At 39.5% G+C, this 49,969-nt stretch carries 46 protein-coding genes; 30 read left to right on the top strand and 16 right to left on the bottom strand.

The genetic code is table 11. The features are described 5' to 3' along the window. Nucleotides 1–178: 178 nt before the first annotated feature. Nucleotides 179–622 (bottom strand): cysteine desulfurase sulfur acceptor subunit CsdE, encoded by a 444-nt coding sequence (gene csdE / locus GWI58_RS02220; protein WP_004245500.1) that lies wholly within the window; start codon nucleotides 620–622, stop codon nucleotides 179–181. A 2-nt stretch (nucleotides 623–624) separates the two neighbouring features. Continuing rightward, complete coding sequence (csdA, locus tag GWI58_RS02215; RefSeq protein WP_049208525.1) at nucleotides 625–1,839, bottom strand: cysteine desulfurase CsdA; 1,215 nt, start codon at nucleotides 1,837–1,839, stop codon at nucleotides 625–627. Between the two features lie 651 nt (nucleotides 1,840–2,490). Between csdA and GWI58_RS02210 the strand changes: the two genes are divergently transcribed. Genes GWI58_RS02210 through rlmM form a run of 3 tightly spaced genes read left to right on the top strand, consistent with a single transcriptional unit; the run spans nucleotide 2,491 to nucleotide 4,940 of the window. Then, on the top strand, nucleotides 2,491–3,411 hold the full coding sequence (locus tag GWI58_RS02210) for a transcriptional regulator GcvA (RefSeq protein ID WP_004245498.1): 921 nt from the start codon (nucleotides 2,491–2,493) through the stop codon (nucleotides 3,409–3,411). Nucleotides 3,412–3,454: 43 nt separating this feature from the next. Further along, nucleotides 3,455–3,850, top strand: a complete 396-nt coding sequence (locus GWI58_RS02205; protein ID WP_060557672.1) for a DUF423 domain-containing protein — start codon at nucleotides 3,455–3,457, stop codon at nucleotides 3,848–3,850. Beyond that, on the top strand, nucleotides 3,843–4,940 hold the full coding sequence (rlmM, locus tag GWI58_RS02200) for a 23S rRNA (cytidine(2498)-2'-O)-methyltransferase RlmM (protein ID WP_004245495.1): 1,098 nt from the start codon (nucleotides 3,843–3,845) through the stop codon (nucleotides 4,938–4,940). Before GWI58_RS02205 ends, rlmM begins: the two co-directional genes overlap by 8 nt. 88 nt (nucleotides 4,941–5,028) lie before the next feature. On the opposite strand, the gene xni is transcribed toward rlmM, so the two are convergent. From xni to queF, 3 genes are all read right to left on the bottom strand, one after another. Further along, nucleotides 5,029–5,778 carry a flap endonuclease Xni gene (gene xni / locus GWI58_RS02195; protein ID WP_004245494.1) on the bottom strand — a complete coding sequence of 250 codons (750 nt, stop codon included), beginning with the start codon at nucleotides 5,776–5,778 and terminating at the stop codon, nucleotides 5,029–5,031. A 6-nt stretch (nucleotides 5,779–5,784) separates the two neighbouring features. Continuing rightward, entirely contained in the window at nucleotides 5,785–7,152 is a 1,368-nt protein-coding gene (gene ppnN, locus GWI58_RS02190) for a nucleotide 5'-monophosphate nucleosidase PpnN (RefSeq protein ID WP_004249505.1), read from the bottom strand. Nucleotides 7,153–7,243: 91 nt separating this feature from the next. Then, nucleotides 7,244–8,089, bottom strand: a complete 846-nt coding sequence (gene queF, locus GWI58_RS02185) for an NADPH-dependent 7-cyano-7-deazaguanine reductase QueF (protein ID WP_049208523.1) — start codon at nucleotides 8,087–8,089, stop codon at nucleotides 7,244–7,246. A gap of 163 nt (nucleotides 8,090–8,252) precedes the next feature. Here queF and syd point away from each other — a divergent pair, with 163 nt between their 5' ends. From syd to GWI58_RS02155, 6 genes are all read left to right on the top strand, one after another. Beyond that, the gene (gene syd, locus GWI58_RS02180) at nucleotides 8,253–8,801 is read left to right on the top strand and encodes a SecY-interacting protein (RefSeq protein ID WP_161768868.1); all 549 of its coding nucleotides are present in this window, start codon (nucleotides 8,253–8,255) and stop codon (nucleotides 8,799–8,801) included. Between the two features lie 473 nt (nucleotides 8,802–9,274). Next, nucleotides 9,275–9,598 (top strand): YqcC family protein, encoded by a 324-nt coding sequence (locus tag GWI58_RS02175; protein ID WP_004245488.1) that lies wholly within the window; start codon nucleotides 9,275–9,277, stop codon nucleotides 9,596–9,598. Between the two features lie 8 nt (nucleotides 9,599–9,606). Further along, nucleotides 9,607–10,386 carry a tRNA pseudouridine(65) synthase TruC gene (gene truC / locus GWI58_RS02170; protein WP_161768867.1) on the top strand — a complete coding sequence of 260 codons (780 nt, stop codon included), beginning with the start codon at nucleotides 9,607–9,609 and terminating at the stop codon, nucleotides 10,384–10,386. A 282-nt stretch (nucleotides 10,387–10,668) separates the two neighbouring features. After that, entirely contained in the window at nucleotides 10,669–12,117 is a 1,449-nt protein-coding gene (gene ptsG / locus GWI58_RS02165) for a PTS glucose transporter subunit IIBC (RefSeq protein WP_004249509.1), read from the top strand. A 121-nt stretch (nucleotides 12,118–12,238) separates the two neighbouring features. Further along, complete coding sequence (locus GWI58_RS02160; protein ID WP_161768866.1) at nucleotides 12,239–13,729, top strand: hypothetical protein; 1,491 nt, start codon at nucleotides 12,239–12,241, stop codon at nucleotides 13,727–13,729. A gap of 64 nt (nucleotides 13,730–13,793) precedes the next feature. Continuing rightward, nucleotides 13,794–14,237, top strand: coding sequence for a flavodoxin (locus GWI58_RS02155; protein ID WP_161768865.1), 444 nt, complete (start codon nucleotides 13,794–13,796; stop codon nucleotides 14,235–14,237). A 119-nt stretch (nucleotides 14,238–14,356) separates the two neighbouring features. Here the strand turns inward: GWI58_RS02155 and GWI58_RS02150 are convergent, their stop codons facing one another. The 4 genes from GWI58_RS02150 to map form a co-directional block, all read right to left on the bottom strand. Further along, the gene (locus GWI58_RS02150; RefSeq protein ID WP_004245482.1) at nucleotides 14,357–14,743 is read right to left on the bottom strand and encodes a DUF3461 family protein; all 387 of its coding nucleotides are present in this window, start codon (nucleotides 14,741–14,743) and stop codon (nucleotides 14,357–14,359) included. Between the two features lie 69 nt (nucleotides 14,744–14,812). Continuing rightward, a complete protein-coding gene (gene dapD, locus GWI58_RS02145) occupies nucleotides 14,813–15,637 on the bottom strand; it encodes a 2,3,4,5-tetrahydropyridine-2,6-dicarboxylate N-succinyltransferase (protein ID WP_004245480.1) in 825 nt (274 codons plus the stop codon). A gap of 34 nt (nucleotides 15,638–15,671) precedes the next feature. Next, a complete protein-coding gene (gene glnD, locus GWI58_RS02140) occupies nucleotides 15,672–18,317 on the bottom strand; it encodes a bifunctional uridylyltransferase/uridylyl-removing protein GlnD (RefSeq protein ID WP_004245479.1) in 2,646 nt (881 codons plus the stop codon). Nucleotides 18,318–18,471: 154 nt separating this feature from the next. Then, nucleotides 18,472–19,269 carry a type I methionyl aminopeptidase gene (map, locus tag GWI58_RS02135; RefSeq protein WP_161768864.1) on the bottom strand — a complete coding sequence of 266 codons (798 nt, stop codon included), beginning with the start codon at nucleotides 19,267–19,269 and terminating at the stop codon, nucleotides 18,472–18,474. Nucleotides 19,270–19,787: 518 nt separating this feature from the next. Here map and rpsB point away from each other — a divergent pair. The 19 genes from rpsB (at nucleotide 19,788) to tilS (ending at nucleotide 41,872) form a co-directional block, all read left to right on the top strand. Then, nucleotides 19,788–20,513 (top strand): 30S ribosomal protein S2, encoded by a 726-nt coding sequence (rpsB, locus tag GWI58_RS02130; protein ID WP_004245475.1) that lies wholly within the window; start codon nucleotides 19,788–19,790, stop codon nucleotides 20,511–20,513. Nucleotides 20,514–20,648: 135 nt separating this feature from the next. Continuing rightward, nucleotides 20,649–21,500 (top strand): translation elongation factor Ts, encoded by an 852-nt coding sequence (gene tsf, locus GWI58_RS02125; RefSeq protein WP_004248719.1) that lies wholly within the window; start codon nucleotides 20,649–20,651, stop codon nucleotides 21,498–21,500. Nucleotides 21,501–21,635: 135 nt separating this feature from the next. Then, entirely contained in the window at nucleotides 21,636–22,364 is a 729-nt protein-coding gene (gene pyrH / locus GWI58_RS02120) for a UMP kinase (RefSeq protein WP_004245471.1), read from the top strand. 116 nt (nucleotides 22,365–22,480) lie between these two features. Further along, a complete protein-coding gene (gene frr / locus GWI58_RS02115) occupies nucleotides 22,481–23,038 on the top strand; it encodes a ribosome recycling factor (protein WP_004245470.1) in 558 nt (185 codons plus the stop codon). A 190-nt stretch (nucleotides 23,039–23,228) separates the two neighbouring features. Then, the gene (gene ispC / locus GWI58_RS02110) at nucleotides 23,229–24,422 is read left to right on the top strand and encodes a 1-deoxy-D-xylulose-5-phosphate reductoisomerase (protein WP_036918958.1); all 1,194 of its coding nucleotides are present in this window, start codon (nucleotides 23,229–23,231) and stop codon (nucleotides 24,420–24,422) included. Between the two features lie 282 nt (nucleotides 24,423–24,704). Then, nucleotides 24,705–25,406, top strand: coding sequence for a (2E,6E)-farnesyl-diphosphate-specific ditrans,polycis-undecaprenyl-diphosphate synthase (ispU, locus tag GWI58_RS02105; RefSeq protein ID WP_155195897.1), 702 nt, complete (start codon nucleotides 24,705–24,707; stop codon nucleotides 25,404–25,406). A gap of 1 nt (nucleotide 25,407) precedes the next feature. After that, nucleotides 25,408–26,271, top strand: a complete 864-nt coding sequence (gene cdsA, locus GWI58_RS02100; RefSeq protein ID WP_004245467.1) for a phosphatidate cytidylyltransferase — start codon at nucleotides 25,408–25,410, stop codon at nucleotides 26,269–26,271. Nucleotides 26,272–26,280: 9 nt separating this feature from the next. Continuing rightward, nucleotides 26,281–27,633 carry a sigma E protease regulator RseP gene (rseP, locus tag GWI58_RS02095; RefSeq protein WP_004248715.1) on the top strand — a complete coding sequence of 451 codons (1,353 nt, stop codon included), beginning with the start codon at nucleotides 26,281–26,283 and terminating at the stop codon, nucleotides 27,631–27,633. A gap of 40 nt (nucleotides 27,634–27,673) precedes the next feature. Beyond that, complete coding sequence (gene bamA / locus GWI58_RS02090; RefSeq protein ID WP_062814534.1) at nucleotides 27,674–30,079, top strand: outer membrane protein assembly factor BamA; 2,406 nt, start codon at nucleotides 27,674–27,676, stop codon at nucleotides 30,077–30,079. Nucleotides 30,080–30,171: 92 nt separating this feature from the next. Beyond that, nucleotides 30,172–30,669: an OmpH family outer membrane protein gene (locus GWI58_RS02085; protein WP_161768863.1), complete on the top strand. Its 498-nt coding sequence runs from the start codon at nucleotides 30,172–30,174 to the stop codon at nucleotides 30,667–30,669. A 3-nt stretch (nucleotides 30,670–30,672) separates the two neighbouring features. Next, on the top strand, nucleotides 30,673–31,701 hold the full coding sequence (gene lpxD, locus GWI58_RS02080; RefSeq protein ID WP_004245463.1) for a UDP-3-O-(3-hydroxymyristoyl)glucosamine N-acyltransferase: 1,029 nt from the start codon (nucleotides 30,673–30,675) through the stop codon (nucleotides 31,699–31,701). Between the two features lie 126 nt (nucleotides 31,702–31,827). Beyond that, nucleotides 31,828–32,280, top strand: a complete 453-nt coding sequence (gene fabZ / locus GWI58_RS02075; RefSeq protein WP_004245462.1) for a 3-hydroxyacyl-ACP dehydratase FabZ — start codon at nucleotides 31,828–31,830, stop codon at nucleotides 32,278–32,280. 3 nt (nucleotides 32,281–32,283) lie between these two features. Then, nucleotides 32,284–33,087: an acyl-ACP--UDP-N-acetylglucosamine O-acyltransferase gene (gene lpxA, locus GWI58_RS02070; RefSeq protein ID WP_004245460.1), complete on the top strand. Its 804-nt coding sequence runs from the start codon at nucleotides 32,284–32,286 to the stop codon at nucleotides 33,085–33,087. A gap of 7 nt (nucleotides 33,088–33,094) precedes the next feature. After that, entirely contained in the window at nucleotides 33,095–34,267 is a 1,173-nt protein-coding gene (gene lpxB, locus GWI58_RS02065; protein WP_017628592.1) for a lipid-A-disaccharide synthase, read from the top strand. Continuing rightward, nucleotides 34,267–34,857 carry a ribonuclease HII gene (gene rnhB, locus GWI58_RS02060; protein WP_004245458.1) on the top strand — a complete coding sequence of 197 codons (591 nt, stop codon included), beginning with the start codon at nucleotides 34,267–34,269 and terminating at the stop codon, nucleotides 34,855–34,857. Before lpxB ends, rnhB begins: the two co-directional genes overlap by 1 nt. Before the next feature lie 22 nt (nucleotides 34,858–34,879). Then, complete coding sequence (dnaE, locus tag GWI58_RS02055) at nucleotides 34,880–38,362, top strand: DNA polymerase III subunit alpha (protein ID WP_004248711.1); 3,483 nt, start codon at nucleotides 34,880–34,882, stop codon at nucleotides 38,360–38,362. A gap of 12 nt (nucleotides 38,363–38,374) precedes the next feature. After that, complete coding sequence (gene accA, locus GWI58_RS02050; RefSeq protein ID WP_004245456.1) at nucleotides 38,375–39,334, top strand: acetyl-CoA carboxylase carboxyl transferase subunit alpha; 960 nt, start codon at nucleotides 38,375–38,377, stop codon at nucleotides 39,332–39,334. A gap of 295 nt (nucleotides 39,335–39,629) precedes the next feature. After that, nucleotides 39,630–40,373, top strand: a complete 744-nt coding sequence (locus GWI58_RS02045; RefSeq protein ID WP_094959805.1) for an SDR family NAD(P)-dependent oxidoreductase — start codon at nucleotides 39,630–39,632, stop codon at nucleotides 40,371–40,373. A gap of 173 nt (nucleotides 40,374–40,546) precedes the next feature. Next, nucleotides 40,547–41,872 (top strand): tRNA lysidine(34) synthetase TilS, encoded by a 1,326-nt coding sequence (tilS, locus tag GWI58_RS02040; protein ID WP_094959804.1) that lies wholly within the window; start codon nucleotides 40,547–40,549, stop codon nucleotides 41,870–41,872. Between the two features lie 36 nt (nucleotides 41,873–41,908). On the opposite strand, the gene rof is transcribed toward tilS, so the two are convergent. Beyond that, on the bottom strand, nucleotides 41,909–42,169 hold the full coding sequence (gene rof, locus GWI58_RS02035; protein ID WP_004245453.1) for a Rho-binding antiterminator: 261 nt from the start codon (nucleotides 42,167–42,169) through the stop codon (nucleotides 41,909–41,911). 261 nt (nucleotides 42,170–42,430) lie between these two features. Here rof and nlpE point away from each other — a divergent pair, with 261 nt between their 5' ends. Continuing rightward, nucleotides 42,431–43,111 (top strand): envelope stress response activation lipoprotein NlpE, encoded by a 681-nt coding sequence (nlpE, locus tag GWI58_RS02030; protein WP_004245452.1) that lies wholly within the window; start codon nucleotides 42,431–42,433, stop codon nucleotides 43,109–43,111. Nucleotides 43,112–43,228: 117 nt separating this feature from the next. Here nlpE and proS read toward each other — a convergent pair whose 3' ends face one another. The 6 genes from proS to metN form a co-directional block, all read right to left on the bottom strand. Next, nucleotides 43,229–44,944 carry a proline--tRNA ligase gene (gene proS / locus GWI58_RS02025; RefSeq protein ID WP_161768862.1) on the bottom strand — a complete coding sequence of 572 codons (1,716 nt, stop codon included), beginning with the start codon at nucleotides 44,942–44,944 and terminating at the stop codon, nucleotides 43,229–43,231. A 174-nt stretch (nucleotides 44,945–45,118) separates the two neighbouring features. After that, entirely contained in the window at nucleotides 45,119–45,826 is a 708-nt protein-coding gene (gene tsaA / locus GWI58_RS02020; RefSeq protein ID WP_161768861.1) for a tRNA (N6-threonylcarbamoyladenosine(37)-N6)-methyltransferase TrmO, read from the bottom strand. Further along, nucleotides 45,823–46,233 carry an Rcs stress response system protein RcsF gene (gene rcsF / locus GWI58_RS02015; protein ID WP_004248708.1) on the bottom strand — a complete coding sequence of 137 codons (411 nt, stop codon included), beginning with the start codon at nucleotides 46,231–46,233 and terminating at the stop codon, nucleotides 45,823–45,825. Before rcsF ends, tsaA begins: the two co-directional genes overlap by 4 nt. Nucleotides 46,234–46,363: 130 nt before the next feature. Next, complete coding sequence (locus GWI58_RS02010) at nucleotides 46,364–47,179, bottom strand: MetQ/NlpA family lipoprotein (protein ID WP_004248707.1); 816 nt, start codon at nucleotides 47,177–47,179, stop codon at nucleotides 46,364–46,366. A gap of 94 nt (nucleotides 47,180–47,273) precedes the next feature. Then, the gene (locus GWI58_RS02005) at nucleotides 47,274–47,927 is read right to left on the bottom strand and encodes a methionine ABC transporter permease MetI (RefSeq protein WP_004245447.1); all 654 of its coding nucleotides are present in this window, start codon (nucleotides 47,925–47,927) and stop codon (nucleotides 47,274–47,276) included. Continuing rightward, nucleotides 47,920–48,951 (bottom strand): methionine ABC transporter ATP-binding protein MetN, encoded by a 1,032-nt coding sequence (gene metN / locus GWI58_RS02000; RefSeq protein WP_004245446.1) that lies wholly within the window; start codon nucleotides 48,949–48,951, stop codon nucleotides 47,920–47,922. The genes GWI58_RS02005 and metN overlap by 8 nt, the downstream gene beginning before the upstream one ends. A 210-nt stretch (nucleotides 48,952–49,161) precedes the next feature. Here metN and gmhB point away from each other — a divergent pair, with 210 nt between their 5' ends. Further along, the gene (gene gmhB / locus GWI58_RS01995; RefSeq protein WP_004245445.1) at nucleotides 49,162–49,728 is read left to right on the top strand and encodes a D-glycero-beta-D-manno-heptose 1,7-bisphosphate 7-phosphatase; all 567 of its coding nucleotides are present in this window, start codon (nucleotides 49,162–49,164) and stop codon (nucleotides 49,726–49,728) included. Nucleotides 49,729–49,969 lie beyond the last annotated feature (241 nt).

The raw sequence follows: 49,969 nt of genomic DNA, 5'->3' as shown, positions 1-49,969 counted from the left end.
GCTCCTAGCGACTCATTCACTTGTCGCCTAGCTACACCTTGAATTATTTAGAGTAGTACTCGTGATACTTCAAGTTGTAGCGATGTTGATGGTGCTCAATCGCACTAGTCACCTAGTTGCACTTTGGATCATTTAAGCGTATTGATCCACCATACAACAAGCTATACACATTGACTTGTTAGGGTTGAGATGTCTGTGTCAGCGACGTTAATCGCGCAATAATGGCATTGACACCATCAGTGCGTGATTGACTAATTTGATTAGCCAATCCTAATTGTTCAAAAATAGCTAATATATCGATATTGGCTATTTCTTGTGCTGTTTTATTCTCAACTGTTGTTAAAATAACCGCCAGTAAGCCTTTTACAATTCGCCCATCACTATCACCATAAATATGGTATTTGCCGTCATTGTTTAACTCAACACCTAGCCATACTCTATTTTCGCACCCTTTGATTTCATTTTCTGTTGTTTTTAATTCATCAGGTAATGCGGGTAATTTTCTTGAAAGTTGGATCAATTGACGATATTTATCTTCCCATGATTTTGATTTCTGGAAGTCTTGAAATAATCCATCTAAGGTAATGTCATGACCAAAAGGGTGTTGTGTATTATTACTCATATTTAATCTTCATCTTTTAATAAGGACAGTGCGAATTTAACCGCATCAACTAACCTATCAATATCAGAAAGTTGATTATATGGCATAAAAGAAGCGCGTAAACAGCCAGAAATGGTTAAAGCATCGATTAAAGGTTGTGCGCAGTGTTGCCCCGTGCGTAAAGCAATACCTTGTTCCGCGATTAATGCCGCTAAATCACTGTGATGAATACCCTCAAAATTAAAAGCGAGTACCGGTGAATGAGGCGCGCGATAACTGATAAAACCCTCTAATTGCTCAAGACGCGCCTGTGCTTTATCTGCCAGAGTTAAGGCGTATTGATTGGCTTGCGCCATATCTTGCGTTTGTAACCAATCTAATGTTGCTGAAAAAGCAATTACAGCAGCTATGTTAGGGGTGCCTGCTTCAAAGCGATGAGGAATAGCCGCGGGTACAAAACCGTTAAAGCTTGCCGTGGTTAACATTTTTCCGCCCCCTTGCCACGCAGACATCACTTCTAAAAGTTCGCGCTTTCCATAACATACGCCAAGGCCATTGGGGCCATATAATTTATGGGCAGAGAAAGCATAAAAATCGATATCAAGGGCGCTGATATCCGTTGCATGATGAGCTATGCCTTGTGCACCATCAACCACGAGTAAACAGTCATCATATTGATGTACACATTGAGAAACTTTATCTAAGGCGATTTGTGCACCGGTGATATTCGACATTTGGCTTATTGCCACTACTCTTGTCCTTGCCGTAAGTAATGTCGCCAGTGTGGCGATTGAAGGTAAAAAGTTATCTTCAATCGGCCAACGAATAATTTTTGCCCCAGTCTGCTCTGCTAACATTAACCAAGGAATAAGATTGGCGTGATGCTCTTGTTCACTAACGATAATTTCATCACCGGTTTGTAATCGTGGGCGGAAATAGCCTTGAGCAATAAGATTAAGTGAGCCTGTGGTGCCTTGCGTCCAAATAATAGTATCGCTATCTGCGACGTTAAGTAATTGAGCGACTTGCTGACGTGCTTGCTCAAAGTGTTGTGTCATCTTTTTAGCTTGTTGATATTGGCTACGGTGAACCGTTGCTAAGCTATGGCGATAAAATTCATCTGAAGCTTCAATCATAGCTACAGGTTTTAACGCGGTAGCCGCACTATCAAGATAAACAATATTTTCCTCAATAGCAGGAAATTGTTGGCGAAAAACAGTAGGGGAAAATGGTTTCATAATGAGCTTGTGTTAGTCAGTCTAGAAAACGCCGTTATAGTAAGTAAAAATCTAACCGCGAGATTATACGGTTAATAATATTTATTTATAATGAAATTGCTAATTTGTTTACTGTGAATTGCGATAGATTTTTATGGTAACACGATAAAGGTGAGCTTGTTTATAGCATCGAAAATGGAATAGATGTTTATCTACTCAGCGCTGTTATTGCCTATGGGGAAAAGATGTTACACTTTTTTAGCATAATAATAGCTAAGTAGGTGCGCATTTAGCATAAAAATAGGATGTGCAGTCCGTCAGCGTTACGAAGTTAGAGTAAAATTATATATAAAAAAAGCACCGCCTTGGCGGTGCATTATAAAATCACTATGGACAGACAGGGTAAATGTACAGGAAGTGAAAAAAAACAGTAGCATCAGCTACAAAGTCTGGAATTTCCAGACAACTTGCAAACACAACATCACAACCACAAAGCCAAAAGTTTTGCAGTATTGCTACTACACAACTTTTCGTTCCGGCTTAGGAAGTGCGAGTACTATAGGTATTTACTGGCTAATCATCAAGGGACAAATTATAATGCTTCGCATAAAAAAAACTAATAACTAACGTTAGGGTTTACCAACAGCCAAAATAGGGGTTTCACAACAGAATATGTCTAAACGTTTACCTCCACTAAATGCCCTTAGAGTTTTTGATTCGGCAGCACGTCATTTAAGTTTTACTAAAGCGGCTGAAGAATTATTCGTGACTCAAGCAGCGGTTAGCCATCAAATTAAAACATTAGAAGAATTTCTTGGACTAAAATTATTTAGAAGACGCAATCGTTCTTTGTTATTGACCGAAGAAGGTCAAAGTTATTATCTTGATATCAAAGAAATTTTCTCTTCAATTAATGAAGCGACAAGAAAATTACTTGCGCGAAGCGCAAAAGGGGCTTTAACAGTGAGCTTGTCGCCGAGTTTTGCTATTCAGTGGTTAGTACCGAGGTTATCAGGGTTTAATCAGGCTTATCCGGGGATTGATGTTCGTATTCAGGCGGTTGATCGCGAAGAAGATAAGCTTGCTGATGATGTGGATGTGGCTATTTTTTATGGCCGCGGGAACTGGACTGGATTGCGTACTGATCGTCTTTACGCTGAATATTTAATTCCGGTTTGTGCTCCTTCTTTGCTGACAGGTGAAAAACCACTAAAAACCCCGTCCGATCTGATTTATCATACACTGTTACATGATACATCGCGTCGTGATTGGCAAGCTTATGTTCGTCAATTGGAGATCCAAAACCAGATTAATGTGCAACAAGGGCCTATCTTTAGCCATAGCTCTATGGTGATACAGGCTGCAGTACACGGACAAGGTGTTGCATTAGTTAATAATGTTATGGCTCGTAGTGAAATTGAATCAGGTCGATTAGTTAGGCCTTTTCAAGATGTGCTTGTCAGTAAAAATGCCTTTTATTTAGTTTGCCAAGACAGTCAGGCTGAATTAGGAAAAATTGCTGCTTTCCGTCAATGGATTTTATCTCAAGCGGCAAATGAACAGGAAAAATTAGGATTACTGGCAACTTCTTAATATTTGTTTAGGTAAATTAGCTCCTAACAGGAAGGAATAAACAGTGAATAGTCGTACATTGCTTATGTTTTCCGCAATCAGTGGTTTTTTTTATGTGGCTTTTGGGGCATTCGCTACCCATAAATTAGCCCCTCATTTATCGCCACAGCATTGGGAATATATTCAGTTAGCTATGCGTTATCAAATCGTACATACTTTACTACTTGTAGGGTTAGCGGCGATATTAATGCGCAAAACTATTTTATGGTTTTATTGGGCAGGTATTTTCTTTGGTTTAGGAATTTTACTTTTCAGTGGTAGCCTTTATTGTATGGCGCTAACACAGGTTAGGTTATTATCTTATTTTACGCCAATTGGTGGATTTAGTTTTCTTATTGGTTGGATTTTAATTTTTATTGGCGCTTTGCGTCTAAGGACACCGGCATCTCGCCATGAATAAAGTAGCATTATATTGTCGCCCTGGTTTTGAAAAAGAGTGCGCGGCGGAGATAACGGATAAAGCAGGACAAATAGGTGTTTATGGCTTTTCTCGTGTGAAAGAGGGAAGTGGCTACGTCATTTTTGAATGCTATCAAGAAGGTGATGCAGATAAAATTGCTCGTGATGTGGATTTTAGAGGACTTATCTTTGCACGCCAATTATTTGTTTGTGGTGAATTATTAAAGAACTTACCACCAGAAGATCGTATTACTCCCATTATTGACCAGCTAAAAGGTAGTACAGAAAAAGCAGGTGAATTACGTGTTGAAGTCGCTGATACCAATGAAAGCAAAGAGTTATTAAAATTTTGCCGCAAATTCACTGTTCCTTTGCGTAATCAATTACGTAAAGAAAAGATCTTATTAAAAGTTGAAAATTATAGCCGTCCGGTGATCCATGTCTTTTTTATTGCTCCGGGATGTTGTTACGTGGGCTATTCCTATAGCTTTAATAACTCGCCATTCTATATGGGGATCCCCCGATTAAAATTCCCAGCCGATGCACCAAGTCGTTCAACTTTAAAACTTGAAGAAGCGTTCCATGTTTTTATTCCTTATGAAGAGTGGGAAGAGCGCTTAGCCAGTGGGATGAGTGCGGTTGATCTTGGGGCTTGTCCCGGAGGATGGACTTACCAATTAGTTAAACGTAGCATGATGGTGCATGCCGTTGATAATGGTCCTATGGCTCCTTCTTTAATGGAAACAGGACAAGTGCGCCACCATCAAGCTGATGGCTTTAAGTTTGAGCCGACATCAAAGAATATTACTTGGCTGGTGTGTGATATGGTTGAGAAGCCTGCAAAAGTGGCTGCATTAATGACAACATGGATAGTTAATGAATGGTGTCGTGAAGCAATCTTCAACTTAAAATTACCGATGAAAAAGCGTTATGAAGAAGTTGCGCATATCCTTGATAAAATTAGAGCTGAATTAGCTGAGAAAGGCATTAATGCTAAAATTCAGGCTAAGCATTTGTATCATGATAGAGAAGAGATCACGGTACATATCCAAAATATCTGGGCTGCTTATCGTCCTGATCGCGAGTTTTAACTTCATAGAGTTAAGTTCATCTTTTGATGAGTAAATCATCAACAGGCTAATTCTCTATTACAGAGCGTTAGCCTTTTTATTGATTAAACTATTTTAAACGTAACTGTTGTAAATTACCGTTTAGCTGAATATCAGTACGAAGTGTGGTGATTTGGCGGCTAATAAAAGCAACTTCTTTATTATCACTCAATTTGGTTTGCCATTTTTTGGGCACTTCATCAATGTGTTGATACAGTGACTCTAAATTAGGATAAAGTTGCAAAAGTTCTGTTGCACTTTTAGGGCCAATACCGGGGACACCAGAAACTTTACTGCTGCTAACGCCTGTTAATCCCCAATAATCAGTTAATTGTGTCGGTTTAACACCAAACTCTTGATTAATAAATTCAAGATCGAGCCAGCGTTTTTGAAAATAGTCACGAATACGTATGGCAGGAGAAAGTAATTGGCAATAACCTTTATCTGTTGAAATAATGGTCACATTATGTCCGGCTTGAGCGACTTTTGTTGCCAAAGTTGCGGCCACATCATCCGCTTCATCGCCTCCTGAATGCCAGCTTTTTATACCTAAGTTAAGTAGCATTGCTTTAATTTCTGGAAGCTGTTGGTGCAGATCAGCTGGCATCGGCGAGCGGCCTGCTTTATATTCCGGCAATAACTGATGGCGCCAGCTATTTTCCCTATCATCTTCATCAAAAACAGCAACCGCGTGAGTAGGACGTGTGTGATTAAGCAATTGATTCACGCTATGTTCACACACTGTCAGGCATGAAGAACCTGATGCCGCATGAATACGGCGGATCAGGTTTAATGCATCAATGATCAGCAAATGTACCATAATTAATTAGCTGATGATCTCGTAACAAGGTTGATAGGCACTACCACCAGGTAGCTTCATACGATGCTGTTCGACAAAACCCGCCAATAAAATATCCATACGGCGCATAATATCGCTTTCGCCGTGGATTTTATAAGGGCCATGAGCTTCTATCGCCTTCATTCCCACTTCTTTTACGTTACCTGCAACAATACCGGAAAATGCACGGCGTAAATCAGCCGCCAGCTTTTCAGGAGATTGGTGCGTGCTTAAATTAAGTGATGCCATATTTTCATGAGTTGGCTCGAAAGGATGTTGTAAGTCCGCATTAATTTTTATTGACCAATTAAAGCTGTAAGCATCCCCTGTGCTACGACGGTTATCTTTTACCAATGGCATGTATTTCTTCATAATACGAGCCACTTCAGCCGCATCATCGACGATGATTTGATAATGACGTCGTGCATCTTCACCTAAGGTATTAACAATAAAATCATCGAGTACTCGGAAATAGTCTGCACTCTCTTTAGGACCTGTTAAAATCAGTGGGAGTACTTGTTCTTGGTTTTCTGGTGACATCAGAATACCAAGTAGATAGAGTAGCTCTTCTGCGGTTCCTACGCCCCCCGGGAAAATAATAATGCCGTGGGCAATACGAACAAAAGCTTCCAGACGTTTTTCAATATCTGGCATAATGATAAGTTCATTAACCAGAGGATTTGGTGGCTCAGCGGCGATGATTGATGGCTCTGTAACACCAATAAAACGGCTATTTCTATAGCGTTGTTGAGCGTGACCCACTGCAGCGCCTTTCATGGGAGCTTCCATAGCTCCAGGTCCACACCCAGTACAGATATTCAGTTCGCGTAACCCTAATTCATTACCGACTTTTCTACCGTAAAGATACTCTGTTTCATTGATGGAGTGTCCGCCCCAGCAAACGATCATATTTGGATCTTCATCGATATGTAGCGCTCTTGCATTACGTAAGATAGAGAAAATGGTGTTTGTTATATGGGCGCTGTTTTCAAGGTTTAAATGTAGGTCGCGTTTTGCCGTGGTTATTTGCCCATGCACAAACAAAATATCGCGCAGTACAGCAAATAGGTTTGCTTGTAGAGAGCGAATAATTTTTCCATCAACAAAGGCATCTTCTGGGGGATTAACTAGCTCTAATTTTACACCACGTTCGCGACGCAGTACGTTAATATCAAAATCTTGGTATTTAGATAACAGTTCTTTACTACTATCAGTAAGGCTACCAGAGTTGAGAACTGCAAGTGAACAGTTACGAAACAGTTGATAAAGATCACTGCTGGCTGTTCTTTTAAGCATATCAACTTCTAGCTGTGAAAGCAGATCCATGGAACCTAATGGGCTGACATGAGTTATCACGTAGGACTCCTTTTTCTCCCGAAATAACAAACTGAAGTGCAACTGATCTCTGTATAACATAGATCATATTAACATACAGGCATTATTCACGTTATTGTCTGGCTAAGCGGCCAGTTTCTGGAACAAACTCACAATTACTACGCCAAGGATTAATATCTAATCCTCCACGGCGAGTGTATCTTGCATAAACCGTTAATGTGTCTGGTGAACAAAATGTCATAATATCGTGGAATATTCGCTCAACACACTGCTCGTGAAATTCATTATGCTGTCTAAAGGATACAAGATAGCGTAGTAGTTTTTCACGGTCGATTTTTTTGCCTTTATATTGGATCATCACAGATCCCCAATCAGGTTGGTGCGTGATCAGGCAATTTGATTTTAGCAGATGACTAACAAGCGTCTCCTCAACCAGTGTATCTGTTGTTGATCCGTTTAACCATTGGCTATCGAATTGGTAATTATCAATTTCAATAGGTTGGTTATCAATGCACTCTCCTACAAAATCGACAATAGGCTGTGAGGTAAAATGGGAAAGTGGGTAAAGTGTTAGATGTACTTTGCCTTTAGCACAAGCAGTTAAATCTTTGAGTAATGTTTCTTCAACGATGTGCCAATTTTCAAAACGAGTTTGATTAAAGCTATTGAGATAGAGCTTAAAGCTTTTTGATTCGATGAGATTTTCTGTCGTTGCATCTAATTCCACATGGCCAATAGCCACTTGGGGTAAGCCTTGGCTGTTGAGCCAAGATAGCTCATACATTGTCCAGATATCACCACCATGAAAAGGTAGATTGTCAGCAGTTAAAGAGAGTGAATCTCGATTTAAGCGACGAGGCACACCTTGTAATAGACTCGCATCATAGTGTGTGTGGTATTGTGTTTCTTTGCCTAATGATAGTGCTTCGAGAGCCTTATCTCCCTGATATAAAGACATAATCGATATCCTAATGTCATCAAAAAATGGAAAGAGCCGTGATTATACTAGCGAAATATCAAGAGTATATGAACGCTTTATTATTGGCGCTCAAAATTACCGGTATTATCAGGTAACATAAGGGATATATTTCTCTTTTTTATGCCTACAGACGATGATAACGATGAATGATATTTCCACTGAATTAAAACAGCTTACGCAAAATTATGTTGATTTATGGCAACAAGAGTCAGGGTTTCCTCCTGCCAGCCATGAGCTTTATGGTATTCCTTCTCCTTGTATTTCTCGTACCGGAGATAATGTGGTTTATTGGTTACCACAGCCTTTTACGGGTCGAGATAAATTAGAAAAAGTTGAAAAAGCGATGGGGATTATTATTCGCCCTGAATTACATGACTATTTTACTACGCAATATGCTGGTGATATGCAAGTCCGTTTTGATTCGCTCAACTTTACTCTGCTTCAAATTTGGAGTGAAGAGGATTTTATTCGCCTACAAGAGAATATGATCGGACACCTTGTGACACAAAAAAGATTGAAGCTCACCCCGACTTTGTTTATCGGTACAACAGCGTCTGAAAACGATATTATTTCTGTATGTAATCTTTCAGGTGAAGTAATACTAGAAACTTTTGGTCAAAAGAAAAGGGAAGTGCTTGCAGATAATTTATCACTATTTTTGACAAAATTAATCCCTGTTTTTGATAAGTAAGGTAATCATTTAGCTATTTTTTCTGTGAGATATATCTTACAAAAAGAGCATCTTTAGCTCACTAAATGTAAATATTGCGTAATGCTTTTTTTGTTTGTTAAATAATTTCAATGGATTAATAATGCATTGTTTTTCGTGATGGTTTTTCTTTATTGATTACCTTTGTTTTGTGGGTTGTTTCACTAACCAATTATTGGCATTCTACCTCCGCCAACTAAGGGATTATTTGGTAACCGTGATAAAGAAAGTAATCAAGGATGTAGGAAATAGGATATTTCCATTAATACAGGATATAGACTTTCATCATCATGGATGACAGATGACAATAAAACGGTTCTGCTAGGATGCAGGTATTATATTAGATAATCATATCTTCTTGTCTAAAGGGGCTACGGCCCCTTTATTTTCTATTTGTTTTTCACTCTTTCAGCCCCAATGTTATGCTTATTCTGTTTTTATGTAAGGAATAAACAATGACCTCAGAACAACACATTTTAGCAAGACTGTTATTAATTGAAGAAGAGATGAAAAACATAGGGTTATGGCAATTGGATGCGCCTAATGATGAGGCTTTTGCAAGCTCAGAGCCTTTTTGTATTGATACAATGGAGGCGCATGAATGGTTGCAATGGGTTCTGATCCCTCGTTTATCTTCTCTTATTGACAGTGGTATGGCATTGCCGACGGCTTTTGCTATCGCACCTTATTATGAAGAAGCATTTAAGGACGATGAGACGCGTGATTATGTGGATTTACTCAATCACCTTCGTGAACTTGATGCGTTATTTAAGCAATAAGGTCAATGATGCTAGATATTATTTATCAAGATAAATATCTTGTGGCGGTGAATAAACCGGCGGGATGGCTTGTTCACCGCAGTTGGCTTGATAGGCATGAAACCGTGTTTGTGATGCAGACATTAAGAGATCAAATTGGTCAGCATGTTTTTCCTGTTCATCGTTTAGATAGACCCACATCCGGAGTGCTATTAATGGCGCTCTCTTCCGAGGTTGCAAGAACACTTTCAGTCTGTTTTGAACAACATCAAATGGAGAAAGTGTATCATGCGGTTGTGCGTGGCTATGTTGAAGAGCCAATGATAATTGATAGCCCACTTGTTGAAGAGCATGACAAAATCGCTGACAAATTTGCCTCTCAACCTCCTAAAATTCAACACTGTATTACGCATTGTGTGCCACTTGCAAAAGTGGAAAAAGAAGTGGCGATAGGGCGCTATCCAACATCGCGTTTTAGCTTATTGGAATTACGTCCTGAAACGGGGCGTAAGCATCAATTGCGCCGTCATATGTCTCATATTCGTCATCCTATTATTGGGGATACAGCCCATGGTGATTTACGACAAAATCGTGGGGTCGTAAATCATTTTCAATCACATCGTTTGATGTTACACGCAAGTCAGCTAGACTTAATTCATCCGATCACTCAACTACCTCTTAACTTAACAGCAAAGTGGGATCTGCCATGGCAACATCTGATTAATCAGTTTGGCTGGCGTGGTCTAAAGCCCGAATTAGAGCAATTCGGTGAGGATTTAGCTCACCATTTTGTACCTTCTGATATTTGAATATTGCTTACCTATCGTGACTATCAAGGCTTATTTACTTAAGTTTTGGTAGTTTGCGCAAATTTTATTACTCAATAACTTGTTGTAATGTAAAAAGTTACTTTTATTGATAAAAGATATGAACTGAAACGTGACAGCTATCATATATTCAATAATGTATTTATTTTATGATGTAAAATAAATAGAGCTTATTATTAGATAAGTTAATTGAATAAACCTACCTTAACTTTAAACAAATAAAAAACTTATAACACATACAACCCATATTCGGGAGTCTGCTTGATGTTTAAAAACCTATTTGTTGTTTTACAAAAAATTGGAAAATCCTTAATGTTACCGGTATCTGTGCTACCTATTGCCGGTATCTTACTAGGGGTTGGGTCTGCGGGACTATCATGGATCCCTGTCTCTGTTTCTCAAGTGATGGCAGAAGCGGGGGGATCGGTTTTCTCTAATATGCCACTGATTTTTGCTATTGGTGTGGCGTTAGGGTTTACCAATAATGATGGTGTCTCAGCTCTTGCGTCCGTCGTTGCCTATGGCATTATGTCAAAAACCATGCTGGTGGTGGCACCTTGGGTCTTAGGATTATCTCCTGATAGTGTTGAAATACAACGTTTAACTGATACGGGGGTACTCGGTGGGATCATTGCCGGTATTATTGCCGCATCAATGTTTAACCGCTTTTATCGTATTAAACTTCCTGAATATTTAGGCTTCTTTGCAGGTAAACGTTTTGTACCTATTATTTCTGGTCTGATTGCGATTTTTGTCGGTATTCTTTTATCCTTTATTTGGCCTCCTATTGGTACTGCTATTCAACGTTTTTCTGAGTGGGCTGCGTATCAAAATCCAGCCGTTGCATTTGGTATTTATGGTGTTGTTGAGCGTGCGTTAGTGCCATTTGGTCTGCATCATATCTGGAATGTACCATTCCAAATGCAAGTGGGTGAGTATGTAAATAGCGCAGGACAAGTGTTCCACGGTGATATTCCACGTTATATGGCAGGTGATCCAACTGCGGGGATGTTATCAGGTGGCTTCCTATTTAAAATGTTCGGTCTACCTGCGGCGGCCATTGCTATTTGGCATACAGCACGTCCTGAAAACCGTGTAAAAGTTGGCGGGATCATGATTTCTGCGGCATTGACTGCCTTTTTAACAGGGATCACAGAGCCAATTGAATTCTCATTTATGTTCGTAGCACCTATTCTTTATGTTATTCATGCCATTCTTGCCGGTTTAGCATTTGTTATTTGTATCTTGTTAGGTATGCGTGACGGTACAAGTTTTTCTCATGGCTTAATCGACTTTATCGTATTGAGTGGCAATAGCAGTAAACTGTATCTATTCCCAATTATTGGCATACTTTATGCGATAACTTATTACTCTATTTTCCGTTTCTTAATCGTGAAACTCAACCTGAAAACCCCAGGGCGAGAAGTAGAAGATAAAAACGCGAAACAAGCGGATAAAAGTGCGATGGGACAATCTTTAGTCGCTGCTTTCGGTGGTAAAGATAATATCAGTAGCTTAGATGCTTGTATTACACGCTTGCGTATTGGTGTAAAAGAGATTGATAAGGTCGATCGTGATGAGCTGAAAAGACTGGGAGCGGCTGGTGTTGTGGTGGTTGGATCCGGTATTCAAGCCATTTTTGGCCCTAAGTCTGATAATTTAAAAACTGAAATGGATGAATATATTCGGTCTATAGGTACAACTGAAAAATAAATTATTTTTGACTAAATTAGAAAACACTCTTATGCATCAGCTAAGAGTGTTTTTTTATTGAAATAATATAGGTATTAATTATGTAATTATTTTAGAACATAAACAGAGTTTAAGAGATTAAATGACAATGAAATTATTTGTAAAAGATAATGAATATAAAACTTTTGTGCTCTCTATAGGAAATAAAAAAAACATCTCTTTTGGAAAAGATGATATTTCTTTAGGAAGAAAAGATTTATCTTTACTTATAAGCAATACTAATAGAGACTTTATGATTGTTAATAAAGATAAAGAAGTTTTATTTCTTAAATTTACATTAGAGTTGAAATGTGCTCTGGAAAAATACATACTTGAAAAAAATAAAAAAGAAGATAGGCTGAATAAATTAAAAGATATTGTTGAAAAAGAAAGATTAACTGATAAAATAAAAATACTTGATAATAAGGTAATTGTATCAGGAATAAAAGATACTAATGATATAAATGTATTATTTTCCTCTTTGTTAAAGAATAAAGATAATTCTAGTACACTTTTTAATAAAATATTTAGTAATAAAAATATAATAATTAATAGTTTTATCTCTAAAGAAGAAAAAAAGATTTCTGATAACATAGAAGAGATAGTAAATAAAATTAGGTGTAATCCAGGATTTACATTATATAATAATACATTGCTTAAATATCAACATATAACTACTATTTCGAATAAAATTTTTAAGGAACCAGAGAATACTGATATAACAAACGATGATTCTCATAATAAAAATAATTTTGAAAAAACAGAAAAAAAAGACCCCCCAAAAAAAACCAAAAAATCAAAAAAAACAGTCCTGATGGAACAACTTGATAAAGATAAAAAGAAAATGAATGAGTTGTTAGCTATTTCTAGCCAAGGGTTATTAAAAACTGTAGAGTATATAGATAATCTATCTAATTTAATTAGTTCTAAAACTGATAATGGTACTTGTAATTCCGGCCTCATTGACCAATTCAAAATGTCTATTGAAACTTTGGTAAAAAAATGTAATGTCTTTAACAAAGATAGTCAGTTTTTATCTAAAAAAGATATTGAGATAGAGTTAAGTGAAATAAAAATAACAATTGAAGAACTTAATGAAATTATAGAAAAGATGAAGGAGTTTAAATCTAATCAGTTATATTATTTTGATCAAGAAATATATAAATCTAATTTTACTACAGTTAACGAAATTAATATTGATTTTAAAAAGTTTTTTTTTAATAATATTAAAGATATGTTTTCTCAATTATCTTCTTATAATGAATCATTAAAGGAAAATAAAGGTTTTTTCCTTAAGTTATATAAATTATTATTTAAAAACAAATACCTAAGAAAAAAAGAGATAAATGATAATGCTGTTAAAAAATTAGAAATATTGGATAGGGATTTATTCTTTTTGCTTGAATCTAAAGATTTTAAAAATAATTATGTACCTGATTGGGCTTGCAAATTAGTAGCTAAAATAATAAATGAATCAATGCCTAAAAACGATATTTTTTGGCGATTCTCTAAAGAGCGCACAGAATGGAATAAAATTTATAAATCATTTATTGTAGAGAGAAATAGAGAAAGAGAGAAGAAATATAGAGCATAAATTGTATATCAATAATATAGTATGTGATTTACTATGATTATAGATAAATGAAATAGGGGACATTATGGCTAAAATCGGCATTTTTGTTGGTACTGTTTATGGAAATGCATTGGCGGTTGCTGAAGAAGCGCAGCGCATTTTGCTTGAGCATAAACATCAAGCTAATATCTATGAAGAAGGTACACTTGCCGATTGGCAAAAATATTCAACAGTACTGGTGATAAGCTCTACAACCGGCCAAGGCGATTTACCCGATACAATAGCACCTTTATTTTATGAGCTACGAGATAATGTCGGTTATCAACCTAATTTACATTATGGCCTAATTGCGTTAGGTGATAGCAGTTACGATAATTTTTGTGGTGCAGGTATGCAATTTGAAGCGTTATTACAAGAGCATCAAGCAAAGCGTATTGGTGAAATATTAAAAATAGACAGTATGGATATTGCCGAGCCAGAAGTATTTGCTATAGATTGGCTGGAAAACTGGGCTACATTATTGAATTAAATTAATCGGTTACTTGAGCAATAAATTGATGGATCATGGCTATCTTATTAAAGAGCACCGCTTACTATTAAGTTGTGAATAGTTATAAGCGGTGTTTTTTATAAAATTGGGACAATTAATTAACGACGAGTCAATTTTTCTAAATCGGCTTCAATTTCAGCAATTTTATTGGCAACAACGTGCTCAAGGTGACGTAAATCATCGAGGATTTTATGTTTCAAATCCACTTCCACTTGATCTTGCTGGCAAATTTGATCTAATTCTTCAATCACATAACGTAAATTAGTGTTGATTTCATTGACTTCTTTAAAACCTTGTCCTGATTGAGTATCAGAAATTGTTTTACGTTGGCGTGGATATTTAAATTTTACACTTTTTGCAAAGAATTCACCTTTATCTTTGCGAAAATAAATTTTTAAAATATCGTTGTTAGCTTCTTGACGTAGGGTATAGCGATCAATATCTTCAGGATGTTGGATCCCTAAATTTTTTAAATTATCGTACATATATTGGCACCAGATAGAAAGATGAATGAGATACAGCGAACAGAATTCATTCTATCCGCTGTTATTATATTAGTCGATAGTTCTTAACAATTCATTAATACCCACTTTTCCACGTGTTTTAGCATCGACTTTTTTTACAATCACAGCACAGTACAAACTGTAACGACCATCTTTTGACGGTAAATTACCAGAAACCACCACTGAACCAGCAGGAACACGGCCGTAATGGATCTCGCCAGTTTCTCTGTCATAAATTTTGGTACTTTGTCCAATATAAACACCCATTGAAATGACAGAGCCTTCTTCAACAATCACACCTTCAACAATTTCAGAACGTGCTCCAATAAAGCAGTTATCTTCAATAATGGTTGGGTTAGCTTGTAAAGGTTCTAATACGCCACCGATCCCAACGCCACCGGATAAATGGACATTTTTACCAATTTGCGCACATGAACCAACGGTTGCCCATGTATCCACCATACTTCCTTCATCCACATAAGCACCAATATTGACATAAGAAGGCATTAGAACCGTATTACGAGCAATATAGGCCCCTTGTCTGACGGCAGCAGGTGGCACAACACGAAATCCCTCTTTTTCAAAACGAGCTTGATCGTAATTTGCAAATTTCATTGGCACTTTATCAAAATAACGGCTTTCGCTACCGTCAATCACTTGATTGTGACTGATACGAAAAGAGAGTAGAACCGCTTTTTTTAGCCATTGATGAGTAACCCACTGACCATTAATTTTCTCAGCAACTCGCAATTTTCCACTGTCTAGTTGAGCGATAACGTTATTAATCGCATCGCGTACCTGTGGTTCAACATTATCTGGTGTGATTTCAGCGCGTTGTTCAAAGGCGTTATCAATAATAGATTGTAATGCTTGCATCTATAGTATTTCCTATATGTATTGTCGTGGGTTTCTATATTTTATCCTTTGAAACGAGGGCTTTTGTCAACCTTTCTACGACTTCATCCTTCATTTTTTGGTTTAACGCATTATTTTCGTTATCTGTTAATACGAAAAAATCCTCAACACGCTCACCAATAGTGGTGATCCTTGCGCCATGTAACGAAAGAGAAAGATCGGCAAAAACCTTACCTATAATAGCTAATAAGCCTGGGCGATCGCGTGCAAATAACTCCATATAAGTACGTTTATTATGGTTAGAGGCGATAAAGTTAATTTTAGTGGGTACCTCAAAATGGCGTAATTTAGCTGGTAAAGCACGGGTTTTGGCATTGGCGTTATAAGGAGCTGATACAACGCGAATAAGCGCTTGGCGTATAGCATGATAGCGATCAATCGCCAGTGGTTTACCATTAGGTTCTAAAACGATAAAGGTATCCATTGCCATATTGTCGCGATTAGTAAAAATTTGTGCGTTGTGAATATTTAAATTACGTCTATCTAGCTCACCTGCAACAGAAGCAAATAGAGAAGGTCGGTCAGCACACCAAATAAATACCTCTGTACCACCATGCTCGGTTTGTTGGCTAATCAATACCATAGGCTCAGCACTATTGTGCTCAATAAGTGCCTGAGCATGCCAAGCAATTTGCTCTGGAGTATGACGTAAAAAATAGTCCGCATGACAACGAGCCCAAATCGCTTGCAGTTTTTCTTCATCGACCTGTTGCTGTTGTAAAATAGTTAGTGCTTGCTGACGGTGATCACGGATACGTTCCCGTAAATCTGGAATAGAGTGCATCCCTTGGCGTAATTGATTGGCCGTAGCGAGAAATAGTTCACGCAGTAAGCTTTGTTTCCAACTATTCCATAAGCTACTGTTTGTTGCACAAATATCAGCAACAGTGAGACAGAGTAAATAGCGTAAACGGCTCTCATTTTTGACTTCAGAGGCAAATTGGAAGATAACATCGGGATCTTGAATATCACGTCTTTGTGCCGTTACTGACATAAGTAAGTGATGACTTACAAGCCATTCAACTAAAGCGATTTCTCGTTGATTTAGTCCATGTTGTTGAGCAAAGCTAATAACATCCTGTGCACCTAATAAAGAGTGATCACCATGTCGTCCTTTAGCAATATCGTGAAATAGAGCAGCAAGTCTTAATAACTCAATTTGAGGTAGTTTCGGGTAGATATCGACACAAAGAGGATGTCGGTTTCGATTTGCATCATCAGCGAAACTTTCAAGTTTTTGTAATACACGGATAGTATGCTCATCAACTGTATAAGCATGGAATAGATCAAACTGCATTTGACCGACAATATTGTTCCATTGTGGGAAATAAGCACTTAATACACTATGTTTATGCATTGGGACAAATGCCCCCGAAACCGCCCTAGGATGACGTAAGATTTGCATAAATACTTGTCTAGCTAGTGGGTACTCACATAAAGGTTGTACTAAATGACGACGGGCATAACGCAAATGGCGTAGTGTGGTCGAATAAATTCCGGTTATCTCTGCATGCTCAGCCATACGTAAAAATAACCGCATAATGGCAATAGGATCATTAAGAAAACATTCATCGTCTATAACATCAATTAATGTACCTCTTAATTGAAATTCTTTGTCAAGAGGGCGAGGTTTAACATTGGGTTGTAATGCGAGGATTGCTTCATCAAAGAGTTGCAGTAGCATATCGTTTAGCTCACTCACACGGCGAGTAACGCGATAGTAATCCTTCATCATTTTTTCGACAGGTTGGTTGCCTTCACCTTGATAATTTAAAAGTTGGGCAACGCTTAATTGGCGATCAAACAGTAACCTATTGTCATAACGATTGAGGACTAAATGTAGCGCAAAACGGATCTTCCATAAGGTATATTGGCACTCGAGTAATTCTTGTCCTTCGGCAGGGGTTAAAAAGCCAAAGTTGACCATTTCAGATATTGATGTTGCGCCAAAATGACGGTGAGCGACCCATATAAGGGTGTGAATATCACGAAGTCCCCCAGGACTACTTTTAATATCAGGCTCTAGATTATAACTGGTGCTATGAAAGCGTTGGTGACGTTGTTCTTGCTCTTCAATTTTAGCTGCAAAGAAATCAGGCGATGGCCAAAAACCTTGGCTAAAAATATGTTTAATTAATTGTTGATAGAGTGCGTTATTACCACAAACAAGACGCGCTTCTAGTAAATTGGTGGCAATAGTTAAATCAGACAGTCCTTCTAAAAGGCACTCTTCCATCGTTCTTACGCTGACACCTATCTCTAAACGGATATCCCAAAGCAAGGTAATTAATTGACTCACTTTTTCGGCAAGTTGGGGTGGAAGAGGCTGTTGACTTAAAAATAGCAAGTCAATGTCAGAAAGAGGGTGTAATTCTTGGCGACCATAGCCTCCCACGGCAATGATACAGAGATCAGGGTGATCCGCTAATTCAGTATAACGCCATAATTGTGTGAGTAGTTGGTCGATAAAGTGACTACGAGCTTGTAGTAACAAAGCAACATCAGCATCATGATGAAAAGCATCTGCTAACCATGACTGAAATTGTTCAATAGAGTGTTTTAGTAAAGTACTATCTAGCGTATTTTCAGTCAGCAACGAAGGGGACGGTGGTGCTGTTTGAAAGGTATTAGAGGTTATCATAGTTAATCATCTCACTCATATATGCTGATTATATTAAGAGTAATGTTAAAACGGTAACCTGACTAGCATTTCTATTTTCTTACCAAAGTTGAAAATAAAAAAAACGACATACCTCGAAAAAATATGTCGTTTTTACATTTTAGAAGAGTGCGATTTATTCGTTGATTAATACAGCAGAAATAAATGGCTCTTCTTCTTTACGCAGTGTCATGATTTCACAACCATTGTCGGTAACCACTAAAGTATGCTCATATTGAGCAGACCAACCGCGATCTTTGGTTTTCACTGTCCAACCATCTTTCATGGTACGAATACGGTAATCTCCAGTATTTACCATCGGCTCGATAGTAAATGCCATGCCTTTTTGTAATACAACACCACCGTCATCAGCATCATAGTGTAATACTTGAGGCTCTTCGTGGAAACCTTCGCCAATACCATGTCCACAATATTCGCGTACCACAGAAAAATCATGTCCTTCAACGAATTTTTGAATGGCCTTACCTAATTCACGTAAGCGAATACCTGGTTTTACCATTTTTATTGCAAGGTAGAGACTTTCTTGGGTGATCCGACACAGACGCTCACCTTGAATAGTCGGTTTACCGACGATAAACATTTTTGACGTATCGCCATGAAAACCCTCTTTAATGACAGTAACATCAATATTAACAATATCGCCGTCTTTTAAGATTTTATCTTCACTAGGAATACCATGGCAAATAACATCATTAACAGAAATACACACTGATTTAGGGAAGCCATGATAGTTTAAGCAAGCAGGGATAGCTTGCTGAACATCAACAATATGTTGATGACAAATACGATCTAATTCCGCTGTACTTACGCCGGGTTTTACAAAGGGTGCGACAACTTCAAGGACTTCAGCCGCAAGACGACCCGCGACGCGCATTTTTTGAATATCTTCTTCAGTCTTGATTACAATAGCCATTTGAGTTCTTCATTAATAGATTTAAAAGCCACAATACAATCATTATTGCATGGTATTGCAGGTCTATGAATTATGATGGTGAGAAATAATTCTAATTACCATTTATGATATCAGCAGAAAGTGGGTGTGCCAATCAAAGAGGATAGGAGTAATCTGTTTGATATCGCCAATAATCAGGCACATTACGCCTTATATTGTTTGTTGTCTTTACATATTGCGCTTTTTTATTCGCTGTTGTTAACCGATATATTGGCAGTGAAACCGTAACTAATAGTAGTTTCTTGAGGTTATTTATGGTATAAAGCGCGCCGGAGTTCTGTTATTGGCTATGACTTCACCATGTGAGGTTTAAGAAATAGCAGTAAATCTGAAAACATTCAATTGTGTTAATGACACACACAAATCGACACATACGCCGGGGTGCTCTTATGTAAAGGTTTAATCTTTACAGCTGATGAGTCGGTCGTATGGGATTTGTGGAGGAAATAACCCCAAATTTAAACTTATAGAGGTCTAAAATGGCAACTGTTTCAATGCGCGATATGCTACAAGCCGGTGTTCACTTCGGTCACCAAACTCGTTACTGGAATCCAAAAATGAAACCATTCATCTTTGGTGCGCGTAACAAAGTTCATATCATTAACTTGGAAAAAACTGTTCCAATGTTCAATGAAGCTCTGGTTGAACTGAACAAAATTGCTTCTCGTAAAGGCAAAATCCTGTTTGTTGGTACAAAGCGCTCTGCCGTTGAAGCTGTTAAAGAAGCAGCAGAAAGCTGTGACCAGTTTTATGTAAACCACCGCTGGTTAGGCGGTATGCTGACTAACTGGAAAACTGTTCGTCAGTCAATCAAACGTCTGAAAGATTTAGAATCTCAATCTCAGGACGGTACTTTTGACAAACTGACCAAGAAAGAAGCGTTAATGCGTTCTCGTGAACTTGGTAAGTTAGAAAACAGCCTGGGTGGTATCAAAGACATGGGCGGTTTACCTGACGCTCTGTTTGTTATCGATGCTGAGCACGAACACATTGCTATCAAAGAAGCAAACAACCTGGGTATCCCAGTATTTGCTATCGTTGATACTAACTCTGATCCAGATGGTATCGACTACATTATCCCTGGTAATGATGATGCAATCCGTGCGGTTAAATTATATCTGACCGCTGCAGCAACAGCTGTTCGTGAAGGTCGTTCTCAAGATCTGGCTGTTCAGGCTGAAGAAGGCTTAGTCGAAGCTGAATAATAAGGCATGCTCGTAAGAGCCCTTATTTAACCAGGTATTGCTATATATTGGTTAGGGGGCCTCAATAGGCCCCCTTTACACATCTGCTATGAGAACATCTATGGCTCGCCCATAGAAAAGTCGAGGAAGAAACAAATGTCTGGAATTACCGCTGCATTGGTAAAAGAACTGCGTGAACGTACTGGCGCAGGCATGATGGAATGTAAAAAAGCGCTGGTTGAAGCTAACGGTGATATCGAATTAGCTATCGACAACATGCGTAAATCAGGTCAAGCAAAAGCGGCTAAAAAAGCAGGTCGCGTTGCTGCTGAAGGTATCATCCTTGCAGAAGTTGCTGCTGATGGTAAATTCGGTGCGCTGGTTGAACTGAACTGTGAAACAGACTTCGTTGCTAAAGATGCTGGCTTCATCGCATTCGGTAAAGATGTTATGGCTGCAGTATTAGCAGACAAAACTGACGATATCGAAGCACTGAAAGCGAAATTCGAAGACGCTCGTACTGCATTAGTTGCAAAAATTGGTGAAAACATCAACATTCGCCGCGTTGCTATTTTAGAAGGCGAAGAGTTAGGTACTTACCTGCACGGTGCTCGTATCGGTGTTTTAGTTGCAGCTAAAGGCGCTAACGAAGAACTGATCAAACACATTGCTATGCACGTTGCTGCAAGCAAACCAGAATATGTTCGCCCTGAAGATGTGCCTGCTGATGTTGTTGAGCATGAGCACCAAATCCAGATGGACATCGCAATGCAATCAGGTAAACCACGCGAAATCGCAGAAAAAATGGTTACTGGTCGTATGAACAAATTCACCGGTGAGATCTCTCTGACTGGTCAGCATTTCGTTATGGATCCAAGCAAAACTGTTGGCGATCTGCTGAAAGAAAACAATGCTGAAATCATTAACTTCGTTCGTTTCGAAGTTGGTGAAGGTATTGAGAAAGTTGAAGCTGATTTCGCAGCAGAAGTTGCGGCAATGAGCAAATAATAACGCTTTGCGTTAATGGAACCGCCTTAAGGCGGTTCTGTTTTGTTACAATCTCCACTGACAGTTTGCTTTTCTTTGAAAAGAGTAAGGCTATCTAAAACCTCCAATTAACTAATCTGCTTAGGACAGAACACCATGGCAACCAATGCAAAACCCGTATATCAGCGAATCTTATTAAAGCTGAGTGGCGAAGCCCTGCAAGGCGCAGAAGGTTTTGGTATCGATGCGAGCGTACTTGATCGCATGGCTCAGGAAATTAAAGAACTCGTTGAATTGGGCATACAAGTCGGTGTCGTAATTGGCGGTGGTAACTTGTTCCGTGGCGCTGGTCTAGCAGCTGCAGGTATGAACCGTGTTGTGGGTGACCACATGGGAATGCTCGCCACAGTAATGAATGGCTTAGCAATGCGTGATGCATTGCATCGTGCTTATGTCAATGCACGATTAATGTCAGCATTTCCACTTAATGGTGTTTGTGATAACTACAGTTGGGCTGAGGCTATTAGCTTATTACGCCATGGCCGAGTTGTTATCTTCTCGGCAGGTACAGGCAACCCATTCTTTACGACTGACTCAGCTGCGTGTTTACGTGGTATTGAAATTGAAGCTGACGTTGTATTGAAAGCGACAAAAGTTGACGGTGTATTTTCAGCCGATCCAACCAAAGATCCTGATGCGGTATTATATGAAAAGCTGACTTATCAGGATGTATTAGAACGTGAATTGAAAGTCATGGATCTTGCTGCATTCACATTAGCCCGAGATCATAATTTACCTATCCGCGTATTCAATATGAATAAACCGGGTGCATTACGTCGGGTTGTAATGGGTGAAAGTGAAGGAACTTTGATTTCTCACGCTTAATACACAGAGACAATGGTATAATTTGGCGTTAACATCTTAAAGTACGCCAATTCATTTATGTCGATATCATAATTTGATATCGTCTGGAAGATAACCAGTTCCCAAGGGTTTATAACGTGATTAATGAAATCAAAAAAGATGCTCAAGAACGCATGGACAAAAGCGTTGAAGCACTAAAAAGCCAAATTAATAAAGTTCGTACTGGCCGTGCGTCTCCAAACCTATTAGATGGTATTGTTGTAGAATACTACGGCGCACCAACTCCATTAAATCAAGTTGCTAACGTTGTGGCAGAAGATGGTCGCACATTGGCAATTACGGTGTTCGATCGTACTTTAGCACCTGCTGTTGAAAAAGCGATTATGGCATCAGATTTAGGCTTAAATCCTTCATCTGCAGGCGCGATCATCCGTGTTCCACTGCCTCCGTTAACTGAAGAACGTCGTAAAGACTTAATCAAAGTTGTGCGTGGAGATGCAGAACAAGGTCGTGTCTCTATTCGTAATATCCGTCGTGATGCTAATGATAAAATCAAAGCATTACTGAAGGATAAAGAAATTAGTGAAGATGATGAACGCCGTTCACAAGATGAAATTCAGAAATTAACTGATATGTTCATTAAAAAAATTGATGAAGCATTAACGCTGAAAGAAGCTGAGTTAATGGAATTCTAATTTTTATTCTTTTTATGATAATGCCACTGAAATGTGGCATTATTTTTGAGCATTTACTGGAAAATAAATGCCTAATATCTTCTTTTTATCACATTATTTATTAAAGTTATCATCTTTCCCCTCATTTATCTCGTCATGCTGATATAATTCCTTTTAATGAAAATGTTATTGATATACTGATTGATTAATAATGAAACAAATAACTATATTAGGCTCAACAGGGTCTATCGGAACAAGTACGTTATCCGTCATTGAAAATAACCCTGATGAGTTTCAGGTGCTTGCTTTAGTGGCTGGAAAAAATGCAACTAAAATGGCGCAGCAATGTCGCGCTTTTCAGCCTAAATATGCGGTGATGTCAGATGAAAAAAGTGCCGGTGAGCTGAAACAATTATTAGCCAATACATCGTGTAAAACGGAAATATTATCAGGCTCTAATGCTGTTAATGAAATTGCTGCATTGGATGAAGCCGATCAAGTGATGTCTGCTATTACAGGGGTGGCGGGGCTTAAGCCTACACTGGCTGCGATAGAAAAAGGGAAAAGAATTTTATTAGCCAATAAAGAATCCCTGATCACGAGTGGTCGTTTATTCTTTGATGCGGTGGCTAAATATGGTGCGAAGGTTTTACCTATTGATAGTGAACATAATGCTATCTACCAAAGTTTACCTACAGGTATTCAAGACAATTTAGGTCATGCATCTTTAGAAGCCCATGGCATCACCAGTATTTTACTCACAGGCTCCGGTGGGCCGTTTCGCTATACGCCTTTAGATGAGCTAGATGCAATGACTCCAGACCAAGCTTGCGCACATCCAAACTGGTCAATGGGGCGTAAAATTTCGGTTGATTCAGCCACTATGATGAATAAAGGCTTGGAATATATCGAAGCTCGTTATTTCTTTAATGCCTCGGAAGCAGAGATGGAAGTCATTATTCATCCCCAATCGGTGATCCATTCAATGGTTCGCTATCGTGATGGTAGCATTATCGCACAAATTGGTGAGCCAGATATGAGAACGCCTATCGCTTATTCCATGGCATACCCTCATCGCACCCAATCGGGCGCGAAAGCATTAGATTTTTTTGAGATACAAGCCCTAGAATTTATCCGTCCAGACTATCAGCGCTATCCTTGTTTAGCACTTGCCATCGAAGCCTCGCAACGGGGACAAGCTTCAACAACGGTATTAAATGCCGCTAATGAGGTTGTTGTTGATGCTTTTTTAAACGAAAAAGTAAAATTCACTGATATTGCTAAAATTAATCGCAAAGTGGTTGAACATTTTGACCTCTCTGAGCCTCAAAGTATCGACGATGTTTTAGAAATTGATAAATTAGCAAGGTTACAAACACAGCAGATTATCGCACAAATTGTATAATGATGATGATATTTACCAGAGTGTGTTTGTTCGTCTTTCTGGCTAATGGTATAGTTGCCAAATCACTAAAGACAATAATGAAAATTAACAGTTCATTACTAAAGCAACCGCTTTAGCAACTTTGAGGCTTTGCCAAAGGCCGTGGAGTCACACGGTTTTTTTGTGCGTAGGTTATCCGAAGAGGACTGTCTGTATCAGTATCAGATTAGCAAAGGGTTAAATTGAGTGAACTTATCCAGTGACGATTCATCCGCATCAAAACCAAAGCATGTTGCCATCATTATGGATGGCAACGGACGTTGGGCAAAAAAACAAGGGAAACTCCGAGTTACGGGCCATCGCGCGGGAATTAAAGCAGTTCGAGATGCGGTTAGCTTTTCCGTCAAACATAAAATTGAATCACTAACGTTATATGCATTTAGCAGCGAAAACTGGAATCGCCCTGAACAAGAGGTGAGTTCTTTGATGGAGTTGTTTGTTTTTGCATTAGATAATGAAGTGAAAAGCCTACACAAACACAATGTCAGATTAACAATTATCGGTGATATCAGCCGCTTTAGTCGTCGTTTACAAGATAGAATAAAAAACTCTGTTGCACTGACTGCAAATAATACCGGACTCAATTTAAATATTGCTGCCAATTACGGTGGACGATGGGATATTACACAAAGTGTACAACAATTAGCGAGTTCCCTCGCAAAAGGGGAGTTAGCTGTCGAAGATATTAATGAAAATGCGATATCCTCACACTTGTGTTTACACGATCAATCACCTGTAGATCTTGTGATCCGCACAGGTGGAGAACATCGTATAAGTAATTTCCTTATCTGGCAAATTGCTTATGCTGAGTTATATTTTACACAGGTTTTATGGCCTGATTTTGATGAACAAGTTTTTCAGAATGCACTTGATGCTTTTGCTAAACGGGAAAGACGTTTCGGTGGTACTACATCGGAAACAGATACTGTAAATCTGGGAGGATAATTTGCTTAAGTATCGTGTCATTACTGCATTAATACTAATCCCTATTGTTATTGCTGCTTTATTTCTTCTTCCTCCCGCAGGATTTGGATTAGTTATTATTGCCATTTCAGGCTTAGCGGGTTGGGAATGGGCTCAATTTATCGGCTGGCATTCTCAAGGTAAACGTATTGCTACTGGTGTTGGATTTGCTGCACTCTTAGTTCTTATGCAAGCCTCGTTACCGGATTTTGATCACCTGCTTGATACAGCAATGATTAAGAATAGCTTATGGGCTGGGCTCTTTTGGTGGGTAGCGGCGATTTTATTAGTTGTCAGTTATCCGAATTCAGCCAATATGTGGAAAAATTCTGTTCTTCTTAAGTTATTGTTCGGTATATTGACGATTGTTCCTTTTTATTGTGGCATGATGGCGCTACGTATGTTGGGATATAGTACAAACTCATATACAGGGGCCTGGTGGTTACTGTATGTCATGTTATTGGTTTGGGCTGCGGACTCAGGGGCTTATGCATTTGGCCGTTTAATGGGTAAACATAAAATGGCACCGAAAGTATCACCGGGTAAAACCTTGGAAGGTCTGGTGGGCGGGTTAATCACTGCAGGTGTTGTTTCATGGCTATTTACGCGTTTCGCACCAATTACTGAAGTGCCTAACCATCTATTACTGATTTCGGGCATCGTGGTGATTGTTTCCGTATTCGGCGATCTGGCTGAGAGTATGTTTAAACGTGTTTCCGGCATCAAAGACAGTAGTCAGCTTATCCCTGGGCATGGTGGTGTGCTAGATCGTATTGATAGTTTGACTGCGGCGATCCCTGTTTTCGCTGGATTGGTGTTTTTAGTTTCTTCTGGCTTTCAAATGTAAAGGTAAGCAATGGGTATCCTGTGGAATCTAGCCGCGTTTATTATCGTTTTAGGTATTCTTATTACGGTACATGAATTTGGACATTTTTGGGTAGCAAGACGCTGTGGCGTTTATGTTGAGCGTTTTTCTATTGGTTTTGGTAAAGCGATTTGGCGTAAAACAGATAAACATGGCACCGAATTTGTCGTTGCATGGATACCTTTAGGTGGCTATGTAAAAATGTTGGATGAGCGTGTCGCCGAAGTTGCACCAGAGCGTCGTCATCTCGCTTTTAACAATAAAACCGTCGGGCAAAGAGCCGCTATTGTTGCCGCCGGACCTATTGCAAATTTCTTATTAGCCATTGTGGCTTATTGGCTTGTTTTTATGATAGGGGTGCCGGCATTAAAGCCAATAATTGCAGATATTCGCCCTGATTCTATCGCAGAACAAGCAAAATTAACGCCGGGAATGGAACTAAAATCCGTTGCAGGTATCGAAACGCCTGATCAGAATGCTGTTCGTTTAGCATTAGTGAGTAAGATTGGTGCAAAAGAGGTGACTTTCGTTGTAACTCAGCCTAACTCTCTTTCTGAGAGTGAGAATATACTGAATTTGCAACAGTGGAATTTTGATCCTGAAAGACAAGATCCTATCGTATCCCTAGGCATCATGCCTGTTGGCGCACGGTTGGACTCTAAAGTTGTAGAAGTAACACCAGACTCTGCGGCTGAAAAAGCAGGTTTACAAGCAGGGGATCGGATCGTTAAAGTCGATGGTCAGCCAATTGATACTTGGCACCCATTTACTTATTTTGTTCGACAAAGCCCCAACAAAACGTTGGAACTGTTAGTTGAACGTAACGGTGCTTCTTTGGTGTTAAATATTACTCCTACAGCAATAGCGCTGAAAGATGGTAGCGAAGTTGGACAAGTGGGTGCGAAGCTACAAGTATTACCGCCAGATGAGCAATACTTGATAATGCAACAATACAACCCATTTTCAGCGTTATATGAAGCATCTGATAAAACATGGCAGTTAATGGGTTTGACTGTCAAAATGATTGGCAAGTTAGTGGTTGGTGATGTCAAGTTAACAAATCTTAGTGGACCGGTTTCTATCGCTAAAGGCGCTGGAATGTCTGCGGATTCAGGTTTTGTTTACTATTTGATGTTTATCGCACTTATCAGTGTCAATCTGGGGATCATTAATTTGTTTCCCCTGCCTGTCTTAGATGGTGGGCACCTGCTTTTCCTGGTTATCGAGAAGATAAAGGGAGGGCCGGTATCTGAGCGTGTACAAGATGTCTGTTATCGTTTCGGTGTTATGGCACTGATGCTGTTAATGGGACTTGCACTTTTCAATGATTTCTCTCGCTTATAATAAAATAAGCAGGGACCGGTTAGGAAAACACAAAACAACGATGGCGATGAAAAAGTTGCTTATAGCGTCGCTGCTGCTGGGCAGCGCCACTGCATACGGTTCAGACGGATTCGTAGTTCAGGACATTCAATTTGAAGGTCTTCAACGCGTCGCCGTTGGTGCAGCATTACTGAACATGCCTGTCCGAGTTGGAGATTCGGTCAGCGATGATGATATTAGTCGAACTATCCGTTCATTATTTGCGACAGGAAACTTCGATGATGTTCGGGTTCTGCGTGACGGAAATGTACTTATTGTTCAAGTTAAAGAGCGTCCAACAATTGCGAGTATTACTTTCTCAGGTAACAAAGCAATTAAAGAAGATATGCTTAAGCAAAATCTTGATGCTTCCAATATCCGTATTGGTGAAACACTTGACCGAACAATGTTGGCTAATATTGAGAAAGGTCTTGAAGATTTCTACTATAGTGTTGGTAAATATAACGCCACAGTAAAAGTTGTTGTGACTCCTCTTCCTCGTAACCGTGTTGATTTAAAACTGGTATTTGCCGAAGGTGTTTCAGCTACTATTCAACAAATCAATATTGTTGGTAATAAAGCATTTAGTACTGCTGAATTAGTTAACCGCTTCCAACTACGTGATGATGTGCCTTGGTGGAACTTAGCGGCTGATGAAAAATATCAGAAACAAAAACTCGCTGGTGACTTAGAGACATTACGAAGTTTTTATCTAGATCGTGGTTATGCCCGTTTTGATATTGAATCCACAAACGTTAGCTTAACGCCTGATAAAAAAGGTATTTATATTACTATTAACCTGAAAGAAGGTGATAAATACACGGTTGAAAGTACCGAAATCAATGGTAATACCGCAGGCTATACCAAAGAGATTGAAGATCTGATCCAAATCGCACCAGGCTCACTGTATAACGGTGCTCAAGTGACCAAAACAGAAAATGAAATTAAAAATCTATTAGGTCGCTATGGATACGCCTATCCACGGGTGATGACAAATCCTGAAATCAATGATGAAAATAAAACGGTAAAACTGCATGTTAACGTTGATGCAGGAAATCGTTTCTATGTGCGTCAAATCCGTTTTGCGGGTAATGATATAACCAAGGACTCTGTTTTACGTCGTGAAATGCGTCAAATGGAAGGGGCTTGGTTAGGTAGCGATTTAGTTGAACAAGGTAAAGAGCGTTTAAACCGTTTAGGTTATTTTGAAACAGTCGAAACGGAAACACAGCGTATTCCCGGATCACCTGATCAAGTTGATATCGTTTATCGTGTCAAAGAGCGTAATACGGGTTCACTTAACTTTGGTGTCGGTTTCGGTACAGAAAGTGGTGTCAGCTTCCAAGTTGGGGTAACACAGGATAACTGGTTAGGAACGGGGAATGCTGTTGCGATTAATGCCAGTAAAAATGATTACTCAACGTATGCTGAATTGTCAGTCACTGATCCTTACTTTACTGTAAATGGTGTCAGCTTAGGGGGTCGTATTTTCTATAACGATTTCCGAGCTAATGATGCAGATTTATCCGGCTATACCAATAAATCTTATGGGTTAGACGGCACCTTAGGTTTCCCTATCAATGAATATAACTCGGCTCGTCTTGGCTTAGGCTATACGCATAACGGCTTGTCACGGATGGAACCTCAAGTGGCGATGTGGCGTTATCTTGAAAGTATGGGGGAAAACCCAGGCTTTGATAAACGCGAATCCTTTAATGCGGATGACTATACTGTCAGTCTTGGGTGGACATTTAATAACTTAAACCGTGGTTTCTTCCCAACCTCTGGGGCAAGAAGTAATTTAAGTGGGCGTATTACCATACCGGGTTCTGATAACAAGTACTATAAAGTAACTTGGGACGGTATGGCTTATTACCCTCTTGATGAAAAAGAGTCTTGGGTCACCTTGTTCAAAGGTCGTTTAGGTTACGGTGACGGTTTAGGGGGTAAAGAATTACCCTTCTATGAAAACTTCTATGCCGGTGGTTCTGGTACAGTGCGTGGTTTCCGTTCCAATAATATCGGTCCTAAAGCGATTTATTTGAAAAAAATTGCAAAAGATGGGCGTACGATAATTGATCCTTCATTATCTAGCGATGCGGTCGGTGGTAATGCTATGGCAGTCGCCAGCTTTGAACTGATCACACCAACGCCATTTATTGATGATAAATATTCCTCATCCGTCAGAACTTCAATGTTTGTTGATGCGGGTACGGTATGGGATACCAACTGGAACAGTACTAATTCTAATTGGACTGCTGGTATGCCTGATTTTGGTAAGGCAAGTAATATACGTGTTTCAACCGGTGTGGCTTTACAGTGGTTATCACCTTTAGGTCCGTTAGTCTTCTCTTATGCGAAGCCAATTAAAGATTACGAAGGCGATAAATCTGAGCAATTCCAGTTTAATATTGGTAGAACGTGGTAGCGATGTAAGTAAAGTTGATGTCTTTTCTATATATTGAGAAAAGACATCTCATATCTGACAAAAAATTTATTTTGGGTTTTAAGGAGTCTATCGTGAAAAAATTGTTATGTGCCGCTGCCCTAGGAATGGCATTGACGATGTCAGCAGGCACTCAAGCTGCAGATAAAGTAGGTGTTGTGAACATCGGTCAAGTTCTCCAAAAAGTGCCTAACCGTGATGCGGTAGAGAAACAATTGGAAAATGAATTTAAATCACGTGATACCGAATTGCAAAATTTAGGTAAAGCATTACAAACTGCGGTTGAGAAATACCAAAAAGATGCACCAACCATGAATGCGACACAACGTGCTAATACAGAAAAAGATCTGGTTGCTAAACGTGAAGCTTATGCACAAAAAGCACAAGCTTTTGAGCAAGACTTTAGCCGTCGTCAAGCAGAAGAGCGTAATAAAATCATGAAACGCGTATTAGACGCTGTTGATGCTGTAGCGAAAAAAGAAGGTTATGATGTGATTTTAGATGCAAACACTGTTCCTTATTTCGCAGACGGTAAAGATATTACTGCTCAGGTTCAAAAACAGGTTAAATAATAGATGTTTTCAATTCGATTAGCTGATCTTGCTCAGCAATTGAATGCACAGTTACACGGCGATGGTGATATCACTATCGCCGGTCTTGCTTCAATGGGCTTAGCAAATGGTGAACAAATTACCTTTCTTTCCGATAGTCGCTATCGTGAAAAATTAAGTGAATGTCAGGCCGCTGCGGTGGTATTAACAGAGGCTGATCTTCCTTTTTGTCCTGTTGCTGCACTGGTGGTGAAAAATCCTTATCTGGCTTATGCACAAATGGCTCAGATTATGGATACTACGCCCGCGCCAGCACAAGATATACATCCTTCTGCTGTTATTGCCGCTGATGCTAAATTAGGGAATAACGTCTCAATTGGTGCAAATGCGGTCATTGAGTCAGGTGTTGAGTTAGGTAATAACGTAGTTATTGGTGCAGGATGTTTTATTGGTAAAAAAGCACATATCGGCGATAATAGCCGTTTGTGGGCAAATGTCTCTGTTTATCATGAAGTTATCATTGGTAAAGATTGTTTAGTACAATCTGGTACTGTCATTGGTTCTGATGGTTTTGGTTATGCCAATGAGCGTGGCAATTGGATTAAAATTCCTCAGTTAGGCTCAGTGATCATTGGTGACCGTGTCGAAATTGGTGCATGTACTACCATCGATAGAGGCGCATTAGATAACACAGTTATCGGTAATGGTGTTATCATTGATAACCAGTGCCAAATCGCACATAACGTCATTATTGGTGACAATACTGCTGTGGCAGGTGGTGTCATCATGGCGGGGAGCCTGAAAATTGGGCGTTACTGTATGATTGGTGGAGCAAGTGTTATCAATGGTCACATGGAAATTTGTGATAAAGTTACGGTAACAGGAATGGGGATGGTTATGCGTCCTATCACTGAACCTGGGGTTTATTCTTCTGGCATTCCGTTACAACCGAATAAAGCATGGCGTAAAACCGCAGCACTGGTGCTGCGAATTGATGAAATGCAAAAAAGGCTAAAGTCGCTAGAACGTCAAGTAGAAAATAGCGACAAGTAACAAGTAGCATCTTTTACGGTTGTTGTTACCTATTTTGCGACCTGCGCGTTAACTCCCTTTTTGAGTCACAGCAGGTCGTGTCATTCTTAATTAGATTCAGTTTTATTAGACAGGAAGAGTATTGCAATGAGTGATAATCATACTCTGCAAATCGAAGAAATTTTAGATTTACTTCCACACCGTTACCCATTTTTATTGGTTGACCGTGTCCTTGATTTTGAAGAAGGGAAATTTCTAAGAGCAGTAAAAAATGTATCTTTTAATGAGCCTTTCTTTCAAGGTCACTTCCCAGGCAAACCTATTTTCCCTGGTGTACTGATCCTCGAAGCAATGGCGCAGGCAACAGGTATTTTAGCATTCAAAAGCGTAGGAAAACTGGAACCCGGTGAACTTTACTATTTTGCTGCTATTGACGGTGCTCGCTTTAAACGTCCTGTCTTACCTGGAGACCAAATGGTTCTTGAGGTTGAATTCATTAAAGAACGCCGTGGCGTTGCACGCTTTAAAGGCGTCGCTAAAGTTGATGGAGAAATTGCCTGCGAAGCTGAGATGATGTGTGCTCGCCGCCGTGAGGTCTAGCTTATGATTGATAAATCCGCAGTAATTCACCCTTCTTCAATTATTGAAGAGGGTGCGGTAATTGGTGCTAATGTTCGCATTGGCCCTTTTTGCGTTATTGGTAGCCATGTTGAGATTGGTGAAGGTACAGATATCAAATCTCATGTGGTTATTAATGGCCATACGCGCATTGGCCGTGATAATCAGATTTACCAATTTGCCTCTATCGGTGAAGTAAACCAAGATCTGAAATATCGTGGTGAGCCGACCCAAGTCATTATTGGTGATCGCAATCTTATCCGCGAAAGTGTCACTATTCATCGTGGTACGACACAGGGCGGTAATATTACTAAAATTGGCAATGATAACTTATTGATGATCAATACCCATGTTGCTCATGATTGTATCATTGGCGATCGCTGTATTATTGCAAATAACGGTACTTTAGGTGGACATGTCACTTTAGGTGATTATGTGATAATCGGTGGTATGAGTGCGGTTCACCAATTTTGTCAGATTGGTTCACATGTCATGGTGGGCGGCTGTTCCGGTGTAGCACAAGATGTTCCTCCTTTTGTGATTGCACAAGGAAACCATGCCACCCCTTATGGTTTGAATATTGAAGGATTAAAACGTCGCGGTTTTGCAAAAGAAGATCTGCATGCCATTCGTAACGCTTACAAGATACTTTATCGTAATGGTAAAACGCTTGAAGAAGCGCGAGAAGAGATTGCCCAATTAGCCGCAGACAATAATAATCAGTATGTAAAAATATTCAGTGATTTTCTGGAAAACTCAGCAAAATCAAACCGCGGTATTATTCGCTAATTAGGATATGACCTTGTCAGGCCAATCATCTATAAAACAGCGTCCGTTAGTTATCGGCCTTGTGGCTGGTGAAACGTCCGGTGATATCTTGGGCGCGGGATTAATCCGCGCTCTTAAACAAATGCATCCCAATATTCGTTTTGTTGGTGTCGCAGGTCCTTTGATGCAAGCAGAAGGTTGTGAAGCTTGGTATGAAATGGAAGAGCTTGCGGTGATGGGGATCGTGGAAGTACTTGAACGTTTGCCACGATTATTGAAGATCAGAAAAGATCTCACTCAACGCTTTACACAACTTAAGCCAGATGTTTTTGTTGGTATTGATGCTCCTGATTTTAATATCACCCTTGAAGGTCGCTTAAAACAAAAAGGGTTGAAAACTATCCATTATGTCAGTCCATCAGTATGGGCTTGGCGTCAAAAACGGGTTTTTAAAATTGGTAAAGCAACGGATTTGGTTTTAGCTTTCCTTCCTTTTGAAAAAGCGTTTTACGATAAATATCAGGTTCCTTGTCGCTTTATCGGTCATACAATGGCTGATGCAATTGCGTTACACCCTGATAAAAAAGCGGCTCGTGAACACCTAGGTATTGATCAAGAGGCAATCTGTTTAGCTCTGCTACCAGGAAGTCGGCATTCTGAAGTGGAAATGCTCAGTGCGGACTTTATAAAAACAGCGCAGCGATTAAAGCAACAGATCCCCGCATTACATATTGTTGTCCCTTTGGTAAATGCGAAGCGACGGGCACAATTTGAACAAATACATCAAAGTGTTGCCCCAAAACTTGAAATCCAACTCTTAGATGGACAAGCAAGAGAGGCGATGACCGCCAGTGATGCGACTTTATTAGCATCTGGTACAGCCGCCTTAGAATGCATGTTAACGAAATGCCCGATGGTAGTGGGTTATCGTATGAAACCATTTACCTTTTGGTTAGCAAAAAAATTAGTTAAAACGCCCTATGTCTCTTTACCCAATTTATTAGCAGGACGGGAAATAATTAAAGAGTTGTTGCAAGAAGAGTGCACACCAGAAGCACTGGCAGAACAATTACTCCCCCTATTAACGGATGCGGAAAAAGCACAACACTTAAAAGAGATATTTTTACAATTACACTCAGCTATCCGTTGTCGTGCTGATGAGCAAGCAGCGAATGCAGTTTTAGAATTAGCAGGTCAATAATGGAATTTGTCTATCCTAAAGCAAACCTAATTGCTGGCGTCGATGAAGTCGGTCGCGGACCATTGGTGGGTGCGGTAGTTACTGCTGCGGTGATCCTCGATCCAGCTAATCCGATTCAAGGATTAATGGACTCGAAAAAATTGACCGAGAAAAAACGCAATGCGCTTTATGATGAAATAAAAGAAAAAGCATTATGTTGGGCTATTGGACGTGCTGAGCCTGAAGAGATAGATAAACTGAATATTCTTTGGGCAACGATGAAAGCCATGGAGCGTGCTGTCGCGGGATTATCCATAACGCCTGATATGGTCTTAGTCGACGGAAACCGTTGTCCTAACTTGCCAATGGCATCTCAAGCGGTGATTAAAGGTGATAGTTTAGTTCAAGAAATTAGCGCAGCGTCAATACTGGCTAAAGTTACCCGTGATAGGGAAATGGAACAGCTAGATAAACTTTATCCTGATTATGGCTTTGCCAAACATAAAGGCTATCCAACAGCCTTCCATATGGAAAAACTGGCTTCATTAGGGGCAACGCCTTATCATCGTAAAAGTTTTGCGCCTGTAAAACGTGCTTTAAATTTAGTCTAATCCACAGAGTAATTAATAAGATATGGCAGATCCTCGTTTTATCCATCTAAGGGTACACAGCGATTATTCAATGATCGATGGATTGGCAAAAACAGGGCCTCTTGTGAAGAAAGTGGCTTCGCTGGGTATGCCTGCTTTTGCAATTACAGATTTCACTAACTTATGTGGGTTAGTGAAATTTTATGGTGCGGCTCATGGTGCCGGTATCAAACCTATTGTTGGTGCAGATGTCTATCTGGAAACGGAACTATTAGGTGATGAATACGCGCATTTAACCATTCTCGCCCGTGATAATGTGGGATATCAAAACCTAACACTATTGATTTCTGAAGCTTATAAACATGGTTATGGTGCTGCCGGACCGGTTATCAAACAAGAGTGGTTAACAACATATAAAGAAGGTCTCTTGTTGCTTTCTGGCGGTAGAATGGGAGATGTTGGTAAATTCCTACTACGCGGTAATCGAGCTTTAGTTGAGCAATGTCTTGAATATTATCAAACGCACTTTCCTGATAGCTATTATTTAGAGCTTATTCGTACTGGGCGTCCAGATGAAGAGAGCTACTTACACGAAGCTGTAGCCTTAGCATCAGAAAAAGGGCTTCCTGTTGTTGCGACAAATGATGTCCGTTTTCTGGATAGTGATGATTTTGATGCTCATGAAATTCGCGTGGCTATTCATGATGGTTTCACATTATCCGATCCTAAACGTCCTAAACACTACAGTCCTCAGCAATATATGCGCACAGAAGAAGAGATGTGTGAGCTTTTTGCTGATATTCCTGAAGCATTAGAAAACAGTGTTGAAATAGCCAAACGCTGTAATGTGACTATTCGTTTAGGTGAATACTTTCTTCCTCAATTCCCGACTGGGGATATGAGTACAGAAGATTTCTTAATTAAAAAGTCCAAAGAGGGCTTAGAAGAGCGCCTTGCCTTTTTATTTCCTGATCCGCAAGAGAGAGAAAAGCGACGTCCTGAATACGATGAGCGCCTTGAGATTGAACTTAAAGTTATTAACCAGATGGGATTCCCCGGTTACTTTTTGATAGTGATGGAATTTATCCAGTGGTCTAAAGATAACGGTGTTCCTGTAGGGCCAGGACGTGGTTCAGGTGCTGGCTCACTGGTGGCTTATTCGCTTAAGATAACAGATCTCGATCCTCTTGAGTTTGATCTACTGTTTGAACGTTTTCTTAATCCAGAACGTGTATCAATGCCTGACTTTGACGTTGACTTCTGTATGGAGAAGCGCGATAGAGTTATTGATCACGTTGCGGATATGTATGGTCGTGATGCCGTATCACAGATCATTACCTTTGGTACTATGGCAGCCAAAGCTGTTATTCGAGATGTTGGGCGTGTTTTAGGACACCCTTATGGCTTTGTTGATAGAATTTCCAAGCTTGTTCCCCCAGATCCGGGAATGACGTTAGAAAAAGCTTTTGCCGCAGAGCCTCAGTTACCTGAAATTTACGAAGCTGATGAAGAAGTGAAATCGCTTATTGATATGGCGCGTAAATTAGAAGGGGTAACCCGTAATGCGGGTAAGCATGCCGGTGGTGTCGTTATTTCTCCAACCAAAATTACCGACTTTGCGCCACTTTATTGCGATCCGGAAGGGAATAACCCGGTTACACAATTTGATAAGAATGATGTTGAATATGCCGGTCTTGTTAAATTTGACTTCTTAGGGTTAAGAACGCTGACGATAATCAACTGGGCATTAGAAATGATTAATGCTCGACGGGCTAAAAAATCACTTGAGCCTGTTGATATATCAGCCATTTCATTAACCGATCAGCGTAGCTTCGATATGTTGCAACGCTCTGAAACCACCGCGGTATTCCAGTTAGAATCCCGTGGTATGAAAGATCTGATAAAGCGTCTGCGACCAGACTGCTTCGAAGATATGATTGCGTTAGTTGCACTGTTTCGCCCGGGGCCTTTACAGTCGGGGATGGTGGATAACTTTATCGACCGAAAACACGGTGTTGAAGAGATTTCCTACCCTGATGTTAAATGGCAACATGAGAGCTTACAGCCTGTATTAGAGCCAACTTATGGTGTTATCTTGTATCAAGAACAAGTGATGCAGATAGCACAGGTACTTGCCGGTTATACCTTGGGTGGCGCGGATATGTTACGACGCGCGATGGGTAAGAAAAAACCAGAGGAGATGGCAAAACAGCGCTCTGTGTTTGAAGCGGGGGCGATTAAAAATGGTGTTGATGGCGAATTAGCCATGAAAATCTTTGACTTGGTAGAGAAATTTGCCGGTTATGGATTTAACAAATCGCACTCAGCGGCTTATGCCTTAGTTTCTTATCAAACGCTCTGGTTAAAAGCTCATTATCCTGCGGAGTTTATGGCGGCAGTTATGACTGCCGATATGGATAATACCGAAAAAGTGGTCGGTCTGGTGGATGAATGTTGGCGAATGGGGTTAAAAGTCCTTCCTCCAGATATTAATAGTGGGCTTTATCATTTCCATGTTAATGATGAAGGCGAAATAGTGTATGGCATAGGGGCTATCAAAGGGGTTGGAGAAGGCCCTATTGAGGCAATTGTCGAAGCGCGTCAACAAGGTGGTCATTTTAAAGATATTTTTGATCTCTGTGCGAGAACAGAAACCAAAAAATTGAATCGCCGAGTGATGGAAAAACTGATAATGTCAGGCGCATTTGATAAATTAGGGCCTCACCGTGCAGCATTAATGTCTTCGCTTGAAGATGCCTTAAAGGCGGCAGATCAACACGCAAAAGCGGAAGCCATTGGGCAATCCGATATGTTTGGTGTATTGGCAGAAGCCCCAGAGCAAGTGGAACGTTCTTATGCCAATGTACCTAAATGGCCAGATCAAGTTGTTTTAGAAGGTGAGCGAGAAACCCTCGGTTTATATTTAACGGGACATCCCATCACCCGTTATCTAAAAGAAATTGAACGATATGCGGCAGGAACCCGTCTAAAAGATCTAGTACCTACCCCCCGAGGTCAGATGGTAAAAGTGGCAGGATTAGTCCTTGCTTCGAAAGTCTTTACCACTAAACGAGGGAATAGAATTGGTATATGTACGTTAGATGATCGTTCTGGTCGTTTGGAAATTATGTTATTTTCCGATGCATTAGATAAATACCAACATCTATTGGAACAAGATCGGATTTTAATTGCTACCGGGCAGGTCAGCTTTGATGATTTCAACGGTGGGCTTAAAATGACAGTCCGCGAATTAATGGATATTAACGAAGCGCGTGAAAAATATGCTCGAGGGCTTGCTATCTCGTTATCAGACAGGCAAATTAATGAGCAATTATTAAATCGTCTTCGCGGCGTTTTAGAACCTCATCGTTCAGGCACGATCCCGGTTCATCTTTATTTTCAAAAGCATGATGCCTGTGCACGTTTGCGTTTTGGTGCAACATGGCGAGTAACGCCGACTGATATGCTTTTGACCGATCTGCGAACTCTGCTGGGTAATGAGCAGGTGGAATTAGAATTTGACTAGAATAGGAATGTTATGAGTCTTAATTTTCTGGATTTTGAACAGCCAATTGCCGAGTTAGAAGCGAAAATCGATTCGCTAACCGCAGTTAGCCAACATGATGAAAAAATTGATATTAATATTGATGAAGAAGTTGCACGCTTAAGAGAAAAAAGTTTAGAACTTACTCGAAAAATTTTCTCTGATCTTGGTGCATGGCAAGTGGCACAACTTGCTCGTCATCCATTAAGACCTTATACCCTTGATTATATTAATCGTGTTTTTACTGATTTTCAGGAGTTAGCGGGTGATCGCGCTTATGCTGATGATAAAGCGATTGTCGGTGGTATTGCTCGTTTAGACGGTCGTCCGGTGATGATCATTGGTCATCAAAAAGGACGTGAAACGAAAGAAAAAATTCGTCGTAATTTTGGTATGCCAGCTCCTGAAGGTTATCGCAAAGCGCTACGTTTAATGGAAATGGCACAACGTTTTAAATTACCTATTATCACTTTTATTGATACTCCGGGAGCTTATCCGGGGGTGGGCGCTGAAGAGCGTGGACAATCAGAAGCGATTGCTCGTAATTTAAGAGAAATGTCTCGCTTTGGTGTGCCAATTATTTGTACCGTTATTGGCGAAGGTGGCTCTGGTGGTGCTTTGGCGATTGGTGTGGGTGATAAAGTGAATATGTTGCAGTACAGCACCTATTCCGTTATTTCGCCAGAAGGTTGTGCTTCTATTCTATGGAAGAGTGCTGATAAAGCACCATTAGCTGCTGAAGCTATGGGGATCACGGCAAATCGTTTAAAAGAATTAAAATTGATTGATACGGTGATCCCTGAACCTTTAGGTGGTGCTCATCGTCATTATGATGAAATGGCTGCATCACTAAAAGCGCAGCTAAAAGCTGATTTAGCGCAGTTAGATGAGTTTGATACAGAAGAGCTCACTAACCGCCGTTATCAACGCTTAATGGAATATGGCTATTGCTGATTGAGCGGGTACTTAGCTAGCTATTAAAAAGATCACTCCCCATGCTATAGCATGGGGTTTTTTTATGGCGAATAGGAGCAGGCTATTATCGCGCCACTATCACTCCAGCTAATTTTTCTTTTATAAAACTATTTCTATTATTAATAGTAATAGCTTGTGATGCTTTCATTTTTAATTATATATCAATATGTTAACTCGATCTCAAATATAAGATTTATGTTTATCTTTGCTTAAAAAATACGTAACCCTACCTATGATTTGATAAGGCTTATCGTTAATCAAAGAAGGAAAAGTTATGATTTCATTTAGCAACAAAGTAGGCATTATCACCGGAGGTAATAGTGGTATCGGTTTAGCTAGCGCTGAGAAATTTTTATCACTAGGGGCATCGGTTATTATTACTGGAAGTCATTTAGGTCGTGGGGAAAAAGCACAAAAGTATTTGCAAGATAAAGGGTTTTCCGCAGAATTTGTACAAATGGATGCCACCAATGAGCAAGATAATCAACAACTGGTTAAGCATGTAGTAAAACATTATGGCAAAGTGGATTTTTTATTTGCTAATGCGGGTGTTTTAACCGATACCGTTGCCGATAAATTACATTACGATCAATGGAAAAAAGTGCTTGATGTTAATCTTAATGGACTATTTCTTATTAACCGCGCGGTTATTCAACATTGGTTAGAAACTAAAACCACAGGGGCTATTGTTAACTGTAGTTCAATCTGCTCTTTTGTCGGCCAGCATGCATTTCCTGCTTATTGCTCCTCTAAAGGGGGCATTAAATTACTCACACAAACGTTAGCGCTTGATTATGCCAGTCAAGGTATTCGTGTTAATGCTGTTTGTCCAGGCTATATTGATACTCCTTTATTAGAGGGGCGTGAATTAGACAAACAAAAACTCGTCGCTTTACACCCTATTGGTCGGTTAGGTACAGCTGAAGAGGTGGCTAATGTTGTTGCCTTTTTAGCAAGTGATGCCGCCTCGTTTGTCACAGGGGCTTCTTATCTCGTTGATGGTGGCTTTACGGCATAATTAAACCCATGACAGCGATGAGGACAGCATTTTCTTAGTATCGTTATCAGCTTAAGTGAAAAGCTATATTCTGCTTTCTTTTTTATTATGTTGTGGCGAAAGGTTGTGTTCGTGCAAAATGCAATGGAAAGGCTTAACATAACCCATTGAATTCCTCGATAACTGATAATGCTATGGAACTGAAAAATTGTCCTCTTATTAACGAAATTAAACGACAAATTGGCTCTCATACTCATATTTTAGTGGGTTTTAGTGGTGGAGTTGATTCAACCGTTTTATTGCATGGGTTGGTTTGCTTACGTGATAAATATCAACTTCCTTTAGAATTAACGGCAATTTATGTTCATCATGGATTGAATTCAAAAGCCGATGATTGGCTCACGCATTGCGAACATTTTTGTCATAACTGGCAGGTCAGTTTTATCAGTGAAAGAGTACAAGTCAATGGGAAAGAAGGGGGGATTGAGCAGGGTGCCAGAGAAGCGCGCTATCAAGCTTATCGCCAATATTTACAGCCTAATCAAGTTTTAGTGACGGCACAACATCAAGATGATCAAGCGGAAACTTTCCTATTAGCGCTTAAACGCGGTAGTGGACCGGCAGGGTTGTCTTCAATGCCTGCAAAAATGCCTTTTGAACAAGGGTATTTATTACGACCATTACTTAATATCACACGTGAGCAAATCGAAGCTTATGCACATGAGCACGGTTTATTATGGATTGAGGATGATAGTAATCAAGATGATCGCTATGATCGCAATTTCTTACGTTTACATGTTATGCCTCTATTGACTCAGCGCTGGCCACATTTTTCTCAAGCTGTCACTCGTAGTGCCGCACTGTGTGGTGAACAAGAAGCGCTCTTAGATGAGTTACTCGAAGTAGAATTGCAGCAATTGATTGATGAGCATCAGAGTTTAGATATCAATTTATTGTCCCGCTGTAGCGAAATAAAACGTAATGCATTGTTGCGTCGTTGGTTTGCTAAATGTAATAAAAGCATGCCATCAAGATCTCAATTGTCGCGGCTATGGCAAGAAGTTGCTTTAGCTAAAGCAGATGCAGAGCCACGGTTACGTTTTTTCCAAGATGAAATTAGGCGTTATCAACAACGCCTCTATCTTGTGCCAGTTATGGAAGAACTAACGGATAGGGTTATCGAATGGTCATTATCACAACCTTTAATTTTGCCTAATCAGTTAGGGATATTAGTGGTGAGTCGTGATAGCGGTAAAACAATCTGCAGAGCACCGTTAGCAGATGAAAAAGTGACGGTTCGTTTTGGCTTAACGGCTTCATCTTTACGTATTGTTGGGCGAGATTTGGCCAGATCAAGCAAGAAAATTTGGCAAGAGCTTAATATTGCCCCATGGCAAAGAACTCGTATCCCATTGATTTATTATAACGATACATTAATTGCAGCGGTTAATACTTTTGTGACTTTAGAGGGAAATGCAACAACAGAACAAAGTATAACAATTGAGTGGCAAGCGTCGTAAACAACCGCCGTAATTGGCGGTTGTTTATGTAAATAGTTATTCAGATTTGATTATGATAGTGCCAAGTTCGGGATGAGAAAAACTGGCAATAATATCCAGTCGTAAATCTTTTGCACCCTCAGATGTTTTTACTTTCAGATATTCAACTTTTTTACTTAAAAAGAGATCATCTGCGACACCATCAATTTGCTCACCATTATGTAATTCAATATGGAGTGTTAAGCCTCGTTGGCAAGCTAACTCCAAATATTCATAATCATCACAATTAATTGGTTGATATTCTGTATTTGTTGACATATTCCCTCACCACTCGTTCGTGGCGGTATTGCCGCCAGTGAATAATTCAGAATAAAATCATTATGCTGTTATTCGAAGTGATCACAATAGTTATTGTGATAATTTTCTGAAATAGTGCATTCTGCGACAAGATTTAAGAATTTATACTAAAACGTAGTGTAATTATCTTAAAGGGGGTTTTATTCACCCTTTTTGCTTAAAAAAATGCTAAACTAGCATTGAAAACGAGAAATTAGAAAGTACCCAGAACTTAGGGAGTTGATGATGGGGAAAAAACTTTTATTTGCAGCCATTGCTGCAGGGTTATTTATTATGTCAGGCTGCCAGAATAATATTGGCCTGTCACTCGATGGTAAAATTGTTGATCAAACATATAACAGTATTCTACCTTGTGCCGATTGTTCTGGTATCGACACGACTATTCTTGTCAATCAAGATGGCTCTTATGTAATGGAGCAAAGTTACCAAGGCACTTCTGATGACAATCGAAGTTTTTTTGAGTCAGGTACTTGGTCATTAAGTAAAGATAAACTGACCTTGACTAATAGTTATGGCGAGAAGAGTTACTATTTACCTCGTGAAGATAAATTAGTTATGTTGGATATCGATGGTAATGTAATTAATTCGGGTCTTAATTATACCTTAGCAAAGGTTCAACCTAAGCAGTTAGCGGGTGAATTTACCTATTTTGCTGACGCTGGAACCTTTAAAGATTGCCAATCTGGACGTGTCTATGCCGCTGATGGATTAGTATTAGAAAAAGGCTATTTTGCTACAGGCGTTGATGGCGGAACACCTGTCTATCTAGAGGTCAGAGGTTACTATAGTATTCGTCCTTCAATGGAAGATGGACAGTATGATCGTGCATTAGTGGTTACCGATAATAAACCGCGCTTTGATCGTCATGGCTCTTGCAATAGCCGTCGTAATAGCAGAAGTTAATTCATTATAAAAAAACCGCTTTAAATAAAGCGGTTTTTTTACGTTAACAAAAGTGGTAACAGCAGTCGTTAAGTTTGGTCAGTTTAGCCCAATAAGGGCTAAACAATATTAGATGGATTAAGCTAGTTGCTCTTTAATAAAGGCAACAACATCATTCACATTGACCAGCGATTTATCATCACTACGGCGTGCTTTATACTCAACTTGTTCGTTATCCAGATTACGATCACCAATCACGATGGTGTGCGGTACACCAATCAGTTCCATATCTGCAAACATCACACCTGGGCGCTCTTTGCGATCATCAAATAAAACATCAATACCCTGTGCACGTAAGTCAGCATAGAGTTTCTCTGCTACTTCTTTTACACGATAAGAACGATGCATGTTCATTGGTAAAATGGCAACTTGGAAAGGTGCGATAGCATCAGGCCAGATAATACCACGAGCATCGTGATTTTGTTCGATTGCCGCTGCAACGATACGAGTAATACCAATACCATAACAACCCATAGTCACAACTTGGTTATGGCCTTCTTCGTTTTGTACCGTCGCTTTTAATGCTTCAGAATATTTCTTACCTAGTTGGAAGATATGACCGACTTCAATACCACGTTTGATAAGTAAAGTACCTTTACCATCTGGGCTTGGATCACCTTCGACAACATTACGGATATCCGCCATTTCAGCAAGAGGTAAATCACGCTCCCAGTTAATACCAAAGTAGTGTTTACCATCAATATTTGCACCAGCACCAAAATCGCTCATAACAGATACAGCGCGATCGATAATGATTGGTAATGGCAAGTTAATTGGACCAAGAGAGCCTGGACCTGCATTAACAGCTTGGCGGATCTCTTCTTCAGTCGCGAAAACTAAAGGTGAAGCGACAATGCTACATTTTTCTGCTTTTATTTCATTGAGCTCATGATCACCACGGACTAATAAAGCCACTAATTTATGACCACTTTCTTCAGTTGCATGAACAATAAGTGTTTTAACTGTTTTTTCAATAGGCAGATTAAATTGTTCAACTAATTCAGCAATAGTTTTTGCGTTTGGTGTATCTACTAAACGTAACTCTTTTGTTGCTGGTGAACGAGGTGTTGCTGGCATAACCGCTTCTGCTAATTCAATATTAGCAGCATAGTCAGATGCTGTTGAGAATACGATATCATCTTCTCCGCTATCTGCTAATACTTGGAATTCATGAGAGGCACTACCACCAATAGAGCCTGTATCAGCTAATACTGGACGGAAGTCTAAACCAATACGAGTAAAGATATTGCTATAGGCTTGATACATTCTGTCGTAAGTCTCTTGTAGAGACTCTTGAGAGATATGGAATGAATAGGCATCTTTCATGATAAACTCACGTGAACGCATAACACCAAAGCGCGGGCGTACTTCATCACGGAATTTAGTTTGAATTTGGTAAAGGTTGAGTGGTAGTTGTTTGTAAGAGGTGATTTCATTACGAACAATATCGGTCACCACTTCTTCATGGGTTGGACCTAAAACAAAAGGACGCTCACCGCGATCTGTAAAACGCAACAATTCTGGGCCATATTGTTCCCAACGGCCACTTTCTTGCCATAGATCAGCAGGCTGAACAACCGGCATTGAAATTTCAAGTGAGCCTGCGTTGTCCATCTCTTCACGAACAATTTTCTCAATTTTTCTCAGGACACGAACACCAGTCGGCATCCAATCATAAAGACCAGATGCGAGTTTACGGATCATACCTGCGCGAAGCATGAGTTGATGGCTGACAATTTCGGCATCAGCAGGCGTCTCTTTCAAAGTAGAGAGCAAATAGTGGCTAGTACGCATTATTAGGTTCCATTAGAACAAAAATACTTAGGCTGACTGTCAGGCCAGTCTACATCAATATAAATAGAGAAAGTCTTTAGTCTACCAGTGACTTAGGTTTGCCAAAAGAGGCAAAGCATTTTTTTCAATCTGATTTGCTTAAAGACAAGAAGTTTCAATGTTAGTAAGTGCAAGTTAGCGCGGTTCTATACTAAGAACAAGTGTTTGCTGCCCATTGACTTGCCAACGAATATTAAAATCCAGTAAATGCACGGCATATACTCTATCACTTTGTTCGTTTTTTTTATAAGCAGGACGCGGATCTTGTTGCAATACTTGAGTGATAAATCGCATAAGATGAGGATATTGATGAGAGTAATATTGTAACTGCTGTGTGGCATCTTCAGAAAAAAGAATCTCCATCTCTTCATGAGGAGCATATTGGGCAAAGCCTGCTGTTGCATCAGCAATAGATTCAGCATAGGGAAGGTACGGCTTGATATCAATAATGGGGGTTCCATCAATAAGATCTAGACTGCCTAGTTGCAAGATCACCGATTGCTTTTCAATAATGATATCTTTTAGCTCGACTAATGACATGCCGATAGCATTAGGGCGAAAAGTTGAGCGAGTGGCGAAAACCCCGAGTTTGCTATTCCCCCCTAATCTTGGCGGGCGCACTAATGGATGCCAACCTTGTTGCGCTGTTTGATGAAAAATAAATAATAACCAAAGATGGCTAAATTGTTCTAAGCCTCTTACTGCATCAGGATGATTATAAGGTGTGTGTAGTAGTAGCTGGCCTACGCCATCCTGGACTAATCCAGGTTGGCGAGGAACGGCAAATTTCTCTTTATAAGGGCTAATAATATGCCCTATAGATGTTATTTGGTAGCTATTCATTGAGTAATTAATAGTGCTGAACCTTCACAGATTGCCGATTGATAGCAACCCATTCCTGTGACTATTTGGCATTCATGTAATAAAACTGCATTCGCATTTTTATAAGCCGCTTTGATAGCCATTCTTTTTTTCGCAGCAGGTAAGCTTGCGGGTGGATCTTGTAGTGTTTGTCGGCAAGATTCACCGGCAACAACACCTAAATCTTTAAAAGGCGCACCTAAAAGATCTTCTGTTTTTTCAACAATGCGAACAGGAGATAAAGTTTGCTGTTTGGGCTTTTGTGGTTGGCCAGGTTTATTTAAACGCATATCCGTAAACTTAGACTGATCAACATCAGATGATTTCTGCATTGAACAGCCGGTCATAAACAGCGCTATAATGCCAATAAGTAGCAAGCGCATGTGCATGGGTATATCCTCTTTATTATTGTCTATACAAAAATTAAACCGCCCTAATTTAATGCAAATTAGCCCAGTAAAAAAGAGAAAGGCGAACAAATGTCCGCCTTTTTTATTATTAAGTTGAGTTGTGAGATGATTACCAACCTTTTACTGCACCACCGTTAAAAATCTTATTCGCAGCGCTATCAACTTCATCTGTTTGATAAGATTGAATAAATTTCTTCACATTTTCATCATCTTTATTGTCTTCACGGGCAACAATAATATTGACATAAGGTGAATCTTTATCTTCAACAAAAATACCATCTTTTGCTGGAGTTAAGTTAACTTGACTCGCATAGGTTGTATTAATAACCGCTAAGTAGATTTTTTGATCATCTAAAGAGCGCGGTAATTGTGGTGCTTCTAACTCAACTAATTGTATGTTTTTCGGATTTTCAATGATATCCAGTTTAGTCGGTAATAAACCAACCCCTTCCTTTAATTTCACTAATCCTACTTTTTCTAAAAGTAGCAGTGAACGACCTAAGTTAGTTGGATCATTAGGGATAGCCACTTGTGCACCATCGGGTAAATCTGCTAAATCCGTTATTTTTTTAGAATAACCAGCAATAGGGTAAATAAAGGTATTACCTACAGCCGTAATTTTGTAATTACGATCTTTGATTTGTTGATCTAAATAAGGCTTATGTTGAAAGGCATTAATATCAATATCACCACGGCTTAATGATTCATTCGGCATGACAAAGTCATTGAAAGTGACGAGTTCAACATTAAGTCCATATTTATCTTTAGCGACTTGTTTAGCAACTTCAGCAACTTGTTGTTCAGAACCAGAAATAACCCCCACACGGATATGATTGGGATCTTTTTCTTTTTCGCCACAACCTGCTAAAGCTAAAGCACCGACTAACGCACTGACTACAGCAAGTGATTTAAATTTCAATGACATAGATTTACCCTTTCTTTGAACTGGTTAAATAAAAGGTTTCATACAAACTACATTTATTGATTAGATAGTAGATGAATAGAAACCTTTAATTCATTTATTTATGTGTTGTCAGTTTAACTAAACGATCGCCAATAAACTGAATGATAAAAACAAGAATAACAAGTAGTACAATGACGGTATTCATTACTGTGGCATTATAGCCCACATAACCATACTGATAACCAATTTGACCTAAACCACCGGCACCCACAGCACCACCCATTGCGGAATAACCGACTAATGTAATGAGTGTAATGGTCGCAGCATTAATTAAACCTGGTAAAGATTCTGGTAATAAAACTTTCTTGATTATCTGCATTGGTGTTGCCCCCATGGCACGAGAAGCTTCAATTAAACCATGAGGTATTTCTAATAAGGTATTTTCTACCATACGTGCAATAAAAGGTGCAGCTCCTACAGTTAATGGAACGATAGCCGCCTGTAAACCAATGGATGTTCCTACTACCATACGTGTAAAAGGGATCATCCAAACTAATAAGATAATAAAAGGGATGGCCCTAAAAATATTAACTAAAGCAGAAATCACTTTATAAGCGGGGGAGTTCGCCATAATTTGCTCTGGTCGAGTCACATAAAGTAAGACACCTAATGGTAATCCAATGACAAAACCAAAAAAGCCTGAGACAAATGTCATGACTAAGGTTTCCCAGATCCCACTAATTAATAAATAAATCATTCCTTCAGACATAACCGAGAACCTCTACTTTCACATGATGCTCTTCTAAAAACGCGATAGACTTTTCTGTGTTACCATTTTTACCGTGTAATTCTGCTAGCATCACGCCAAACTTTACTCCACCGGCATAGTCCATTTGAGAACTTAAAATATTAATATCAGCATCAAAACGACGAGCAACAATAGACATTAATGGCGCATCAACAGATAACCCATTAAATTCAAGCTTTAACAGCGGGAATAAGCCTTCTTCCCACTCAGGCTTCATACGTTCTTTATAATCGTCAGGAATATCCAATTGTAATGTTGATTGAATAAATGCTTGAGAAACGGGTGTTTTAGGGTGAGAGAAAACCTCACTTACCGCATCACTTTCAACTAATTGACCACCACTGATCACGGCAACTTGGTCACAAATACGTTTTACAACATCCATTTCATGAGTGATAAGTAAAATAGTTAACCCTAAACGACGATTAATATCTTTTAACAGTTCTAAAATAGAACGTGTCGTTGCAGGATCAAGAGCACTAGTTGCCTCATCACACAATAAAACGTTTGGTGAATTAGCTAATGCTCGAGCAATCGCAACACGCTGCTTTTGTCCCCCTGATAAATTGGCAGGGTAATACTCTTTTTTATCTGCTAAACCCACTAATTCTAATAACTCATTAACACGTTTATTAATATCTGCACGCGGCGTGTTATCAAGTTCTAGAGGTAAGGCAACATTATCAAATACCGTTCTTGAGGACAGTAAATTAAAATGTTGGAAAATCATGCCAATGCCACGACGTGCTTTGGTTAATTCTTTATCAGATAATTTTGTTAGATCACGACCATCAACCCAAACTTCACCTGATGTCGGCTTTTCTAACATGTTTACACAGCGTATGAGAGTACTTTTACCTGCACCTGACGATCCAATCACACCAAAAATCTGCCCTTGTGGCACATGCAGGTTAATATTTGATAGCGCTTGTATTGAACGCGCTCCCTGCTTAAATACTTTATTTATATTCGTCAGTTTAATCATCTTGTTCTTTATATAAGTAGAATATGGGACATTCACGCTATTCTGCCCGAGTTAAAATAGATGTTAAGGCGTCTAGACGTCCAAGTCAACAAAAAAGAGCAGAAGCGTAATAGGTAATAATAGTCAATAAAAGAAAGAAAGGTGGATATGCTTCTCTATATAAGAAAAAACATGCGATACTAAGCGCAAATATCTAAAAGGAGTAATGCTGTGAGCAAGGGGATTTCTGCGATTTTTTTAGATCGCGATGGAACGATTAATATCGATCATGGTTATGTATCTGAAATTGATAACTTTGAATTTATCGAAGGTGTGATTGAAGCAATGGCTGAATTAAAAGCCATGGGATATGCTTTAGTGCTAGTGACTAATCAGTCAGGTATTGGTCGAGGGTATTATAGTGAAGATCAGTTTTTACATTTAACTGAATGGATGGATTGGTCTTTAGCTGATCGAGGCGTCGATTTAGACGGCATTTATTATTGCCCACATCATCCAGATGCAATTATAGAAGAATACAAAAAAGAGTGTGACTGTCGTAAACCTGCAACAGGTATGTTTATGGATGCGAAAGCACAATTAAACATCGATATGGCATCTTCTTATATGGTGGGAGATAAAAAAGAAGATATGTTGGCAGCAAAAGCGGCTGGAGTTGGGCATAAAATTCTCGTTCGAACAGGAAAAGCGATTACAGAAGAGGCCGAAACTTGTGCAGATTTTGTTCTAGATAGCTTAGCCGACTTGCCAAAATGGCTTAAAAGCCACAAAAAATAGGCACTTCGTTTAATTAACCAACAAACAAACATTTTTTTTCAAAAAACTATTGCCAGCCTCAGAAAACTCCCTATAATGCGTCCTCGTTGTCACGGCACAGGGCGCTAAGCGAACCGGCTGAGAGAACAAAATAAAAAAGTGAAAAGCCTGATAAATTAGCGCTTGACACTGAATGAGGAAGATGTAGAATGCACCTCCTCGCAACAACGCAGAAGACCGGAAACGGCAGCGACAGTTGCAC

Origin of the sequence: Proteus sp. G2674, from assembly GCF_009915195.1 — a bacterium.
Classification (GTDB): Bacteria; Pseudomonadota; Gammaproteobacteria; order Enterobacterales; family Enterobacteriaceae; genus Proteus; species Proteus mirabilis.
This window is presented reverse-complemented; position numbering and strand designations above follow the sequence as displayed.

Excerpts from the sequence above, each read along its gene's own strand:
- rcsF (WP_004248708.1), bottom strand. The coding sequence starts at position 46,233 with ATGCACATGCGCTTGCTACTTATTGGCATTATAGCGCTGTTTATGACC.
- dapD (WP_004245480.1), bottom strand. The coding sequence starts at position 15,637 with ATGCAAGCATTACAATCTATTATTGATAACGCCTTTGAACAACGCGCT.
- nlpE (WP_004245452.1), top strand. The coding sequence starts at position 42,431 with ATGATGGGGAAAAAACTTTTATTTGCAGCCATTGCTGCAGGGTTATTT.
- ptsG (WP_004249509.1), top strand. The coding sequence starts at position 10,669 with ATGTTTAAAAACCTATTTGTTGTTTTACAAAAAATTGGAAAATCCTTA.
- ispC (WP_036918958.1), top strand. The coding sequence starts at position 23,229 with ATGAAACAAATAACTATATTAGGCTCAACAGGGTCTATCGGAACAAGT.
- GWI58_RS02150 (WP_004245482.1), bottom strand. The coding sequence starts at position 14,743 with ATGTACGATAATTTAAAAAATTTAGGGATCCAACATCCTGAAGATATT.
- lpxB (WP_017628592.1), top strand. The coding sequence starts at position 33,095 with ATGACCTTGTCAGGCCAATCATCTATAAAACAGCGTCCGTTAGTTATC.
- lpxA (WP_004245460.1), top strand. The coding sequence starts at position 32,284 with ATGATTGATAAATCCGCAGTAATTCACCCTTCTTCAATTATTGAAGAG.
- queF (WP_049208523.1), bottom strand. The coding sequence starts at position 8,089 with ATGTCTTTATATCAGGGAGATAAGGCTCTCGAAGCACTATCATTAGGC.
- GWI58_RS02005 (WP_004245447.1), bottom strand. The coding sequence starts at position 47,927 with ATGTCTGAAGGAATGATTTATTTATTAATTAGTGGGATCTGGGAAACC.
- GWI58_RS02160 (WP_161768866.1), top strand. The coding sequence starts at position 12,239 with ATGACAATGAAATTATTTGTAAAAGATAATGAATATAAAACTTTTGTG.
- map (WP_161768864.1), bottom strand. The coding sequence starts at position 19,269 with ATGGCTATTGTAATCAAGACTGAAGAAGATATTCAAAAAATGCGCGTC.
- csdE (WP_004245500.1), bottom strand. The coding sequence starts at position 622 with ATGAGTAATAATACACAACACCCTTTTGGTCATGACATTACCTTAGAT.
- xni (WP_004245494.1), bottom strand. The coding sequence starts at position 5,778 with ATGGTACATTTGCTGATCATTGATGCATTAAACCTGATCCGCCGTATT.
- tsaA (WP_161768861.1), bottom strand. The coding sequence starts at position 45,826 with ATGAATAGCTACCAAATAACATCTATAGGGCATATTATTAGCCCTTAT.
- rseP (WP_004248715.1), top strand. The coding sequence starts at position 26,281 with ATGGGTATCCTGTGGAATCTAGCCGCGTTTATTATCGTTTTAGGTATT.
- truC (WP_161768867.1), top strand. The coding sequence starts at position 9,607 with ATGCTAGATATTATTTATCAAGATAAATATCTTGTGGCGGTGAATAAA.
- proS (WP_161768862.1), bottom strand. The coding sequence starts at position 44,944 with ATGCGTACTAGCCACTATTTGCTCTCTACTTTGAAAGAGACGCCTGCT.
- lpxD (WP_004245463.1), top strand. The coding sequence starts at position 30,673 with ATGTTTTCAATTCGATTAGCTGATCTTGCTCAGCAATTGAATGCACAG.
- accA (WP_004245456.1), top strand. The coding sequence starts at position 38,375 with ATGAGTCTTAATTTTCTGGATTTTGAACAGCCAATTGCCGAGTTAGAA.
- dnaE (WP_004248711.1), top strand. The coding sequence starts at position 34,880 with ATGGCAGATCCTCGTTTTATCCATCTAAGGGTACACAGCGATTATTCA.
- GWI58_RS02045 (WP_094959805.1), top strand. The coding sequence starts at position 39,630 with ATGATTTCATTTAGCAACAAAGTAGGCATTATCACCGGAGGTAATAGT.
- glnD (WP_004245479.1), bottom strand. The coding sequence starts at position 18,317 with ATGATAACCTCTAATACCTTTCAAACAGCACCACCGTCCCCTTCGTTG.
- ispU (WP_155195897.1), top strand. The coding sequence starts at position 24,705 with ATGGATGGCAACGGACGTTGGGCAAAAAAACAAGGGAAACTCCGAGTT.
- GWI58_RS02210 (WP_004245498.1), top strand. The coding sequence starts at position 2,491 with ATGTCTAAACGTTTACCTCCACTAAATGCCCTTAGAGTTTTTGATTCG.
- rof (WP_004245453.1), bottom strand. The coding sequence starts at position 42,169 with ATGTCAACAAATACAGAATATCAACCAATTAATTGTGATGATTATGAA.
- fabZ (WP_004245462.1), top strand. The coding sequence starts at position 31,828 with ATGAGTGATAATCATACTCTGCAAATCGAAGAAATTTTAGATTTACTT.
- GWI58_RS02155 (WP_161768865.1), top strand. The coding sequence starts at position 13,794 with ATGGCTAAAATCGGCATTTTTGTTGGTACTGTTTATGGAAATGCATTG.
- GWI58_RS02175 (WP_004245488.1), top strand. The coding sequence starts at position 9,275 with ATGACCTCAGAACAACACATTTTAGCAAGACTGTTATTAATTGAAGAA.
- rnhB (WP_004245458.1), top strand. The coding sequence starts at position 34,267 with ATGGAATTTGTCTATCCTAAAGCAAACCTAATTGCTGGCGTCGATGAA.
- rlmM (WP_004245495.1), top strand. The coding sequence starts at position 3,843 with ATGAATAAAGTAGCATTATATTGTCGCCCTGGTTTTGAAAAAGAGTGC.
- csdA (WP_049208525.1), bottom strand. The coding sequence starts at position 1,839 with ATGAAACCATTTTCCCCTACTGTTTTTCGCCAACAATTTCCTGCTATT.
- pyrH (WP_004245471.1), top strand. The coding sequence starts at position 21,636 with ATGGCAACCAATGCAAAACCCGTATATCAGCGAATCTTATTAAAGCTG.
- tilS (WP_094959804.1), top strand. The coding sequence starts at position 40,547 with ATGGAACTGAAAAATTGTCCTCTTATTAACGAAATTAAACGACAAATT.
- tsf (WP_004248719.1), top strand. The coding sequence starts at position 20,649 with ATGTCTGGAATTACCGCTGCATTGGTAAAAGAACTGCGTGAACGTACT.
- metN (WP_004245446.1), bottom strand. The coding sequence starts at position 48,951 with ATGATTAAACTGACGAATATAAATAAAGTATTTAAGCAGGGAGCGCGT.
- bamA (WP_062814534.1), top strand. The coding sequence starts at position 27,674 with ATGGCGATGAAAAAGTTGCTTATAGCGTCGCTGCTGCTGGGCAGCGCC.
- rpsB (WP_004245475.1), top strand. The coding sequence starts at position 19,788 with ATGGCAACTGTTTCAATGCGCGATATGCTACAAGCCGGTGTTCACTTC.
- syd (WP_161768868.1), top strand. The coding sequence starts at position 8,253 with ATGAATGATATTTCCACTGAATTAAAACAGCTTACGCAAAATTATGTT.
- GWI58_RS02010 (WP_004248707.1), bottom strand. The coding sequence starts at position 47,179 with ATGTCATTGAAATTTAAATCACTTGCTGTAGTCAGTGCGTTAGTCGGT.